General features: G+C 62.8%; 59 protein-coding genes (2 of these 59 cut by a window edge). 16 read left to right on the top strand and 43 right to left on the bottom strand.

The features are described from left to right. The 16 genes from eat to mftA form a co-directional block, all read right to left on the bottom strand. Positions 1–1,223 carry the 5' portion of an ethanolamine permease gene (eat, locus tag ACFT1A_RS12710; protein WP_003941913.1) on the bottom strand. The gene continues 250 nt to the left of window position 1, outside the view, so the window shows 1,223 of its 1,473 coding nt (coding positions 1–1,223); the start codon lies at positions 1,221–1,223; its stop codon lies off the left edge, out of view. Positions 1,224–1,364: 141 nt separating this feature from the next. Next, positions 1,365–1,925 carry a DUF779 domain-containing protein gene (locus tag ACFT1A_RS12705; protein WP_378447245.1) on the bottom strand — a complete coding sequence of 187 codons (561 nt, stop codon included), beginning with the start codon at positions 1,923–1,925 and terminating at the stop codon, positions 1,365–1,367. Between the two features lie 89 nt (positions 1,926–2,014). Further along, a complete protein-coding gene (gene adh, locus ACFT1A_RS12700) occupies positions 2,015–3,538 on the bottom strand; it encodes an aldehyde dehydrogenase (protein ID WP_007730158.1) in 1,524 nt (507 codons plus the stop codon). A 143-nt stretch (positions 3,539–3,681) separates the two neighbouring features. Next, on the bottom strand, positions 3,682–4,995 hold the full coding sequence (locus ACFT1A_RS12695; RefSeq protein WP_019744245.1) for a helix-turn-helix domain-containing protein: 1,314 nt from the start codon (positions 4,993–4,995) through the stop codon (positions 3,682–3,684). 106 nt (positions 4,996–5,101) lie between these two features. After that, positions 5,102–6,583: a mycofactocin system GMC family oxidoreductase MftG gene (gene mftG, locus ACFT1A_RS12690; RefSeq protein ID WP_378447244.1), complete on the bottom strand. Its 1,482-nt coding sequence runs from the start codon at positions 6,581–6,583 to the stop codon at positions 5,102–5,104. Then, a complete protein-coding gene (gene mftF, locus ACFT1A_RS12685; RefSeq protein WP_378447276.1) occupies positions 6,580–7,977 on the bottom strand; it encodes a mycofactocin biosynthesis glycosyltransferase MftF in 1,398 nt (465 codons plus the stop codon). The genes mftG and mftF overlap by 4 nt, the downstream gene beginning before the upstream one ends. Positions 7,978–8,074: 97 nt before the next feature. Further along, positions 8,075–8,767 carry a mycofactocin biosynthesis peptidyl-dipeptidase MftE gene (gene mftE, locus ACFT1A_RS12680; protein WP_378447243.1) on the bottom strand — a complete coding sequence of 231 codons (693 nt, stop codon included), beginning with the start codon at positions 8,765–8,767 and terminating at the stop codon, positions 8,075–8,077. Further along, entirely contained in the window at positions 8,764–9,234 is a 471-nt protein-coding gene (locus tag ACFT1A_RS12675; RefSeq protein ID WP_378447242.1) for a PaaI family thioesterase, read from the bottom strand. Before ACFT1A_RS12675 ends, mftE begins: the two co-directional genes overlap by 4 nt. A 121-nt stretch (positions 9,235–9,355) precedes the next feature. Further along, positions 9,356–10,594, bottom strand: coding sequence for a DUF222 domain-containing protein (locus tag ACFT1A_RS12670; RefSeq protein WP_378447241.1), 1,239 nt, complete (start codon positions 10,592–10,594; stop codon positions 9,356–9,358). Positions 10,595–10,646: 52 nt separating this feature from the next. Beyond that, on the bottom strand, positions 10,647–12,596 hold the full coding sequence (locus ACFT1A_RS12665) for a mycofactocin system FadH/OYE family oxidoreductase 2 (RefSeq protein ID WP_378447240.1): 1,950 nt from the start codon (positions 12,594–12,596) through the stop codon (positions 10,647–10,649). Continuing rightward, positions 12,596–13,423, bottom strand: coding sequence for a mycofactocin-coupled SDR family oxidoreductase (locus tag ACFT1A_RS12660; protein WP_317552366.1), 828 nt, complete (start codon positions 13,421–13,423; stop codon positions 12,596–12,598). The genes ACFT1A_RS12665 and ACFT1A_RS12660 overlap by 1 nt, the downstream gene beginning before the upstream one ends. Beyond that, a complete protein-coding gene (locus tag ACFT1A_RS12655; protein WP_378447239.1) occupies positions 13,420–15,351 on the bottom strand; it encodes a mycofactocin system FadH/OYE family oxidoreductase 1 in 1,932 nt (643 codons plus the stop codon). The genes ACFT1A_RS12660 and ACFT1A_RS12655 overlap by 4 nt, the downstream gene beginning before the upstream one ends. Before the next feature lie 26 nt (positions 15,352–15,377). After that, positions 15,378–16,556 carry a pre-mycofactocin synthase MftD gene (gene mftD, locus ACFT1A_RS12650; RefSeq protein ID WP_378447238.1) on the bottom strand — a complete coding sequence of 393 codons (1,179 nt, stop codon included), beginning with the start codon at positions 16,554–16,556 and terminating at the stop codon, positions 15,378–15,380. Between the two features lie 40 nt (positions 16,557–16,596). Next, the gene (gene mftC / locus ACFT1A_RS12645) at positions 16,597–17,811 is read right to left on the bottom strand and encodes a mycofactocin radical SAM maturase (protein ID WP_317552369.1); all 1,215 of its coding nucleotides are present in this window, start codon (positions 17,809–17,811) and stop codon (positions 16,597–16,599) included. Between the two features lie 77 nt (positions 17,812–17,888). Then, positions 17,889–18,176 (bottom strand): mycofactocin biosynthesis chaperone MftB, encoded by a 288-nt coding sequence (gene mftB, locus ACFT1A_RS12640; protein ID WP_007728309.1) that lies wholly within the window; start codon positions 18,174–18,176, stop codon positions 17,889–17,891. Then, the gene (gene mftA, locus ACFT1A_RS12635; RefSeq protein WP_063836238.1) at positions 18,161–18,256 is read right to left on the bottom strand and encodes a mycofactocin precursor MftA; all 96 of its coding nucleotides are present in this window, start codon (positions 18,254–18,256) and stop codon (positions 18,161–18,163) included. Before mftA ends, mftB begins: the two co-directional genes overlap by 16 nt. Positions 18,257–18,406: 150 nt before the next feature. Between mftA and mftR the strand changes: the two genes are divergently transcribed. Next, positions 18,407–19,006: a mycofactocin system transcriptional regulator gene (mftR, locus tag ACFT1A_RS12630; protein ID WP_378447237.1), complete on the top strand. Its 600-nt coding sequence runs from the start codon at positions 18,407–18,409 to the stop codon at positions 19,004–19,006. Positions 19,007–19,036: 30 nt separating this feature from the next. Beyond that, on the top strand, positions 19,037–19,870 hold the full coding sequence (mftM, locus tag ACFT1A_RS12625) for a mycofactocin oligosaccharide methyltransferase MftM (RefSeq protein WP_378447236.1): 834 nt from the start codon (positions 19,037–19,039) through the stop codon (positions 19,868–19,870). A 6-nt stretch (positions 19,871–19,876) separates the two neighbouring features. Here the strand turns inward: mftM and ACFT1A_RS12620 are convergent, their stop codons facing one another. Continuing rightward, entirely contained in the window at positions 19,877–20,080 is a 204-nt protein-coding gene (locus ACFT1A_RS12620; RefSeq protein ID WP_378447235.1) for a DUF4287 domain-containing protein, read from the bottom strand. A gap of 141 nt (positions 20,081–20,221) precedes the next feature. On the opposite strand from ACFT1A_RS12620, the gene ACFT1A_RS12615 reads away from it, so the two are divergent. Beyond that, entirely contained in the window at positions 20,222–20,434 is a 213-nt protein-coding gene (locus tag ACFT1A_RS12615; RefSeq protein ID WP_003942061.1) for a molybdopterin-binding protein, read from the top strand. A gap of 16 nt (positions 20,435–20,450) precedes the next feature. On the opposite strand, the gene ACFT1A_RS12610 is transcribed toward ACFT1A_RS12615, so the two are convergent. Next, positions 20,451–20,876, bottom strand: coding sequence for a DUF6314 family protein (locus tag ACFT1A_RS12610; RefSeq protein ID WP_378447234.1), 426 nt, complete (start codon positions 20,874–20,876; stop codon positions 20,451–20,453). Positions 20,877–20,986: 110 nt separating this feature from the next. Between ACFT1A_RS12610 and ACFT1A_RS12605 the strand changes: the two genes are divergently transcribed. Both ACFT1A_RS12605 and ACFT1A_RS12600 read left to right on the top strand, forming a co-directional pair. Continuing rightward, positions 20,987–21,463, top strand: coding sequence for a MaoC/PaaZ C-terminal domain-containing protein (locus tag ACFT1A_RS12605; protein WP_378447233.1), 477 nt, complete (start codon positions 20,987–20,989; stop codon positions 21,461–21,463). 233 nt (positions 21,464–21,696) lie between these two features. Beyond that, positions 21,697–22,485 (top strand): thioesterase family protein, encoded by a 789-nt coding sequence (locus ACFT1A_RS12600; protein WP_378447232.1) that lies wholly within the window; start codon positions 21,697–21,699, stop codon positions 22,483–22,485. Positions 22,486–22,496: 11 nt separating this feature from the next. On the opposite strand, the gene ACFT1A_RS12595 is transcribed toward ACFT1A_RS12600, so the two are convergent. Then, a complete protein-coding gene (locus tag ACFT1A_RS12595; RefSeq protein WP_378447231.1) occupies positions 22,497–24,167 on the bottom strand; it encodes an ABC transporter permease in 1,671 nt (556 codons plus the stop codon). Beyond that, on the bottom strand, positions 24,164–25,099 hold the full coding sequence (locus ACFT1A_RS12590) for an ATP-binding cassette domain-containing protein (protein ID WP_378447230.1): 936 nt from the start codon (positions 25,097–25,099) through the stop codon (positions 24,164–24,166). Before ACFT1A_RS12590 ends, ACFT1A_RS12595 begins: the two co-directional genes overlap by 4 nt. Positions 25,100–25,167: 68 nt before the next feature. Between ACFT1A_RS12590 and ACFT1A_RS12585 the strand changes: the two genes are divergently transcribed. Together ACFT1A_RS12585 and ACFT1A_RS12580 are read left to right on the top strand one after the other, a co-directional pair. Continuing rightward, the gene (locus ACFT1A_RS12585; RefSeq protein WP_378447229.1) at positions 25,168–25,662 is read left to right on the top strand and encodes a GbsR/MarR family transcriptional regulator; all 495 of its coding nucleotides are present in this window, start codon (positions 25,168–25,170) and stop codon (positions 25,660–25,662) included. An 83-nt stretch (positions 25,663–25,745) separates the two neighbouring features. Next, entirely contained in the window at positions 25,746–26,285 is a 540-nt protein-coding gene (locus ACFT1A_RS12580; protein WP_378447228.1) for an RNA polymerase subunit sigma, read from the top strand. Here ACFT1A_RS12580 and ACFT1A_RS12575 read toward each other — a convergent pair. Genes ACFT1A_RS12575 through ACFT1A_RS12565 form a run of 3 tightly spaced genes read right to left on the bottom strand, consistent with a single transcriptional unit; the run spans position 26,282 to position 29,617 of the window. Next, positions 26,282–26,965, bottom strand: coding sequence for a response regulator (locus ACFT1A_RS12575; RefSeq protein ID WP_378447227.1), 684 nt, complete (start codon positions 26,963–26,965; stop codon positions 26,282–26,284). The genes ACFT1A_RS12580 and ACFT1A_RS12575 overlap by 4 nt on opposite strands. Next, complete coding sequence (locus ACFT1A_RS12570) at positions 26,962–28,353, bottom strand: histidine kinase (RefSeq protein WP_378447226.1); 1,392 nt, start codon at positions 28,351–28,353, stop codon at positions 26,962–26,964. The genes ACFT1A_RS12575 and ACFT1A_RS12570 overlap by 4 nt, the downstream gene beginning before the upstream one ends. Positions 28,354–28,411: 58 nt before the next feature. Continuing rightward, on the bottom strand, positions 28,412–29,617 hold the full coding sequence (locus ACFT1A_RS12565) for an iron-containing alcohol dehydrogenase (RefSeq protein WP_378447225.1): 1,206 nt from the start codon (positions 29,615–29,617) through the stop codon (positions 28,412–28,414). Positions 29,618–30,064: 447 nt separating this feature from the next. On the opposite strand from ACFT1A_RS12565, the gene ACFT1A_RS12560 reads away from it, so the two are divergent. Next, positions 30,065–30,427, top strand: coding sequence for an RNHCP domain-containing protein (locus ACFT1A_RS12560; protein WP_378447224.1), 363 nt, complete (start codon positions 30,065–30,067; stop codon positions 30,425–30,427). A gap of 15 nt (positions 30,428–30,442) precedes the next feature. Further along, on the top strand, positions 30,443–30,862 hold the full coding sequence (locus ACFT1A_RS12555) for an RNHCP domain-containing protein (protein WP_378447223.1): 420 nt from the start codon (positions 30,443–30,445) through the stop codon (positions 30,860–30,862). On the opposite strand, the gene ACFT1A_RS12550 is transcribed toward ACFT1A_RS12555, so the two are convergent. The 4 genes from ACFT1A_RS12550 to mdo form a co-directional block, all read right to left on the bottom strand. Further along, positions 30,851–31,198 (bottom strand): hypothetical protein, encoded by a 348-nt coding sequence (locus ACFT1A_RS12550; RefSeq protein WP_378447222.1) that lies wholly within the window; start codon positions 31,196–31,198, stop codon positions 30,851–30,853. The genes ACFT1A_RS12555 and ACFT1A_RS12550 overlap by 12 nt on opposite strands. A gap of 56 nt (positions 31,199–31,254) precedes the next feature. After that, positions 31,255–32,778: a VWA domain-containing protein gene (locus tag ACFT1A_RS12545; RefSeq protein ID WP_378447221.1), complete on the bottom strand. Its 1,524-nt coding sequence runs from the start codon at positions 32,776–32,778 to the stop codon at positions 31,255–31,257. Continuing rightward, complete coding sequence (locus tag ACFT1A_RS12540; protein ID WP_378447220.1) at positions 32,775–33,857, bottom strand: AAA family ATPase; 1,083 nt, start codon at positions 33,855–33,857, stop codon at positions 32,775–32,777. The genes ACFT1A_RS12545 and ACFT1A_RS12540 overlap by 4 nt, the downstream gene beginning before the upstream one ends. 85 nt (positions 33,858–33,942) lie before the next feature. Next, positions 33,943–35,217, bottom strand: a complete 1,275-nt coding sequence (mdo, locus tag ACFT1A_RS12535; RefSeq protein WP_003942095.1) for an NDMA-dependent methanol dehydrogenase — start codon at positions 35,215–35,217, stop codon at positions 33,943–33,945. 361 nt (positions 35,218–35,578) lie between these two features. Between mdo and ACFT1A_RS12530 the strand changes: the two genes are divergently transcribed. After that, positions 35,579–36,634, top strand: coding sequence for a 2Fe-2S iron-sulfur cluster-binding protein (locus ACFT1A_RS12530; RefSeq protein WP_378447219.1), 1,056 nt, complete (start codon positions 35,579–35,581; stop codon positions 36,632–36,634). Here the strand turns inward: ACFT1A_RS12530 and ACFT1A_RS12525 are convergent. After that, positions 36,606–37,922 carry a glycosyltransferase 87 family protein gene (locus ACFT1A_RS12525; RefSeq protein WP_378447218.1) on the bottom strand — a complete coding sequence of 439 codons (1,317 nt, stop codon included), beginning with the start codon at positions 37,920–37,922 and terminating at the stop codon, positions 36,606–36,608. The genes ACFT1A_RS12530 and ACFT1A_RS12525 overlap by 29 nt on opposite strands. Before the next feature lie 38 nt (positions 37,923–37,960). After that, positions 37,961–38,698 (bottom strand): DNA alkylation repair protein, encoded by a 738-nt coding sequence (locus tag ACFT1A_RS12520; RefSeq protein ID WP_378447217.1) that lies wholly within the window; start codon positions 38,696–38,698, stop codon positions 37,961–37,963. Positions 38,699–39,057: 359 nt separating this feature from the next. Between ACFT1A_RS12520 and ACFT1A_RS12515 the strand changes: the two genes are divergently transcribed. Further along, the gene (locus ACFT1A_RS12515) at positions 39,058–39,426 is read left to right on the top strand and encodes an SPW repeat protein (protein ID WP_019744276.1); all 369 of its coding nucleotides are present in this window, start codon (positions 39,058–39,060) and stop codon (positions 39,424–39,426) included. A 37-nt stretch (positions 39,427–39,463) separates the two neighbouring features. Here the strand turns inward: ACFT1A_RS12515 and ACFT1A_RS12510 are convergent, their stop codons facing one another. After that, positions 39,464–40,228, bottom strand: a complete 765-nt coding sequence (locus ACFT1A_RS12510; RefSeq protein ID WP_378447216.1) for a glutamate racemase — start codon at positions 40,226–40,228, stop codon at positions 39,464–39,466. 42 nt (positions 40,229–40,270) lie between these two features. After that, a complete protein-coding gene (locus ACFT1A_RS12505; RefSeq protein WP_378447215.1) occupies positions 40,271–41,449 on the bottom strand; it encodes an NAD(P)/FAD-dependent oxidoreductase in 1,179 nt (392 codons plus the stop codon). Positions 41,450–41,633: 184 nt separating this feature from the next. Between ACFT1A_RS12505 and ACFT1A_RS12500 the strand changes: the two genes are divergently transcribed. Genes ACFT1A_RS12500 through ACFT1A_RS12480 form a run of 5 tightly spaced genes read left to right on the top strand, consistent with a single transcriptional unit; the run spans position 41,634 to position 44,195 of the window. Beyond that, positions 41,634–42,101, top strand: a complete 468-nt coding sequence (locus tag ACFT1A_RS12500) for an Asp23/Gls24 family envelope stress response protein (RefSeq protein ID WP_003941912.1) — start codon at positions 41,634–41,636, stop codon at positions 42,099–42,101. After that, positions 42,098–42,475, top strand: coding sequence for a hypothetical protein (locus tag ACFT1A_RS12495; RefSeq protein ID WP_378447214.1), 378 nt, complete (start codon positions 42,098–42,100; stop codon positions 42,473–42,475). Before ACFT1A_RS12500 ends, ACFT1A_RS12495 begins: the two co-directional genes overlap by 4 nt. Before the next feature lies 1 nt (position 42,476). Continuing rightward, positions 42,477–42,656 (top strand): hypothetical protein, encoded by a 180-nt coding sequence (locus ACFT1A_RS12490; protein ID WP_003942043.1) that lies wholly within the window; start codon positions 42,477–42,479, stop codon positions 42,654–42,656. After that, positions 42,649–43,635, top strand: coding sequence for a DUF6286 domain-containing protein (locus ACFT1A_RS12485; protein WP_378447213.1), 987 nt, complete (start codon positions 42,649–42,651; stop codon positions 43,633–43,635). Before ACFT1A_RS12490 ends, ACFT1A_RS12485 begins: the two co-directional genes overlap by 8 nt. Beyond that, positions 43,632–44,195 carry a hypothetical protein gene (locus tag ACFT1A_RS12480; protein ID WP_378447212.1) on the top strand — a complete coding sequence of 188 codons (564 nt, stop codon included), beginning with the start codon at positions 43,632–43,634 and terminating at the stop codon, positions 44,193–44,195. Before ACFT1A_RS12485 ends, ACFT1A_RS12480 begins: the two co-directional genes overlap by 4 nt. Before the next feature lie 93 nt (positions 44,196–44,288). On the opposite strand, the gene tuf is transcribed toward ACFT1A_RS12480, so the two are convergent. The 12 genes from tuf to ACFT1A_RS12420 all read right to left on the bottom strand — a co-directional run. Then, the gene (gene tuf / locus ACFT1A_RS12475) at positions 44,289–45,479 is read right to left on the bottom strand and encodes an elongation factor Tu (protein WP_019744283.1); all 1,191 of its coding nucleotides are present in this window, start codon (positions 45,477–45,479) and stop codon (positions 44,289–44,291) included. A 126-nt stretch (positions 45,480–45,605) separates the two neighbouring features. Next, the gene (fusA, locus tag ACFT1A_RS12470; RefSeq protein ID WP_378447211.1) at positions 45,606–47,708 is read right to left on the bottom strand and encodes an elongation factor G; all 2,103 of its coding nucleotides are present in this window, start codon (positions 47,706–47,708) and stop codon (positions 45,606–45,608) included. A 201-nt stretch (positions 47,709–47,909) separates the two neighbouring features. After that, positions 47,910–48,380 carry a 30S ribosomal protein S7 gene (rpsG, locus tag ACFT1A_RS12465; RefSeq protein WP_003941856.1) on the bottom strand — a complete coding sequence of 157 codons (471 nt, stop codon included), beginning with the start codon at positions 48,378–48,380 and terminating at the stop codon, positions 47,910–47,912. Next, entirely contained in the window at positions 48,380–48,754 is a 375-nt protein-coding gene (gene rpsL, locus ACFT1A_RS12460) for a 30S ribosomal protein S12 (protein ID WP_003941908.1), read from the bottom strand. Before rpsL ends, rpsG begins: the two co-directional genes overlap by 1 nt. Before the next feature lie 409 nt (positions 48,755–49,163). After that, entirely contained in the window at positions 49,164–49,709 is a 546-nt protein-coding gene (locus ACFT1A_RS12455; RefSeq protein ID WP_378447210.1) for a DUF3558 domain-containing protein, read from the bottom strand. Further along, positions 49,706–50,254 carry a DUF3558 domain-containing protein gene (locus tag ACFT1A_RS12450; RefSeq protein ID WP_378447209.1) on the bottom strand — a complete coding sequence of 183 codons (549 nt, stop codon included), beginning with the start codon at positions 50,252–50,254 and terminating at the stop codon, positions 49,706–49,708. The genes ACFT1A_RS12455 and ACFT1A_RS12450 overlap by 4 nt, the downstream gene beginning before the upstream one ends. A gap of 50 nt (positions 50,255–50,304) precedes the next feature. Next, entirely contained in the window at positions 50,305–50,916 is a 612-nt protein-coding gene (locus ACFT1A_RS12445) for a TetR/AcrR family transcriptional regulator (protein WP_378447208.1), read from the bottom strand. A 60-nt stretch (positions 50,917–50,976) separates the two neighbouring features. Continuing rightward, positions 50,977–51,762: an enoyl-CoA hydratase family protein gene (locus ACFT1A_RS12440; RefSeq protein ID WP_378447207.1), complete on the bottom strand. Its 786-nt coding sequence runs from the start codon at positions 51,760–51,762 to the stop codon at positions 50,977–50,979. Between the two features lie 24 nt (positions 51,763–51,786). After that, positions 51,787–52,947: an acyl-CoA dehydrogenase family protein gene (locus tag ACFT1A_RS12435; protein ID WP_033236424.1), complete on the bottom strand. Its 1,161-nt coding sequence runs from the start codon at positions 52,945–52,947 to the stop codon at positions 51,787–51,789. Then, positions 52,947–54,932, bottom strand: a complete 1,986-nt coding sequence (locus ACFT1A_RS12430; RefSeq protein WP_378447206.1) for an acetyl/propionyl/methylcrotonyl-CoA carboxylase subunit alpha — start codon at positions 54,930–54,932, stop codon at positions 52,947–52,949. Before ACFT1A_RS12430 ends, ACFT1A_RS12435 begins: the two co-directional genes overlap by 1 nt. 8 nt (positions 54,933–54,940) lie before the next feature. Beyond that, on the bottom strand, positions 54,941–56,539 hold the full coding sequence (locus tag ACFT1A_RS12425) for an acyl-CoA carboxylase subunit beta (protein WP_378447205.1): 1,599 nt from the start codon (positions 56,537–56,539) through the stop codon (positions 54,941–54,943). Continuing rightward, on the bottom strand, positions 56,536–56,602 hold the 3' portion of the coding sequence (locus tag ACFT1A_RS12420; protein ID WP_378447204.1) for an acyl-CoA dehydrogenase family protein. 1,082 nt of this gene lie beyond the right edge of the window; 67 of the gene's 1,149 nt are visible here — the last part of the coding sequence; its start codon lies beyond the right edge, outside the window — the gene reads right to left on this strand; it ends in the stop codon at positions 56,536–56,538. Before ACFT1A_RS12420 ends, ACFT1A_RS12425 begins: the two co-directional genes overlap by 4 nt.

The following is a 56,602-nucleotide window of genomic DNA, read 5'->3' as shown; positions in this document are numbered from 1 at the left end:
TTGCGAAGGACGATGTGACTCACCATCATCAGGACGTAGCTGACTGCCGCGCCGAACACGGCCATGTTGAGCAACATGGCACCTTCACCGGTGAGCGAGAGCGCGAAGCCGATGATTCCGGGAACCACGAGAGCAAGAGTGGGTGCCTTGCGCTTGTTGGTCACCGACAGGTTCTTCGGCAAGTAGCCGGCACGTGAGAGCGCAAACGTCTGACGGGAGTATGCGTACATGATCGAGAAGAAGCTCGCGACCAGACCGGCAAGCCCGATGTAGTTGACCGCCTTTGCCGCTCCGCTGTCCCCCAGAGCCTCGACGAGCGGATTTCCGGAGGTGGACAGGGCGTCGGCACCGAGCGCGCCCGTGGCGAGAAAGAGGACCGTTGCGCCTGTGACGATCAGGATCAACATGCTGATGATGATGCCGCGCGGGACGTTCTTCTCCGGCTCGCGTGCTTCCTCGGCGGCCAGCGGTACACCTTCGACGGCGAGGAAGAACCAGATCGCGAAGGGCACGGCGGCCCAAATTCCCAGCAGACCGAACGGCAGGAACGACGACGATCCAACGGCGCTGGTGTCGACGGCGATATCGGTGAGGTTGGACGAATCGAAAAGGCCGACAGCCGAAACCGCGAACACGACCAGGCCGACGAGTGCGATGGCCGTGATGATGAACATCGCCTTGAGTGCCTCACCGGCACCGGTGAGGTGAATGCCGATGAAGATCGCATACACCGCGAGGTACACCCACCACCCGTCGGTGATCCCGAACAGGTTCAGGGACTCGACGTACGCACCGATGAACGTCGCGATCGCCGCGGGCGCTATCGAGTACTCGATGAGAATTGCTGTGCCGGTGGCAAATCCACCCCAGGGACCCATGGCCCGTCTGGCGAACGTGTACCCGCCGCCCGCAGCAGGAAGCGCCGAAGACATCTCGGCCATACCGAGCACCATCGCCAGGTACATACCCGCGATGACGACGGCCGCGATGAGAAGGCCACCGAATCCGCCTTCGGCCAGTCCGTTGTTCCAGCCGGCGTAGTCACCGGAAATCACATAGCTGACGCCCAACCCCGCAAGCAGCACCCACCCTGCTGTTCCCTTTCGGAGTGTTCGTTTCTCCAGATACGAATTGTCTTCCGCGTGGAAGTCGGCGCCGTCGTGGTGTGCACCCGCGGCACCGGCGTTTTTGCCGGTTGCGTGGTCGGAAAGAGACATGTCCATCCTCTGAATCGGTCAAGAATGAGACGACGCACGGTGGATGCGTCGCGTGAAATGAACGGTATGTGGGCGATGTACGGAGAAGGTCGCCTGGAGATGACCGCGCTGTTAACTGGCTGTCATGTGGTCGGCCCCCGAGTTTCTTCAGGCCCGGCGGGCCGCACCCGGCACCGGGCAGGCATCGACGGCCTCGGCGACCACCTGGGGAACCGTCGGCGGCAGAGGCCGCACGCCCGCTTCCCAATCTGCGCCGACGAGAATGCTCGACGCGCCGAGTGCTTCGTTCTCTTCCGGTGTGAATGCCCTTGCTCGACTGAGGAATCTGAATCCTTCAGGAGACTCCAAGCTGAATCCACCGCCTCGCCCGGGCACGACGTCCAGAACCAACTGGGTGTGCTTCCAGGCTTCGAACTGTGATCCGGAAATCCAGACCTGTACAGCGTCCGTTCCGGTGGGAAGGTTTTCGGGAATCTCTCCGACAGCAAGCCGGAGGTCGACAATTCCGAGTAGTACGTCACGGTCTCCGACGATGAATTCCCCTGAGGGATAACACATCGGGGCGGAGCCGTCACAGCATCCACCGGATTGATGCATCATCAGTTCGCCGTGAGTCCCGCTGAGGCGGCGCAGGAGGTCAGCCGCCCCAGCGGTGGTCACCAACCGGGGTGGAACGGCGCCGGTATCGGGTGTGACCGTGGCGCTCATTCCAACCTCCGTGTTGTTGTGCAAGTTTGCATGTTGCAGTCGTGCTGACCGGCACCCGCGGCGAGGGGCTCACGGGTGCCGGGGGTCGATCAGAAGAAGCCCTGAGCCTTCTGGGCGTAACTGACCAGCAGGTTCTTGGTCTGCTGGTAGTGCGAGAGCATCATCAGGTGGTTCTCGCGGCCGATGCCGGACTGCTTGTATCCACCGAAGGCGGCGTGTGCCGGGTACTGGTGGTACGTGTTGGTCCAGACGCGACCGGCCTGGATGTCACGGCCTGCGCGGTACGCAACTCCGCCGTCGCGGGACCAGACTCCGGCACCCAAACCGTAGAGGGTGTCGTTGGCGATTTCGATGGCCTCGTCGTAGTCCTTGAACGAGGTGACCGAAACGACGGGTCCGAAGATCTCCTCCTGGAAGATGCGCATCTTGTTGTTGCCGGTGAAGACAGTCGGCTGGACGTAGTAGCCGCCGGACAGGTCTCCGCCGAGTTCGGCCCGCTCACCACCGGTGATGACCTTGGCGCCTTCGGCCTTGCCGATCTCGATGTACGAGAGGATCTTCTCGAGCTGGTCGTTGCTGGCCTGCGCGCCGATCATGGTGTCGGTGTCGAGCGGATCTCCTTGGCGCACAGCCTTGGTGCGGATGGCTGCCATCGCGAGGAACTCGTCGAAGATGTCTTCCTGGATCAGCGAACGCGACGGGCAGGTGCAGACCTCGCCCTGGTTGAGGGCGAACATCGTGAAGCCCTCGAGCGCCTTGTCCTGGTAGTCGTCGTTGGAGGCGAGAACGTCGGAGAAGAAGATGTTGGGGCTCTTGCCACCGAGTTCGAGGGTGACGGGGATGAGGTTCTGCGATGCGTACTGCATGATCAAGCGACCGGTGGTGGTTTCGCCGGTGAACGCGATCTTCTTGATTCGCGGGCTCGACGCCAGCGGCTTTCCGGCCTCGACGCCGAAGCCGTTGACGATGTTGAGAACACCGGCAGGCAGCAGGTCACCGATGATGCCGATGAGGTGCAGGATCGAGACGGGTGTCTGCTCGGCAGGCTTGAGCACGATGGCATTGCCGGCAGCGAGGGCGGGCGCAAGCTTCCACACGGCCATGAGGATCGGGAAGTTCCACGGAATGATCTGACCGACTACACCGAGCGGCTCGTGGAAGTGGTAGGCCACGGTGTCGGAATTGATCTCCGAGAGCGAACCTTCCTGTGCGCGAATAGCTCCCGCGAAGTAACGGAAGTGATCGATGGCGAGCGGAATGTCGGCGTTGAGGGTCTCGCGGATCGGCTTGCCGTTGTCCCACGACTCGGCGAGTGCGATGGATTCGAGGTTCTCCTCCATACGATCAGCGATCTTGTTCAAGATGATCGCGCGCTCGGCGACCGAGGTCTTGCCCCAGGCCGGAGCTGCTGCGTGCGCTGCGTCGAGAGCGAGCTCGATGTCTTCTGCGGTGGAACGAGCCACATCACAGAAATTCTGTCCGGTCACCGGTGTCGGGTTCTCGAAGTACTGACCCTTGACCGGAGCAACCCATTCGTTGCCGATCCAGTTGTCGTATCGAGACTGGAAGGACATGATCGCGTCGGCGGTACCTGGGCGGGCGTACACGGTCATTGCAAGCTCCTATGTAAACGTGTTCTTCCTGGGCGCACCCACCAAATCGGTGACTGCAATCCCACCCCCCGGTGGGGTGTGATTCACAACACTAGGAGTTGCAACGTTGCAAGTACGTTGCGTGCGAGAGACGCAGCTGAGTCTCAGATGCCCAATTGGCGGTCGAGGAGATCAATTCTTGCTTGGACCTGCGAATACAGCGGAGATTGCGGATCCAACGTGGACAGGTAGGCCTCCCACACGACGGAGTCTTCGCGGCCGTGTACGGACGTGGTCCACCGGGCCAGAAGGTTGGCGTCACCTCCACGCAGCAGAGCCGCCTGCACCCTGGTGCGCAGTTCTTCCCGCACCTCTTCGATACCGGGAGAGGCCGAGCCGGCCAGCACGGGGCCCGAATACAGTTTCATCGCTGTCGCCGCGTCGCCGCGATCCAACGCTGCCCGCACGTCGCCGACGTCTGTCGTGAACTCCGTGATGATCCGATAGGGGCGCGAAGCCAGCCGGTCGGCGCCGAAAACCTTACGAAGCCGCGACATTTCCGCGCGAATGGTCACTGCGTCGAGTTCACCCTCGTCGAGCAGGACTGCAAGGTGGTCGGAGCTGAGACCTTCCGGATGTTCGGAAAGCAGAAGGAGAATCTCGGCGTGACGCTGCGAAATCGGGATTCGGTCGCCGCCGCGAACCAACGTCGGCCGGCCTGCACCGAAGGTCTCGAGGCGTGGAGCCGTGGCACTGAGCGGGATGGGCGAGTTCAAGAGGTGGAATCGCAATTCCGATTCGGCGGCAGCAACCGTTGCACGGATCAGCGACAGCACTTCGGGAACCGCGACCCTGGGTCCACCGGTGATGTCGATGGCACCGAGGATCTGCCCAGTGGTGGGATCGTGGACGGGTGCGGCCGAACAACTCCAGTCGTGCACGGTTCGGTTGAAATGTTCGGATCCGAAGATCTGTACGGAGTGATCGAGAGCAAGCGCCGTTCCCGGCGCGTTGGTACCGACACGGTCTTCGCTCCAGTCGGCGCCTTCGACGAAGTTCATGGACAACGCCTTGTCCTTGGCCGAATTGTCACCCTCTACCCAGAGCAGTCGACCGTGTGCGTCACTGATCGCGATCAGCAAGCCGGTCTCGGCAGCATCTTCCACCAGCAGTTTCCGGATCACTGGACGTATCAGGGACATGGGATGCGCGGATCGATACTTTTCGAGCTCCAGCCCTTCGAGCATTTCAGGGTTGCCGACAACGTCGGGATTTACTCCCTTGTTGCGGCTCCGCATCCAGGATTCGAGCACGACCGAACGGACATGGGAGTCGTCGGTAAGTCCTTGGCCGGGCACGCCCCGGGCATCGATGAACGACTGATGGGCAGACGAAAGTCGCCGCGCTAGTAACGCGACGTCATCGCCTGGCCTGACCGCCACCCACGGGTTGCCGGACACAGCCTGTTCACGTGCCATATTTTGCGTTCCTCCGCTCCGTGGACCACTGTAACGCCGATCACAACTCATCGGCGAGAACGACCATTCGGTTTGCCTGTCAGCACCTGCCTGTTGCCGCTCGTGGTCACTCGTCACCGAGCAGGATGGTGCTTGCTCGTTCCGCGACCATCACCGCGGTCGCGTGCGGGCCGCGAGTCGGGATCGTCGGCAGGATTGACGTGTCAACAATACTGAGCCCTTGCACACCGATCACACGGCACCGACCATCGACGACTGCGAACGGGTCCGACTCGGCCCCCATCACGCAGCTACCGGACATATGTAAGGACGTACCGAGTCGGGATTCGATCCACTCGTCGGTGTACTCCACAACGGGGCGGTCGATCAATCCTGTCTCCGCGATCGACTCGAGAAGGTTCTCGGCGATCTGCATCCCTTCCCGAATGGCGGCTCGATCGTGCGCCGACGCGACGTAGTTGTATCGAATACGCGGTGCCCCAGCGGGATCCCCCGATGCCAGTTCGATACTTCCCCGACTGCGCGGCGCCATGAGGACCACCCCGACGCCGTGATCCATGCGAGGCACACCAGGAACCAAGTCTGTGAAAGATGCGGTGTACGGCCGGATTTCGAGTTCGGCGAGATTGAGGGCCGTCTCCAGTACGGGAGTCTGCGATCGAATCGTGCGAGGCGTCGAAAAATGGTACGGCAGCAGCACTTCCGGATGGTCGACGAAGTTCTGGCCGACGCCAGGCCGGTCGAGGATGACGGAAACTCCTTGCCCTGCAAGTTGTTCCGCCGGACCGATGCCGGAATTCAAGAGAATGTGTGGCGTCGCCACCGCACCCGAACACACGATCACGCGGTCGGCACGAATGCGCCGGACGTTACCGCCGTCGAGTACGTCGACCCCGATCGCTCGGGTTCCCGAGAACGCGATGCGAATGACGTTCACGCCGGATTCCACCCGCAAATTCGGGCGGTGCAACACCGGCATCAGATAGGCGACCGCAGTACTGATCCGACGATGATCCGATACATTCAGCGGCACCCGGCCGACGCCGAACGAGTCAGGCGCATTTTTGTCGACGTCGTCGGGAAAACCAGCTGCGAGTGCCGCGGCCTGGAACTCACCGCTCAGCGGATGCAGTTGGTCCCACGCTCGCCGCTCGACCGGGATCGGACCGCCGCTCCCGTGGAACTCGCCCTCGAAATCACGATCGGATTCGGACTTCTTGAAGTACGGCAATACGTCGTCGAATCGCCACGAACTCGGCCAGTTCTCGAAATCGGCGCGAGTTGCGCGGGTGAAGTACGCGCCGTTGACAGCCCCGGACCCACCGAGTGTCCGCCCGCGCGCGATCGTGGACGCCCGACGCGGTGTCAACTCGACCGGATACGTCCACGTGTATTCGCTCGCAGGTCCAACCGGCAGTCGATACGGATCACTCAGGACGTCCGGAAGTTCGAGCGCCGAACGGTATCCGCTTCCCGATTCGAGGAGCATCACCGTGGCGGATGGATCTTCACTGAGCCTGGCTGCGACGACGCAGCCACACGTGCCACCACCGACAACCAGAAAATCTGCGTAGTCGGCTTCTGTCACTTGGTGATTCGAGGTTTCAGCGCCGCACAGTCGCGGGCGTCGAATGCGCCACGCCAGAGTCCGGCTCCATAAGCGATGTCGTCTGCTCGTTTGAAGAAGACGTACCGAACCGGTCCCAGTCCGCCTGGCTCACGGTGGCGATACCAGTCCACCAACCCTTCGGCGACGGCCGCTGCGACGGCCAGTCGTCGTATTCGACGGGAGGCGATCACCGCCAAGAGCGTCACGGGCCAGTAGTGACGACACATCGCCGATGCGAGTTGCCAGAATCCGCCGACAAACCCTTGCGCGGTGAGGATGGCCGCGATCCGGGTGGGCTGACTCAGACCGGTGAACATCTTTCGCAGCCGGTAGACGGTGAACAGCAAAGCGCCGAGTGCGCCGGCAAGACCGGAACGTGTCAGTGTTGCGGCGGCGATGCATGCGAAGAGCGTCGAGAACGACATCGCCATCGGCGGAACCGAACCCTCGTGCCTGGCAGCCAACGGCGCCGCACCCGTCCCGTAGAACGCACGCCTGGCGAACCACTTGTCGAACTGCACTCGATGATCGTGAGCGACGTGCGCTACCGGTTCGTACCTCAGACGCCAACCAGCAGCCTGTAGGCGCCAGCAGAAATCGACATCCTCGGCTACTTCGAGGCTCTCGTCGAACCCGTTGCATTCGAGCGCTACGTCGCGCCGGACGATCACGGCCGCGCTGGGAACATAGGCGACCGGACTGCCCGATTTCACCGCAGCTTCCTTGCGTCCGAGGTCGAGAGACGATCGCATGTTCTCGTACCGCGCCAGCGCCGTCCCGTATGGATCGAGGGCGACGATGCGGGGCGCAACGAGGGCAACCCCTGGATCGCTGAAGTGACCCAACATCAGCTCGAGCCAACCGGCACGCGGGATGACGTCGGAGTCGAGGAAGGCAACGAAACGTGTTTGGGCCGAACGCAATCCCGAGTTTCGCGCTGCCGAGGGTCCGCGGGCGCTCTCGTGCCGCACTACTGTGATGGTGCCGGTGCCCGGGCAGGCGCGCCGAGGTTCCACCGGCACTTCCGAACCGTCGTCGACAACGATGACGGTCAGATCCTTGAGGACGGGCAATAGGCGTTCGACGCCGGCCTGGTTGTCCTTGACCGGAATCACGACGGTGACATCCGCAGCGGACGGCGTCGACATCGGACGAGGATTCGCGACACCCGAATCGAGTAGGTGTCGAGCAACCGCGGCGCTCTGCTGATCGACTACCTCGAGGAAGCCGTCACCGATCATCGCCGCAGCCGTCGGAGCCAGCTTGAGCATCCGCGTCGGAGATCCGCCGATGAGTACCCGGCCACCCGAGTACGTGCGCACCTTGGGGTCCAACCGAATGCCGAAGCCGTCGGGGAGTCTTGCTGGTCGCATCAGATGATCGTAAGGGACGTAGCCCGTCGTGCTGCAACTCGTCGCAGCCTCGAAAGCCGTCGCAGGTGGACCGTCCGCCCCCACTCGGTCGTGGTCGTCACCGAAGCCTCCCATCTGGACCAGGCTCCCACCGGGCCAGTCCATCCGTCACGCGTCCTACCAACTCACCGAAGATGTATGCGCCGTCTTCGGCGGTAGCCCCGACTGGATTGCCGAGAACGCCGTTTTGCGACACAGCGACCATACCGCCCGAACGCATTCCTGGCATCAGGTCTGAGATAGGAGACAAATTTCCTGTCTCAGCAAGGCTCATGTGCACCAAATCGGGCGAAAGGTGCAGCAATAGGCTCGTTTCAGTGTGCCCGGCATGCGCGTCGGCACCCGGAACAGCGCACGGCGCCCAAGCGGCATCACGCCCCTCATACCGCAGAAGTGCCACCGCTTTGGCCAATGCGGGTCCATTTCCGCCGTGACCGTTGACGAACAGCACCCGCTTCGCCCACCGGAATGCGGACCTTCCGTACTCGACTACGACGATTTCCATAGCCTCGGCACCGATCGAGACAGTGCCGGCAAAACCTTCGTGCTCTCCACTCGCCCCGTATTCGACGGCCGGGGCCACGACGACGTCGGGCAGAGCCTGCGCGACTGCTCTCGCAATCCGAGTGTCCGTATCGAGAGGCAGATGCGGACCGTGTTGTTCGAAAGAACCGACCGGGACTACGACGGTGAGCGCAGTGCCCTCGAGCGCCGGGCTCGGGATGGCAGCAAGGTCACGCAAAAAACTCATCCCCCGATCGTATTGTGCACAGATCCTCGAGCTCTCGGGTCCACCCGAATCGATCGGATTGTGGTGGTGGCATTGGCTGTTGCGACGGCAGTTCCGGATTCGGTCAGAAGTTCTCCTGCAAGAAAAGCGAGGGACGCACCACGCCTCACGACACGGCCACGCCCGATGTATGCGCCGGGGAAGGCAGGCTCGAGAAATTGAACATGCAACGACGCTGTCGGCGCGAACTGGTCGTGGTCGAGTGTGGCCACCAATGCGGGACCAAGAGTGTCGTCAAGCATCGCAGCGAGGAAACCTCCCTGAATGTGCCCAGCAGGATTCGTAAACCTCACGTCGAGAGTGAATCCCACTTCAATCGTCGCGGACTCAGGATCTATCGCACGAAGCGTCCAACCAAGTAATGTCGCTGCCGGCGAGGGCGGAGAATCCCCATTGACCACATCCCAGAACGGTCCCTTGCGTTTCATCGCTCATGTATAGCCTGCCCCCGACTCTGCCACCCCCGAAACAGTCACCCTCCGAAACACAGCATGCGAATACACCGGGGCATGGTGATGCCCCGGTGCTCGCGTCGGCAGTTGTGGAGGTTCACGCCGCAGTCGGTGGACTGTTACCACCGATCGGATGCTGGAACGGGTCGATCGACATCGGCGGATAGAACACTGTTTTTCGGTCGGGGCCTATCTCCACCCGCCATTCGGTGTGGTGCAGTGTCCGATGATGATGGCCACACAACAAGATCAGATTGTCGAGATCCGTTGGGCCGCCATCATTCCAGTGAACAATATGATGAGCATCGCACCACCCTGATGGTGTCCCGCACCCCGGAAACGCACACCCGCCATCACGCACCGCCAACGCCCGCCGCTGCGGAACCGTCGCCGTTCTCGCTTCCTTACCGCAGTCGAGCGGAACCCCGTTCTCATCCAACAAAATTCGGGTGACCGTGCAATCACAAGCCAACATCCGGGCAGTGTCGAGACTGATCGGGCCCACCCAATCCGTCCACGCGAACCCCAGTTCTTCGGTGGACGGCAGCAGGTCTTTCAAGGCCTGCATATCGGTCATGTCTTTTGCGCTGGCCGTGACAGTGATGTGCGGTTTCACCCCGCCCTCGATCGGGCCCAGACCTGCCCGCTCGTACCGTCGCAACAACTCACAAAACCCGTCCGCCCGCCGCAGCGCCGGAGTACGCGTGTCCTTCACACCGTCCTTCTCCGGCGTCGGCGCCGACAGACTCGACAACAACGTGATCAGACGGGCCCCGTTGACCGCATCCAGATCACCCTTCACCGACACACGCCCATACAAGCCCTTCGACGCGTAAAACTCATTACGCTCCGAATCCTCCCCGACCGGGACACCGTCCTCACGCTTGCCGTACTGCTTCTCGATCCGCCGAATCGCCGCCCGCACCGCATCACAATCGGCAATGTTCTTCGACGCCAACTCCAACAGGATCCCGCGGGCCTTGTCCACATCCGCCGGCGTCATGTTCTTGGGCGGATGCTGACAAAACATGGCCACCTGACGGGCCTTCAACGCATCAACGCCACCGCGATGGAACGCATCCGCGACAACAGGTTCGAGCAACAGCAACCGCGCCAAACTGACCAGCAGACTGCACTCACCGATCTCCAAATTCGTCGAACCATGCAACCACTGGGCGATTGCCCGAAAACCCTTCCCGACCACAGTCTCCCGGGAAAACATCTCCACGATCAGCAATACCATCCGCGACTGCAACTCGTGCCGGAGACGCACCAGATCCAGAACCTCACACTTGAGGCCCTCACCATCCAGCTGCCACGCTTCCCGACTGTCCATACCGAAAGATTAATCGAACATACTTTCGATAACCAGAGACATAACGGACGACTTATATCGACAACGCAATTCGATGACCCTCGATGACCGCGGCATGCGAACGTCTCGGCGACAGAGCGTCACCGATTCGAAAAGTCTCGAAAGAACTTCCCTCCAACGCATTCCATAGCTCGTCGACAGGTTCCTGCTGCGTTACAAAAACCACCCAGTCGATCGCTACTTCCTCGACCACACCCGTCGGAAGGTGAAGCAAGCTCACGAGCGGCAAGGCTCCACTGCTCACCGAAGTCACCATCAGATCCGTCCGTTGCATGATCGACTTCTCGAACGCCCGGCGGTTCCACGCCTCGAAATCCAGGGTGATGCTCAAGTCCTGCGCGACCACCATGCCGTTGGTCGCGATCGTGACCGCACAGCCTCGATCAGCGAGGAACTCCGCCACCGACGTACCTTGATGGAATCCCAACTCGTCGTAGACAAGCACCGTTCCACTCGGCAAAATCTTGCCGTCGAGAACCTCTCGAACACCCACCACACGCTCGGACCCACCCGCCCACGCTGGGCGCACCGGCCGCGCCCCGGTTGCGATCACGACCACGTCGGGCGCGCCCTCCTCCACGATCGCGAGATCAGCTCCAACACCCACCTCGATCGTGACACCGCTTCGGCGACACTCCGATTCGAGATTTCGGACGAGGTCGGCGAGCTCTCGGCGAGCGGGGACCACCGAGGCGGTGAGAATCTGTCCACCGAGTCTTCGTTCACGCTCGAACAGCGTCACCGCATGACCGCGCTGGGCCGCGGTGGCCGCAGCTTGCAGGCCGGCCGGGCCGCCGCCGACCACCATCACAGAGCGACCTCGTCGCCGCGGCATCGGCAGTGGGACCGATTCTCGACCGGCGCGCGGATTTTCGGTGCACCCCAACCAACGACCCAGACCCGTCCGCCCGACGCATTCCTGATTGCAGGACAGGCAGGTTCGCACCTGCACCGACTGACCGGCACGCGCCTTGGTCACAAAATCCGGATCGGCGATCTGCCCACGAACCACACCCACCAGATCGCACACACCGCCCGCGAGCGCAGCTTCAGCTTGCTCAGGCGTCTTGAAACGGCCGACGCCGACCACTGGAAGATCGACCACCTCCCGGATCGCAGACGGGACGAAGTTGGCGTAGCCGATGGGTACAGTCATCGACGCTTCGACCAGATGCAGTGTTTCCGTTGCCATACCGACGGTGGTGTTGATGTAGTCGACATGACCGTCGGCTTCGATGAGTTGGGCGGTGGCCACCGCGTCGGACAGTTCGATCCCACCCCGCGTTCCTTCGTATCCACTCAGGCGCACGCCGAGCACACGATCCGGGCCGACGGCCTCACGAAGCACCCCCAGCACCTCGAGCAGAAAACGCGCACGATCTGCCACGCCTCCGCCGTAACGGTCGGTGCGCAGGTTCGTCGAGGGTGCGAGAAAGGCGCGCACGATGGACGACTGCGACGCCTGCAATTCCACCCCGTCGAAGCCACCGGCGACGCAGTTGCGCGCAACAAGAGCGAACCCTGCGAGTATCTCGGCGATGTTCGCGTCGTCGACGGCCTTGGGCACCTCGCGGAACAACGGATCGGCTACCGCGCTCGGCGCCAACAGCGGTAATCGAGAATAGGTTCCAGCGCCCTGACCGCCGTTGTGGTTGATCTGCGCAAGAATTGACGAACCATGTGCATGAACGGCGTCGGTGATCCGCCGGTACCCCTCGATTGCTTCGGGCCGATAGCCTGCAATCATCTTCTCGTACGGTCGATCCGAAGGATGCGTCGAGTGCTCCTCGGTGATGATCAGACCCGCACCGCCGCGGGCCCGCGCCTCGTAGTAGCTCGCGTGCTGCTCCGTCGTCAACCCGTTCTCCGCGTAATTGGTCAGGTGTGCGGAGAACACGACCCGATTGCGGAGTGTCAGGTTGCCCAGGCGCAGTGGCGTGAAGAGGCGCGGGTACGGCGTCATCAGACCTTGGAGTTTCCTTGATCGAGCGCGATATGACTTGCCGTGACGGTGCGTGAACCGTCACCGGCGAGCCACAGAACGGTATCGGCAATCTCGTCGGGTTCGGCAAAAGCGATGTCCGACAGGATCGGAGTGAAGTTGGGAAGGTATTGCGGGAACTTGGCAAATACCTCGAGCGCGCCCTGGTCGACGCCCATCGGCGTATTGACTCCGTAGGGATGGATCGAGTTGACCCTGATCTTGTACTCCCCCAGTTCCTTTGCCGCGGCCTGCGTCAGCCCGACCAGACCGAACTTGGCGCTCGCGTAATGCGCTTGCCCGGGCAACGCCTTGAGTCCCGCCACCGAACTGACCACGATGATCGATCCACCGCGCCCACCTTCGATGATCGCCGGCACCGAGGCCTTGAGGGTTTTCCAGACTCCGGTCAGGTTGATGTCGATCAGCGTTTCCCACTGCTCGTCCGACATTTCCCAGAATCGATTCCAGTTACAGACGCCGGCATTGGCGACCACGATGTCGAGACGCCCGAACTGCTCGACGCCGTCCTTGACCACCGCAGTGAGCGCTGCGCCGTCACGGACGTCGACCTCGCGCGCAAGGATCTTCCCACCCTCCCCTTCGACCAGACGCACAGTCTCGGCAAAGTCCTCGGAAGTTGCTGCCTCGTAGGAATTGTCCGACGCCACCGACGCGCACACGTCTACTGCAATGATCGCCGCTCCCTCGCGCGCCATCTTGACCGCGTGCGCACGTCCTTGACCGCGTGCTGCGCCGGTGATGAACGCAACGCGGCCTTCGAGCGAACGAACTGAACCCTGTGTCATGAGATAGCCCTCTCTGCAGAATTGAAACTCGTTCTAGTAGTAAACCCTGCAAAGCGCCCTTCGCGGATGGATTCGAGAACAGTTCTCGGGGCAACCGCGTCCCCGACCCGGATACTCCCGGTTTCATTCAGGGTTTCGTTCGGCAGACGGGGCGAGCAATCGATCAACACTTCGCACTCGAGCCGAGACCGCTCACCGGTGTAGACGTGTTCGACCCACACGGCCCCTGAGGCGATTTCGACGACACGCGATGCGAGCACTCGGGTGATCCCGGCCTGCTGGATGCGGGTGTTGGCGCCGACCAGATCGCCACTCGCGCCGAGCCTCGAACCGACGATGGTGTCCGGGGTGACAATCGAGGCGCAGCTGCCCTTGGCTGCGAGTGCTTCTGCGAGCGCCACCGCGATCGGTCCACCGAGCGGATCGATCAGCACTACCGGGCCCGGCCCCACCGAAGTGAATTTCTCGAGGGCTTCCGATGCATCCAGCCATCGAACCGAGTCGTCGGTCGGATATGCCGGTGGCCTCGCAGCACTACCGGTGGCAACCACAACCAACTCGCCCCGACTGCGTGCGTCGTCGAGATCCTGTGCGTCGATCGCCACCCCGGTTCGCATCGTCACCCCGCTTCGACGGCATTCGTCCTCGAGCCACTGCGCGAGGAGTGTGAACCGGCCGCGGCCGTCACCTCGCGCGAAAGTTCGGATCATGCCGCCGAACTGCGATGAACTCTCAACCAGTGTGACCGAGTGCCCTCCGGCCGCCGAGACCCGTGCAGCTTCCATTCCGGCGGGGCCACCGCCCACAACCAGGACGGATCCCGGTGTCGAAATCTGCTCTCGCTCATCGGGGTCCACCGTCTCGAAACCGGCGCTCGGATTTCCGACGCAGGTCACCAGCGGATTGCGAGGATCACGCACCAGGCACGTCTGATTGCAGAGCACGCACGGCCGCGGACGATCGCCGCGCGCGGCTTTCACGACCACGTCAGGGTCCGCGATCTGGGCTCTGGTCATCTCGACGAACTCTGCTATTTCCAGCGCCGCGTGAGCCTCGGCAAGATCAACGACACTCCCTTGCAGGACAACGGGAATCGAGGCCGCGGCCTTGATCTCACGGCACAGGGCGAAGTTGAAGTTCGTCGAGCAGTGAAAGTCGGGACGGTATCGGTCAGCCGAATAGAGTCCACCTCGGACGACGACAAGGAGGTCGAGGAGCGGAGATACTTCACGCGCAAAGCCTGCGGCAATCTCGGGTGTCAATCCCGCCCACGGTGCTTCCTCGTCGCAGGACAACCGCAAGGAGACGACGTGGTCCGGTCCGAGTTCCTCACGCACTCCCGAGATGACCTCACGAAGGAAGGCAGCGCGATCAGTGCCGTATCGGTCTTGTCGAGTATTGGTCAGACCCGAAAGGAATTGCCGCAGAATACTTCGAGGGCCGGCATCGAGTTCCACGCCGTCCATTCCCGAAGCGATCGCCAGCGCCGCTGCGTCGCGAAAGCCGGTTATCAGTTGGTCGATCTCCGGCTGCCCCATTGCCAACGGCAACTCGCGCGTCACCGGGTCGGCTACCCGCGACGGTCCCCACAGCACCGATTGTGAATATGCGCTCGAACCCTGCATCCCGGTATGACCGAGACCGGCAAGAACCAATGTTCCGTACGGAGCGCACGCCGTCGAGATCGACTGCCACCCCGGGCCGCACTGCGATGCCAACGGTGCCCGCTCGTACGGCCAGTCGTTGTCCAGTACCGACGCCACTTCCGTGACGACGATCCCGGCACCGCCCTCGGCGCGGCGTTGGTAGTACGCGCGGTGCCGATCCGAAAGTTCGCGGCCGAGGGCCAGATTGGTCTCGTGCGGACCGAAGACAACCCTGGACCGGACGGTGCGTCCGGCCAGGGTTGTGTGTTCGTGAAGGCTCAACTCACAGCTCGATCAGAGCCGGAGTTTCAGCTCGCACCCAGCGTGCGGGTGAAGCCTTCCGGGATCACCAGGTCCGCCGGACTCAGTTCGGTGATGGACGAGTGGCCAAGGCCCATCAGTCCCGAGTCGATGCCCATCCGCATCAGGTCGAGCACGTTCTCGACTCCGGCCTGACCGTTTGCCGAGAGGCCCCACAGGTAGGCGCGCCCGAGCATGACGGCCTTGGCGCCGAGAGCGAGCGCCTTGACGACGTCGCCCCCGCGTCGAATGCCACCGTCGAGAACAACTTCCACCTGATCGCCCACGGCTTCGGCAATCCCCGGGAGTACGCGGATCGGCGCGGGGGTGCCGTCGAGGTTGTTACCACCGTGGTTGGAGACGGAAATCGCGGAGACACCGGCGTCGACAGCACGCTTGGCGTCGTCGATGCGCATGATGCCCTTGAGCATGAAAGGCCCGCCCCACTGCTCGCGCAGCCAGGCAATGTCTTCCCACGTCGGAAGCGGAGTTTGCATCCACTCGCCGTACGCGCCGAAGAACGTCGGTGCCGGCTGGCCAGGGGCCGCGAGGTTGGGGGTGGTCAGATCCGGGATCTTGCCGGTCTTGGCGAACTCCAACAACCACTTCGGGCGCATGATGCCCTCGGGTGCGAACTGGAACATCGCCTTGAGGTCCATCTTTTCGGGGATGGACGGACTTCCCCAGTCGCGGCCGTACGAGAAGGACCAGTCGGTGGTGATGATCAGGCCCTTGGCACCGGCCGCCCGAGCGCGCTCCATACGCTGCAGGAGCACGTCGCGGCTGCCGACCCAGTACATCTGGAAGAACACCTGCGGGTTGGCCGCTGCAACTTCTTCGATGGACTTGCTGGCAAAAGAACTCAGGCCGATCGCCGTTCCCCGTGCTGCGGCCGCCCGAGCTACCGCTACCTCACCGTCGGGGTGCACTGCCTGCACACCGGTCGGCGAAATCATCACCGGAAGCGAAATGTCCTGCCCCATAATGGTGGTGGCCATGTTCCGCTCGTTCGGCAAGCCGGCCGCATGCGGAGCGAAACCCAGTTCACTGTAGGCCGCGACATTGTCGTCGACGGTCAGACCCTTTTCGGATCCGGCCACCAGCGCCGCATATACGGACTTGGGGAGCCTCTTCTGTGCACGTCGCTGTGCTTCGGCGACGGTCTCGAAGAATGCGTTCTTTGCCATCAGTCAAACCTCTCGTATCGCAAGTGGCCGGAAAGGCTACTTACATTCCCGCAAGCGGGTTTTCGTCACAAATCTTGGCGGGGGGACGCATCATCAGGGTCAGTGGCACCGATGCACGCGGGGTTTTGCGTTGACCGGAACGTGAGTGGTCGACGCTGGACTTGGGGATCTCTCCCGCGCCGGCCAAGGCCATTTCACCGTTTCCGATGACGCACTCGGGATCAGGACCGTCCATCGGCAGTCCGGTGAAGAACTTGGCTGCCATACAGCCACCGCGGCAGGAGTCGTAGTGGTTGCACTTGCTGCAGGCACCACCGGTCTGCGGCGAGCGCAGCTCTTCGAACAGGTCCGAGTGCTGCCAGACTTCTTGGAATCCACCGTCTTTCACGATGTTTCCGGCGAGGAACTGATCGTGAATCGCGAACGGGCACGCGTACACGTCGCCGACCGGGTCGATCAGGCACACGACACGGCCCGCGCCACAGAGATTGAGACCGGGCAGTGCATCGCCGAACGCGGAGAGGTGGAAGAACGAGTCGCCCGTCAGGACGCCCTCACCGTTGGCCACCAACCAGTTGTAGAGCTCACGCTGCTGCTCGGGACGCGGGTGCAGGTCGTCCCACACGTCGGCGCCGCGGCCCGAAGGACGCAGGCGAGTGATGCGCAGGGTCGCGTCGTACTTGTCGGCGAGAGCCTTGAACTCGTCGAGCTGACTGACGTTGTGCCGCGTGACGACCACCGAGATCTTGGCGTCCTTGAAGCCGGCTTCCTTCAGGTTCGCGAGAGCGCGCTCGGCCATAGCGAACGAACCAGGCCCGCGCACAGCATCATTGACCTCAGCAGTGGCACCGTCGATGGAAATCTGCACGTCGACGTAGTCACTGGCCGCGAGCCGTGCGGCGACCTTCTTGTCGATCTTCACGCCGTTGGTGGAGAACTTCACACCAACCTGGTGGTCCGTCGCATAGTCGACGAGCTCCCAGAAGTCGGAGCGTACCGTCGGTTCGCCGCCACCGATGTTGACGTAGAACACCTGCATACGCTGCAGCTCGTCGATGATGGACTTGCACTGCTCGGTGCTCAGCTCGTTGGGGTCACGACGACCCGAAGACGACAGGCAGTGCACGCAGGACAGGTTGCAGGCGTAGGTGAGTTCCCACGTCAGGCAGATCGGGGCGTCGAGTCCGAGTTCGAACTGATCGACGAGGCGACCCACCTTGGCGGGTGGGGATGGCTGTTCAAGAACTGAGGTCATGGCTGTGTCCTCGCGAAGAAATGAAGCGGGCGAACGTGCAGAAGGGCTGTTCCGCACGTGGGGGGCGAGCGTCTGGCTCAGACAGGCACGATCATGTGCGAATCGGCGAGAGTGCTCAGCGCACGGGCATATTGGGGAGCCGCGTCATCTTCGATGCCTTGCGCACGCAGTGCGGACCGGACATCAGGATGGTCTGGCAACGCCTTGACCACCGCAACGATGGTCGTGTTCTTCAGGAACGAGAGCTTGCGCGTTCCGAAGTGGTAGAGCAACGCCCCGAAAGGTTCGGGGCGAAGCGCTACCTGCGGGTGGAGTTTCCACCCCGCGTCGAGATCCAAAGCAGACACGGTCAGTACACGCCGCACATGCCGTCGATGGAAACTTCCTCCACGAGGGACTCCTCGACGAGGTCGTTCTCGAGCGCCTTGTTGTCACGATCTGACATGGATTCCTCCTGCGTTCGCACTCCGTCTGGAAGTCTGTAGATCAGACTTCCAATCTGGGAGTTGGTGGTCACTAGTGGGACTTCACTGTGACTCGGTTCACCACTGTAATGGCATCGAGTGCAGAATGACACACATGGAGCGAAAAAAGTATGCGTAGCCGCAAGAAACCGTCCGCTCGGATAGGTCGTCGCCCCTCCACAACGAAGGAGGGAATCAGCACGATCGGCATCGAACTGTTCTCCACAGTCGGCTTCAACGAGGTGAGCGTTGACCAGATAGCCGACGCCGCCGGCATCGCGCGTCGGACTTTCTTTCGCTACTTCCCGTCCAAGAACGCCGTTCCCTGGGGAGACTTCGACGGACATCTCGGCGAGATGCGCGAGCACCTGGATTCACTGCCCGCCGACATCCCGTTGGTCGACGCACTCGAATCCGCATTGTTGACGTTCAACACCTTCCCACCGGAAGAGAGTGCGGTACATCGCAAACGGATGGAACTGATCCTCGAAGTTCCGACGCTTCAGGCATACTCTGTGGTGATGTACGAAGGGTGGCGACAGGTGGTCGCCGACTACGTCGCACGACGAATGAATCTCGAACCGACCGATCACGGCCCACGCACCGTCGGCTATCTTCTGCTCGGGGTGGCCATGTCGGCGTACGAGCAGTGGCTCACCGACGATTCACTCGAGCTACCGGAACTCTTGAAAACAGGTACGCAGTCCCTGCGGACCGGCATCAGCACCTGATAGAGCATCAGCCACCCGAGAAAGGTGATCATGTCCACCACCACAAACGAACCGGTCCTGGATTCACTGGCACCGTCGGCGCCAGGCTTGTGGTCGTTCGGGCATGTCACCGTCGAACGGGTCGATTCCGGTCCGATCTCGCTCGATCGCCGAGGCGGTCGCCTCCACGTCAGGCACTCCCTCACTCCCACCGATCTGAGCGAGCGCCTCGTCGCCGGAGTCACCTCGTCGATTCAGGACGCGGAGTTCGGCCAGGACGAATTCGAGCTGACGATGGTCGGTCTGGTTCGCTCCACCGTGGACGGCGCTCTCGAATCCTGGACCACCTACTACCAGAACTCGCTTGCCGAACTACTGGACGGCACTGCGGATTTCGCACCGATCCACGACAAAGCCGAAGAACTGGTTCGTGGCTCCGTGCTCGATCTGGGGTCCTGCTTCGGTTTCCTGCCCCTGCGGCTCGCGCGCGCCGGAATGGACGTGACCGCCACGGACATCCTGCCCGGAACGATGATCCTGCTCGACGCGGTAGCCCCCGAACTCGGCATCAAGATCGACACGGTGATCTGCGACGCGGGGGAAGTCCCGGCTCCGGACAACAGCGCCGACACCGTCACCGCGATTCATCTCCTCGAGCACGTAGACGACTCAGTGGGCGTAGCCGTGATTGCGCAGGCACTCCGAATCGCACGTCAGAGGGTCGTCATAGCCGTCCCCTTCGAAGACGAAGCCACCGCATGCCACGGCCACATCCGCACCTTCGACCTCGAGTCGCTGCGCGCAGTCGGCCGGCAGACCGGTGTGCCGTTCGAGGTATTCGAGCATCACGGCGGCTGGTTGGTGCTGGACGCTACTGCCGCCTGAAGTGAACTAGCCTTCTTTCAACGTATGCGCGACAAGGGCATTCGCGTGACCATGGCCCATACCGTGCTCCGACTTCAACCAATTCACCAATTCCATGTGCTTGGTGAGCTCTGAGCTTCGGATCAGCTCTTGCCATTCACCGATCGGCCGACCGTACTTCTTCTCGATCGACGGAAAGTACGACGCCGGGCCCTTCACAGGTTCAGTCATGACCGGAATCTACCTCGGGCGGCCGACATCATTCGCGCAACTCTCTCGCCTGCATGTCCGCACCTGCGGAATCGCTGGGTATCCACGGGCCAGGCAGCTTAGGGTCGAAGTACACCTACCCGAGAACACAGGAGTTCAGAGATGCGGCTGTCCACACGAAATCAACTCACCGGCACCATCACCGAGGTCAACCTCGGCACCGTCATGGCAACGGTCAAGGTGAAATTGGACGGCGGGAACCAGATCGTGACTTCGTCGATCACCCGCGATGCCGCGCTGGATCTCGACCTTGAACCAGGCCAAGCTGCAACGGTATTCGTGAAGTCCACCGAGGTGACGATCGGCGTCGAATAGCTGGCGAGCGCTGCGATCAGGACCGGGTGAGATGCGTGGTCATCGTGTAGTCCTTGCTCGGCCCCGTCACGGTCCAGACGACAGTCCAGGCCGATCGATCGCCGGCAGTGACGTCGATTCGCCCGCGGTAGGTATCCGCACCGCACAGGTGCTCGACTTCCTCCCCCGGCGCCCAGTCGTGAAACTCCCTGCCGTCCTCGAATGTCACAGCCCACCCGAGGCCGTGCTCGGCGATGAACAGAGTCCGGAACACGGGCAGTTCCAGATCGCCGTCACGCAGAGTGCCACTCTCGTACCACCGCATCCGACCGTCACCGGCTTCGGAGATAGTGGTCTCTCCGAAGACATGCTTGGTGGAACCGGAAAGACGGTCGACGATGTCGCGCTCGAAGTGCCACGTTCCTGCCAGCGCCCTCGGCTCGATCTTCGCGTCGTCAACCATGCGACGATTCTAGTGACCCTGGATTACCCGACGACACCGGAGACCGACTCGAACACACTGCGGGAGTATGTTCCGAGTACACCCGGAACACGCAGGAGATTTGCACAACCATGAACGATTCGGCCGCCCTTCACACACGCACAGTGTTCGCCGAGGATCTCGAGATCGGCCAAGTGATCCCGTTGGGCTCGTATTCGGTGACCGAGGAAGAAATCGTCGAGTTCGCAACCCAGTGGGATCCCCAGTGGTTTCACATCGACAAGGAAGCCGCCGGGTCCGGCGTCTTCGGCGGGTTGATCGCCAGCGGCCTGCACACCCTGTCGATCTGCCAGAAGTTGGTGGTTGCCAGTCTCTACGACCAATGGAACGTGATCGCCGGAAAGACCATGCGCGACGTGAGCTTCCTGCGTCCACTGCGCCCCGGTGACACCCTGAGCGGAAAGGTCACCGTCGACAACGTCGTGTTCGACAATCGCTCCCGAGGATTGGTCACCATCACGGCAAAACTGGTCGATGCGCACGGCAATCGCGTTCTCGACGTGGTCACCGACGCCTACCTGCACTGCCGCCCGACTCGCGGACAGTGAATTATCGGTAAATTCCGCACCACATTGTCTGAATTGCCGTACTTTCAGTGACGTTGCGACGCAACACTACCCATCCCCGCAATCAGGAGTTCCTCACACATGAGCAGCCTCGGCGAGATCAATCCTCTCGGCATTCTTCAGATCCTCATCTACATGCTCTTCGGTGGGTCGTCCAGCACTCCCGAATAGACCCTAGCTTGCCATTGCCATAGTCAGCATTTAGTGTGCTGACTATGGCAATTACTAGTCAGGCATCCGTGACGGCCGCGCCGTCGACCGACGCCGCGCGTCATCACACCGAATTCGACTCCAGCTGGCGGAGTTTCGACGGCATTCAGGGCGGACTTGCCGTAGCACGGATGCTGCGAGTCGCCGCCGACGCGTCCGGAGCCGAACCGCTTGCAGTCACGGCGCACCTGGACCGCCCCGTCCCTCCGGGGCCGGCCGAATTGACTGTCGGCGAGATGCGGGGCGGGCGGACCGTCAGTTGCCACGTCACTCTGACCGGTGCAGGATCCGCCCTTGTTCGGTTAGCCCGCGACACAGGAGTCACGACGCTGTCCGCCCCCGGAGTCGAGCCGAGTTCGGCCGACCCGTCAACCCTGCCGCCACTGGAGATCCCGGTGGATTTTGTGCCGTTCGCCCAGCACCTCGACATTCGGCCGATCAATTCGGCGAGGCCGTTCGCCGGTGGTGATTCCCCAGAATTCGACGTCTGGATCCGGCTGCTCACAGATCTCGATTTCACGGCGCAAGAGCGTGCGGCGGTCCTGCTCGATGCACTTCCACCTGGACTGTTCGCGACACTGACGATGCCCGTGGCCATTCCGACCATCGAGTTCACCGCACACTTCATGCCGGAGCACATCGCGGCGCTCCCCCAGCCACCGTCGCAGTGGTATCGCCTGCGCCACGGGACTGTATGGGCGACAGACACTCTCTGCGTCGACGAATCCGAATTGTTCGACTCGACCGGACGTCTCGCTGCGCAGGCGCGTCAGCTTCGTCGAATTCTGAGTTGAGTTCAGCTCTCCTACACCTGGAGGTCGCGACGACGGAACGCAACAAGCGATGCTGCCGAAAGCACTACTGCCACAACGATCATTGCCAGAAGTGGTAGAACTGTCACCGGCTCGGCAGGGGCACCCGGCACGTGGGTGAACGGCGACAGATCCAGCACTATCTGCGGAAGTTTCAGCAGCGTACCGAGTTGCCCGAGCACGATGCATGCCGCCAAGATTCCCCAGGAGAGGGACGACGCATACGTAGGAAACAGTCCGAAAGCCAACGACACCAACCCCACGACGACAAGCACCGCGGGCAGATACGCCAACGCCGCGCCGGTCATCCGAAGTGTGTTGCCGCCGATGTCATCCGTGACGAGCCCGAAGGCGAATCCGGTGAACGCCCCCATCAAGACGTGCGCGAGGATCACACCGCCGACAACCACCCCCAGGTGGGACAGCATCCACTTCCGCCGCGACAGCGAGGTTGCCAGCAACGGTTCGAGCCGTCCCGAGGTTTCCTCGCCCCGCATGCGGAGAAGACTCTGGACCGAATATGCCGCGATGACTATCGACGTGAGACCGAGAGCGGTGGCCAAGTAGGAGTCCACCAGATCCGTACCGCCGCCACCGAGTTTCTCGAACATCTCCGCGGTCTGCTGCGACGATCCCACCATCGCGTCGATCTCGTTGCCCACAGCGCCGTACGCGAACCCGAGTATGACGACGGCAAAGATCCACCAGAACATCGTCATTCGCTGCATGCGCCACGTCAGGCCCCAAGCCGACGGTAGCCACGATGCCGCGACCGGCGGTCCGGGTCGGGGCTGAACGAGTCCCGCTCCCTGATCGCGATGGCCGATGAGAACAAAAGCCACCACCACGTGCACAGCCGCAAATCCGATCAGCAACAACAAGATCCACCAGGCGTCGTCGTCGAAAGGTCGGATCTGTTGTGCCCACCCGATCGGTGAGAGCCACGACAACCAACCGCTCACCACGCGAGTTCCGTCGTCGACGACCGTACTGTTCACGTCACCGATCGCGCGCAGCATGAAGGCGACACCGATTGCGGCGCCGGCCAAACCGTTGGCCGTACGAGCACCGTCGGTGATCTGCGCCGTCACGGCCGCCACTCCGGCAAACGCGATTCCGGTACCGCCGATCGACGCACCCAGCGCGAGCGAACCACCGACCGGCAGACCGACGGCGATCGATCCCAGTGCAATTCCCAGTGCCAGAACCACATTCGCACCGACCGTGACAATCAACGCGGAGGTCAGGAGCGCTCGCCGACCCACCACCGCAGCACCGATCATCTCGGCACGGCCGGTCTCCTCGTTCTGTCGCGTATGGCGAACCACCGCAAGGGTACTCATCAATGCCGCAACCAACGCGAACACGAGAACCGACTGACTGGCGACTATCGCGCCCTGCGAATCGCCGGACACGATTCCGTTGGTCGCCAGCGCCACCGGCGATACCGCGGAACTGACTGCGATGTTTCGCAATTCCTCGGGCGTCGTGTAGAGCCCGGTCACGCTGGCGACGACAAGCAGCATGAACAGCACGATCGAGATGACCCACACGGAAAGCTGAATCCGGTCCCGTCGCAAAGCCAACCGAACCAGTCGGCGTGTGCCGGTGAACTGACTTGCCGACGCCGGTACCGGTGGAGCGGCTTCGGCAACGACGGTCATGGCAATACTCCGGTCTCGGCCCGCAGGTGGACCGAAGTCTCCCTGGCCCGCTCGTCACCGTAGTGCCGCAAGAAGAGTTCTTCGAGCGTTGGCGGAGTGGAAGTGAGCGCCACGATCCCGAAGCCGACCAAGTACGTCATAAGTGGCCCGAGTTGTGCGCTGTCGACTTCGCAGGTGAAGTGGTTACCGTCGATCACCGCGTCGTGGACACCGCCGAGTCCGTCGAGTCCACCGATCGGGCGCACCGTCTCCGCCGAGACGGATGTGCGGGTGAGATGCCGGAGTTCGGAGAGTGTTCCCTCTTCCACCGTCCGCCCGTCGCGGATGATGCTCACGCGATCGCACAGTGCCTCTACTTCGGCCAGGATATGGCTCGACAGCAGAACCGTCTTCCTGGCGTGAGCCACCTCCTCGACGCAGTCCTGAAATACGGCTTCCATCAAGGGATCGAGTCCTGATGTCGGTTCGTCGAGGACGTAAAGGTCGACGTCCGACGAAAAGGCCGCCACGAGTGCAACCTTCTGCCGGTTGCCTTTCGAGTACGTACGCGCCTTCTTGGTCGGGTCCAGCTCGAAGCGCTCGAGCAACTCGCTGCGCCGTTTTCGGTCCAGACCACCGCGCAGACCGGCCAACAGGTCGATAGCCTCCCCGCCGGTGAGGTTGGGCCACAGATTCACGTCGCCAGGTACGTACGCGAGCCGTCGATGCAAAGTCACGGCGTCTCGCCACGGATCGCCGCCGAGGACGGTTGCGTCCCCGGAGTCGGAGCGGAGCAGGCCGAGGAGCACCCGAATAGTGGTGGACTTTCCGGAGCCGTTCGGCCCCAGGAAACCGTGCACTTCACCCGTCGAGACGTCGAGATCGAGGCCGTCCAGCGCGCGGGTGGTACCGAAGGTCTTGACGAGGCTTTTCACTGAAATTGCCGCACCCATGGATTTGACCGTACGCCGATTTCACAAATGTGTGAAGATAGAAAAGAAGGAAAGATCGAAAGGTTCCGATGACCGACACCAGCCATACCGTCGCCCCGGACGAGAGCCGACATTATGTCGAGCGACTCTCACTCGTGCTGAGCGACATGGGTTTTCCGCCGATGCCCGCACGCGTCTGGGCCGCACTGATGACCAGCGAGACGCCCTCGTCCACACCGGGAGATCTCGGATCTCGGTTGGGAGTGAGCCCCGCCGCCATCTCCGGAGCCGTCCGATACCTCCAGCAAGTCGGGTTGATCGAGCGTGTGGCGGTACCCGGGTCGAGACGTCAGCACTACTGCGTCAGCGTCGAGATGTGGGCCGACGCGTTTGTCACGAAACAGTCCTCCCTCTATCAGGTCTCGGCAGTTGCGGACGAGGGGATTCGAGTCCTCGGCGAAGGAACCACGGCCGGCAATCGGATGGCCGATCTGCGCGACTTCTTCGACTTCATGGCCGCGGAAATGCCGCGCATGCTCGCGGACTGGCGCTCCCAGCGAAAAGACCGGACACCTGGCAGGTAACTTCAGGTTTACCCGCAATTTCGGCGGGGTACCTCAATTCTCGGTCCAGCACGGTGAAGTGCGGTGTACCCGAGGAGTTGTTGATGAAGCTGTCGATCAGGGGCGCGAACACTTCACCGACTCCGCCCCTCGCACACACCGCTTCACCCGAAACCTGTGAACGATCGATTTCGTTGAATCGCACCGCCGCCCAAGCATTCGCCGGCGATCACCATGCACTCTCGAAACTCCTGGCCCGGCTGCACCCTCGCGTCGTTCTCTACTACCGCGCCAGACTTCTCGGGACGTCCGTCGCAACATTCGCCGACGATCTCGCCCACCAATGCACCCTGGACGTCGTCACACGAATGTCCGACACGATCTCGGCCGACACACCGATCGAGACATGTGCGTACGAGTTGGCATCGCAACGAATTGCAGCAATTCCCCAGTCACACAACATCAACGGGCGATTCACACGCCCACGTCGCCTGACCGACGACCAACGTGAGGTTCTGGTACTTCGAATCGCAGTCGGCCTGACTGCCGACATGACCGCGTCGACTCTCCGCACGACTCGATCGAGTGTGCTCCTCGTCCAGCATCAGGCACTACGCGCCTGGACGGACTCCGACCGAAGCTAGATCAGACCTTGCTTACTCGCAGCGTAGACAGCTTCCGCTCGCCGGCTCACCTCGAGTTTGCGCATGATGTTGCTGACGTGAAACTTCACGGTAGTGGGTGAGATGAACAATCGCTCACCGATCTTGATGTTGGACAAGCCGTTTGCGAGAAGCCTCAGCACTTCCAGTTCGCGATCGGTCAATCGTTCCTTGGTGGCCGACTGTCCGTTGAGCGAACGGACGACAGCCGAAGCGCTGCGAGAATCGAACGCACTCTCGCCTCGCGAAACCGCCCTGATCGCCCGCACCAGCTCGGTGGTATCAACGTCTTTGACCACATAGCCGCGAGCACCTGCATGGACCGCTCGCACCACCAATTGATCATCGAGAAAGGTGGTGAGAACCAACAGTCCGAGCCCAGGATGCGCCGATGACAACTGGCCACAGAGGGTCAGCCCCTCGTAATCGGAACTTGCGGAGAGTTTGAGATCCATCAGGACGATGTCCGGCCCGACCTTGTCGACGACGGCAAGCGCCTCGGCGAGGGACGACGCCTCCCCCACGATCTCGAGGTCGCTTTCGCGCTCGAGCACCGAGCGGAGCCCTTGCCGAAGTATCGCGTGGTCGTCGACCAGGACTATGCGAACCGAACCTTGAACCGGCGACACTCCACGAGTGACGACGGGGCGGGCAGTGGTCATGATTCCTCGCTCTCGATTTCAGTTGTAGAGCAAAGGTTTTCCATGCCCGAGTCGAGCGGCAGCGCACCTGGCAGCGGCAGTGGTAGTCGCACGAGAATCTGAATCCCACCGATCCGAGCCCGTCGCACTTCCAGCGCGCCACCCAACTCCAAGGTTCGCGCCTGCATGTTCGCGAGACCGCGATGGCGGCCGTCGAGATCGTTGGTGGCTGCGAGTTTGAGAATCAGCCGCATCCGGGCGGGGTCACCATCACCGTCGTCGGAGACGGACAGCAACACCGAGTCCGCCCGATAGGTCAGACGGAGTACCGCCCGATTCGCGTGAGCATGGACTGCTGCGTTGAACAGGGCTTCCCCAGCGATCCGCAAAAGAGCGTGTTCGGCATCGCCCGGAAGTTCTGACGGGGTACCGCCGACGCGAACGCTGACCGCCAACTCGTCGGGCATGTGAACCACGCCGAGCTGCTCGAGCATCTCGGGCAGCGACGTCCTGTCCGCGTCCGAGGAATGATTGAGAGCGTAGATCGCCGAACGGAGCTGCTCGACTGCCCGCCTGGTCAAATCCTTTGCCAAGTCCAGTCTTTCACTGCGCTCCGCCTCCGGGATGTCGCTGCGGCACACCTCGATCTGCATGCCGGCGGACAACACCGCTTGCGTCACACTGTCGTGAAGTTCGCGGGCGATCCTGTGGCGTTCGTCGTCGACCACCTGATGCCTGTGCGCCACTCCGAGTTGACGCTGAGTGGACTCCAATTCGCTGTTGCGCACCGCAAGATCGGCCGCCGTGCGATTGGCCTCCGCGTACGCATCTTCAGCACGTTCGAGCAGTAGTTGTCCGCGCTGATAGAGCGCCGAATTCTGCAGGGCCACAGCAGTCTGGCTGGCCAGAATGCTGAGCACGGCCCCGTCCGTCGTATCGAGCGTCCGGTTGGCCGGCGTCCAGGCCGCAAAGGCGCCGACCACACCACCGCCGAGCACGATCGGCACAAACGCGTAGTGAGCGTCGATCACCGAGTTGGATTCGATTCTGCCGTAACGGATGTCGTCGAGGCATTCGACGACATCCTCCGGAAGCGGTGGCCCCTCCACATTGTCGACCAGGAACGGCGTCGCATCCGGACCGAGGACCAATCGCCGGGGCCCGGCGTCAGGCAAGGTCCCATCGGCCAAGGCGAAGACTATCCAGTTGGCACTCAGATGAGCGCGGGCAGCTTCCGCGACCGCACAGACCAGAGTTTCCGGGCCCTCGACGGTGCGCACCAAAGCCCGCGAGATCAATTCCAGCGCATGTACGACGCGCTCGAGGCGCTCGGCCGCACCGCGATACTGCGGGTAGAACGAACTCTTACCCGACCGCAATCCGGTGAGCCTGGACAGGTCCGCGGTCATCGCCTCCACCACTTCACAGCGTGCCTCTTCACAGCGTCCATCTTCACAGCGCCCATCTTCACAAGGCACCTCTGAACAACGCCACCATCTGCTCCTGCGTCGCTTCCCGGGGATTGGTGGACATGCAGGCGTCGAGCAAGGCGAAACTGGCGAGCCTACTCAGGTCTTCCTCTCGAACACCCAACTCCCCCAGCCCCTTCGGCACGCCGACCTCACGCGCGAGCCGTTCGACCCGATCGGCTACCGCCAGCGCTGCTTCCTCCGGGGTGCCGTGCTGCTCGGGAAGACTCAGTGCCGCAGCGATGGCAACAAAGGGGGCAGCGTCCGTCGTGGAATTGAACCGGATGACGTGGGGCAACAGAATTCCGTTGATGACGCCGTGCGGCAGGTCGAGCATGCCGCCCACCTGATGGCTCATCGCGTGCGCGGCGCCGAGTATCGCGTTGGTGAACGCCAACCCGGCCTCGAGGCTCGCCTGCGCCATCACCGACCGCGCTTCCATCTCCATCGGATCCTGGATCGTGTGCACCAGATTCTCGGTCACCAGCCCGACAGCGCGGAGCGCGTGATGATCGGTCAACGGATTGTGCGCCAGCGAGACGAAGGCTTCGATACCGTGCGTCAGCGCATCCAATCCCGTTGCAGCATTGAGCCACTCGGGCATCGTCGTGAGCAACCGCGGATCGATGACCGTCACATCGGGGACCAGAGCCCGGCCGATGATGGTGATCTTGGTGCCGCGGGTCGTGTCCGTGACGATGCAGAACTGCGACACGTCCGCGCCGGTGCCGGACGTGGTGGGAACCATCACCAACGGCGGGATCGGTTTTGTCGCCTGATCTACACCCTCGTAGTCGAGTATGTTGCCGCCGTTGGCAGCGAGGACTGCCACACCTTTTGCCGCGTCGATGACGGAACCGCCGCCGAGCGCGATGATGACGTCGCACTCGCCTTCCTGGTACACCTCGAATCCGGCCGCGATCTCGAAGTCCTTGGGGTTGGGCGTCAGCCCTGACCACACCGTCGCGGTCAACCCCTGCTCGGTGAGATGGCCTTCGAGTTCGCTGACCCATCCGGCGTCGATCAGACCGGGATCGGTGACCAGGAACGGTCGGAACCCGCCGAACCTCAGAGTCGCGTGTGCTGCCTCGACCAGGGAACCGATGCCGAAGACGATCTCGGGGGCGTGAAATTTGACCAGTCGAGCAGCAGTACCGCGGCGATGAACACCGTGGTTCACAGCATCCGGATAAGCCACGGACACGACCCCACTCTCCTCTCGCTGCTCTGAGATCTCCGCTCGGGATTTCGCATCCGTCGCTCCCAGTGCATCAGCTCTCACGTGCACCAACTGGTGTGATCCACCTTACAATCGCTGGCCCCGAGCCTACGCGGACGGCAGTCGGGGCACACCCGCCGAAGGAGAGGCACTTACCTACCCATTCGGGCAGGTAAACGTCTCCGGAAAATGGATGGCGCGGCGACCAGGTCCCGTTGTACTTTCGGTTTCGGCCAGAGCGGCCGGTAGTACTGATCCAGAAGGTGTTTATGACCCAGCCCGCGCCGAGCGCGCCTCTCGCCCCTGCTCTGTCCGCAATCCTCGAGATCACCTGCTGATCCGCGGAACCTGATTCCACACGACGGACTGACAGCCGCGAGGCCCCCTCGGCCTGCTCCTACCTGCTTTGTTCACTCAGCTAGGAGTTCTCCAGTGCCTCGATCACACAATTCCATCTCGAATACCGACACCTTCTCCTGCGTTCAGTGCGGGCTCACCGTCGTGACGCACGGCCCCGACGGCGATCGCCGAAACCATTGCCCCAGTTGCCTGCATTCCCGACACCTGTTCGACCAGGTGGAAGGTGGGCCGTCAGACTGCGGAATGCGGATGGCCCCCATTTCCATCGCGGTGCTGCGTAGTGGCGATTGGATGATCATCCACCGCTGCGCACAATGCTTCGAACTCACCTCCAACCCCGTCAGCCGAGACGACAACCAGTTGTTGTTGATGAGGATGGCAGTGCGGCCACTCGCGCAACCGCCCTTCCCGCTCGAAGCCTTCGGCGACTTGTGAGGGGTGGGAACGCAGATGCCACGTAGGAATCCCAGCACCCGCTCGCGGCGGGCACCGCAACGCACCAAGCATGTACTGCACGGAATCGGCGGCGAGCCAGGATCAAGTTTCCGTTGTCTCACATGCCGTTTGGATATCCCCACCGCGGCCCCGGGCACCGCCCATCGGAACCACTGCCCGAACTGTCTGGCAAGCCGACACGTCGATGGACGTATTCCCGGCGACCGAGCACAACAGTGCAGAGGCGCAATGGCGGCGCTGTCCCTGTCGGTACGGCAAGACGGTGAATGGATGCTCGTTCACCAGTGCGTCGAGTGCAATACGTTGAAAGTCAACAGGATCGCCGGCGACGACAACGCCTTGGTCCTGCTGCGATTGGCGCTACGTCCGTTGGCGGACCCTCGCCTGGGCTCGCGAGCGTTGCTAGCGCTCTGATGATTCGTCAGGTGTAATCGCGCGGTTCTGCGCGCGATTCCACCGGACGAACACCACGAACACGATCCCGGCGAGCAAGCCGACCACTGTCGGTCCGATGACCAATCCCGAGTACAACCACGGGGCAGGTTCAGCCGGAAAGAGGTCCATGAATATGGGTCCGGTGAATGTCGGTTCGGAAAACGGCTCCCGATAGGATCCGTCGGTGAGAATATGCGGTGACGCCAACGACTTCCACCACCACTGAAACACGCCGAGTGCGACGAGCCCGCATACGGCTCCGAGCACTGTCAGCGCCGCTATCGGTCGCCAGATCGATCCCCTGATTTCGGACATGAGATCAAACTAGCTCACGACGGATCACGCAGTGACATCGGTGAATTGCAGTGACGTCAGCGAAGTGCGTGCCCCAGTTCAGCGGCCTTTGCCATCAGTTGCGCGGCATCTCGGGCAACAACAACCTCGTCGCAGATCTCCGAGTACTCCGGCATCGCGCACGACGCCTGATTCCAGTAACGCTGTGGTTCCGGCGTGATCCAAGCCAGACGGTGGACCTTTCGGCGGAGTTCCTCGAGCTTGTCCGCCTGCGGGGGCAACCCGTTGCACCGACCGTCGCCCACGATGATGACAGACGTCCGCGAGTTCAAGGTGTTTCCGTGCTCGTCCAACAATTCTGTGAGCACCCGCCCGTAATCGCTGCTGGCTTCCAGATCCAGACCCGGGTGCGCGAGTACCGCTGCCAGTGCACCGTCACCACTACTGGCGAGAAGGGTGTCGGTCACGTCGACCGGACGATCGACGAATGCGAGTACTTCGCAACGATCTGCCCGGCGATGCATTGCCTGAGCCAAGCGCAGAGTGAACGCGGTGATGGGGCGCACGGACAGCGACACGTCGGCAATGAGAAGAAGTCGAACACGATCGGGGCGAGGAGCTTTCACGACCAGATGGAAGGGTATTCCGTCGGTACGCAGGCTCGAACGGACCGTGCGGCGCATGTCGAGATGCCCACGAGAGCGCTCACGGGGGCGCGGCCTGGACGGACCTCTCATCCGCCGAAGCACCTCGTGGCACGCGAGTTCGATGTCGTTGTGCGTTGCACCGGCAGCAGATTCGCTGTCCGGCGCATCGGGAGCGGATTCGGCGAGCGCAGCGGCCGAGAGCGCTTGCACAAACGCTTCGACTGCCTCGACGAGCCGATTCAATTGCGCCTGCGTCAACGGCCCGTCGTCGGAGACGTCCGCGTACGCCTTGCTCGGGTCGTATGCGTCCAGCCACGCCAGGATCGACGTCGGATCGTCCCACGACAACGAACCGACCACTGCTGCAGCCACACTGGTGCTGAGGTCACCGACCACCGCCGAGGCTGCACGGTCCACGTCGACCGTGTAACTGACCCCGCGTCGACCGGTCTCCGAACCGGTATCGACCGACAGTTCGGCGTCACTCGACGTCATCGACACATCGTCGTCGTCCTTGTGCGGGTTGAAGCCCTTCTCCGCCTCCGGAGTGTCGAAGTAGTCGCCTACCTCGGCCGCACGCTCGTTGTACTCGGCGTACCGACCAACTTCTTGATCCTCGTCGATCCCGAGCGCGGTGGGCAGACCGTCCGCCACCTCGGCTCGCGATGCCATCCGCTCGGCGTGTGCTTTGCCTGCGGCCGGCCGGAACAGCGCATCGAACGCCCGCTCGAATCCGGCCTGCTCGTGAGAGTACTTGGCGCACACTGCCCGGAGACACGCTCGCAACGTCTCGCGATCCGAGGCGCCGACCATCGCGAGGACACGCCGAACCTCGATGACCTCGGCCGGTGACGCGGAAACTCCGGCCGCCCTCAGCAATCGGCCGAAGCTCGCGGACACCACGTCGAGAACAAACGACGGCTGCCACACGGCGAGGCCACCGAGCGTCGTCATCGCGTCGAACGGATTCCGCTGCCGCCGCGGATTCCCTCTTGATGGGGGTCGCGTCCGCCGGTTCCCCGGAACACGGCCGTCGTCGTGTTGGCGGGTTTGCTTGCCACAGTGGCTCGCTCGATCGGCTCGCCACCGTCTCGCGACGGAGATTCGAGAAGCTTTCCGTCGAATCGCTCCTTGGCCAGCGTCACGTCGGACGAGTACTTGAGCAACGCCGTCAGCAAGATGTCGCGCACCTTGGCGTCGGAAGCGGTGTCGAATCCGCTGGCCGCGAGCACTGTTGCCGCCCTGGCCGCGTCGATGACCTCCGAGATGGACGGGCTCTTGCGCAGCGGGAGATCACGCAGGATGCGAGCCAATTCGACAACCTCGGTGGCCGTGACCGCATCTACCTCCGGTGCTCGGGCCGTGACGATCTCGCGTTCACGCTCCGACGTCGGATAGCCGAGATGGTAATGCAGACAACGCCGCTTGAGAGCCGGCGAGAGTTCGCGAGTGTCGTTGGACGTCAAGATGACCCAGGGCTGCGATCGGGCCACGAACGTGCCGACCTCGGGGATGGTGATCTGCTGTTCGGCAAGGATCTCCAGTAGCAACGCTTCCATCGATTCCTCGGTGCGGTCCACCTCGTCGACCAGGAGCACCACCGGTTCGGGTGAGAGGATCGCTTCGAGCAGCGGCCGCACGGACAAGAAGTTCTCGGAGTACAGCCCGAAATCCTGATCGGCCAGAAACTTCGACGCTTCGGCGACGCTGTCGAACTCGGAAACCTGATCGCTGATCCGGTCGCGGAGCATCTGCACGTGCAGGAGTTGCTTCGCGTAGTCCCATTCGTACAGGGCGCGATTGTCGTCCAGCCCTTCGTAGCACTGCAATCGCACCAGTTTGCGGCCCCCGATCGCAGCCAGAGACTTCGCCAGTTCCGTCTTGCCGACACCGGCCGGCCCTTCGAGCAGGAGCGGACGCCCCAGCGCCGTCGCCAGATGAACGACTACCGCGAACTCGTCATCGGCAATGTAGTCCTGCTCTCGCAGAGCATCTTTCACTTCGATTCCGCTGGAGAAACTGCGACCGGACATGGAATACCTTTCATGGGGGGCAAGCCCCTGTGCGCGCTCGAGGAGTCTCTGGACTCCCTAAGCGCGCACGGGGCCGGAGGCCCTGCTAGAAGTACGACTTGTTGATCGCGTGATCGACAACCGGGATCATCGACTCCACGGTGACCTCACGGGGGTTACCCGGGGTGCACCAGTCGTCCTGAATGTGCTCGGAGATGGCGCGCACAGTCTTCTCGTCACCCTTGATGACATCACCACGACCCTCGTACTTCTTGGTGTTCATCTGGTTCTTCGCGTACGAATCGGTGCGTACCTGACCGAAGTTGTCGGGGATACCGACGTCCTTGGCCAGACGGATGGCAGCCTCGACGGCAGCATCTGCAGCCTGAACCGTGGTGAGGTTGCGAGTGTCGACGCCGAGAGCGCCGGCCAACTGGGCGTAGCGCTCGTAGCGCGAAGGCAGGTTGTACTCCCACACGCGCGGCAACGCGATGGCGTTGTTCAAACCGTGGTGGCTGTCGAAGAAGGCACTGACCGCGTGTGAGATCGAGTGAACGATGCCGAGTCCGCCGGAGTTGAAGGCCTGTCCGGCGATGTACTGCGCGTTCATCATTCCCTCGCGAGCCTTGAGGTTACGCGGCTCGAAGACAGCCTCGCGCAGGTTCTTCGCGACCAACTCGACCGAGTAGATCGCGTTACCGAGCGAGGGCGCGAAATCGAGACGAGACACGAAAGGCTCACTGCCGTGCGCGAGTACGTCGAAGCCGCAGTACGCGGTGAAGTGCTGAGGGCAGGTGTAGTAGAGCAGCGGGTCGTCGATCGCCAGGGTGACGATGGTCGCCTCGTCGAAGCCGACCCACTTGTGCGGGTTGTTCATGTCCGACGTGTCGGTGATGACATATGCCCACGACGTCTCGGAACCCGTACCGGCCGTGGTGGATACGGCGATGTGCGGCGGGTTCTCCTTGTTGGTGGACTTGGCGAAGCCCTCGAACTCGTTGATGTTGCGACCGTCGTGTGCGATCACGACGCGAGCACCCTTGGCGGCGTCGTGGCTCGAACCACCACCGATCGAGATGATCGAGTCGCACTTCTCCTTCTGGTAGAGAGCCGCGGCCTCCATGACGTTGTAGTCCTTGGGATTTGACTCGACCTTGTCGTAGAGCACGACCTCGACACCCTGGTACTCGATCTTGCCGACCAGTTCCTCGATGATGCCCGAACCGCGCAGACCGGTCGTCATCAGAAGGGTGCGCTTGAAGCCGAGGTTCTTGGCCTCCACACCGATGATGTCGTGAGCGCCCACACCCATCAGGGCGCGTGGGAAGGGGTGGAACTCCTTGATGGGAAAGTCCCAGATCTGGTTGAGCTCGATAGCCATCGGTATCTCCTCGGGGATGTGCACGAATGTGACTGCGGGAGGGATTCGAGCCGATTCTTTGTGACCGGCGTCTCACCTGGTTTCCACTGTGTACCGACAAACAGCCCGTGCACAGGCTTCGGCAGCTCAACCGCCCGGACGCCGCCCGCGAACCGCCCGTTCGGGCAGGTCGACCCCGCCCCGGACTGCCAGGACGGCCCGATCAGACCGAGGTGGTTCCCGCTGATCGGGAACGTGTTGCTCGGCGACTACGATCCCCAGTAGCTTTTCATCACTGCTAACATTGAACTAGAACACGTTCTAGATGTTGCACTTCACTGACCTGCGCTTTACCCAGCTTCACGAGAGGACTAGCTTCGCGATGACGACAGTCGAGGTACCGCACAGCTCGCGATCGGCGGTACTCACCGTGTCCGGAGTCATCGAAGAGACTTCCGACGCCCGGTCGCTGGTGTTCGAAATTCCCGCAGAACTGAAGGACAAGTTCGACTACAAGCCCGGTCAATTCCTGACCCTGCGCATCCCGAGCGATCAGACCGGCTCGGTCGCGCGCTGCTACTCCCTGGCCAGTTCGCCCTTCACCGACGACGCCCCCAAGGTGACCGTCAAGCGAACCGTCGACGGCTACGGCTCCAACTGGCTGTGCGACAAGCTCCAGGTCGGCGACACCATCGAAGTGCTGCCGCCGTCAGGTGTCTTCACGCCCAAGTCGCTCGATCACGACTTCCTGCTCTTCGGTGCGGGCAGCGGGATCACTCCGGTGATCTCGATCCTCAAGTCCGCCCTCACGCAGGGCAGCGGCAATGTCGTGCTGATCTACGCGAATCGCGACGAGAAGTCCGTCATCTTCGGCGCCGAACTTCGCGAGTTGGCAGCGCAACACCCCGGCCGCCTCACCGTGGTCCACTGGATCGAAACCGTGCAGGGACTCCCCGCCGTCTCGCAGTTGGCGACTCTGGCCAAGCCATTTGTCTCGTACGAAGCCTTCATGTGCGGCCCCGGCCCCTTCATGGACGCCGTCCACAAGGCACTGGCAGAGGCCGGCATGCCCCGCACCCAGGTTCACGCCGAGGTCTTCAATTCACTCGCCGGCGACCCGTTCCGTGACGTCGAGGTAGCCGAGGTCTCCGACGAGGAAGCAGCCGACGCCGCGACTGTCGAGGTCGAACTGGACGGTGAAACCCACACCCTCGTCTGGCCGCGCAAGCAGACGCTCGTCGACATCATGCTCGCCAAGGGCCTCGACGTACCGTATTCCTGCCAGGAAGGTGAGTGCGGCTCGTGTGCCTGCACCGTCACCGAAGGCGAAGTTCAGATGGACAATTCCGAAATCCTCGACGCCGAGGACGTGGCGAACGGTTACATCCTCGGTTGCCAGGCAAAGCCGATCACCGATCACCTGAAGATCGAGTTCTAAGCCCTGCTTCCACGCATGACGGCCCCTGATTCCCTGCGGAATCGGGGGCTTTGTCATGTTCCGAGTCATCTCCTGAGCCGTCTGATCCATACTCCGAAACCCACTCCGGCGCCGTTGTGGGCAACCGCCACAGCGCGAAGATCAGTACCACGGTCACGATCAGGAAACCCTCACGAAGGACCAACCCCAACGGCAGCAGGAGCGGCGACGTCTCGATGAACTGCTGCCCCATACTCGGCCCGCAGTAGACGATCGCCAACCCCAGTGCTGCGGCACCGAACTGCAGGGGCGATCGAAGCCGAAAGAGAACCGTGACTGCAGCGGGCACGAGATACACCCAGTGGTGTATCCAGCTGATCGGCGACAGGATCGGCGCACTCAATCCGATCACCAACGCCGCATCGACCGCACGCCCGACGCGATAGACATCTCGGGCGACCCAGAGCGCTGCCGCCGCGCACAGCACGGTCAACGGCATCGTCAGCGCCGCCGTCCAGGTGCCCAGGGCCGCAAGTCCGCCCTGCAGCGAACTGTTGCCGGCACTCGCGATCGCCTGCCCGCTCAAGTCCACCCGATCGCTGAGATTCCAGACGACGTCAGACCAGAAGGTCCAGCTGACGGCCGGGTCGACCAGTGCTGCGGCGGCCGTTGACACGGCAAATCCGATCGAACTCCAGATCGCGAGCCGCCACTGCTTCGTGACGACGAAGTAGACGACGAACAGAGCGGGCGTCAGCTTGATCGCAGCCGCGACGCCGATCAGAAGTCCTCGCGGGATCCATCGGCCGAATCTCGAATCCTCCCGGCGGGTCACGTCGAACAGGACGAGCACCATCAGCACCAGGTTCACCTGGCCGAAGGAGATGTGTGCACTGACGATGGGCGTCACCGACACGGCCAGGACCAATGCCGCCATGACCAGGGGCCGCTTCGGGACGCGCGCGGGAGTGAACCTTGCGACCGTCCACACGACGGCCGCGATGCACAACCCCGACCACAGCAGATAGGCAGTCCACCAGTCGAAGAGAACAGTCGGCCAGAGGAAGATCACCGCGAACGGGGTGTAGGTGAACGGCATGCCCTCGTCGACGATCAACGGGCCGACAAGATTGCTCTCGTAGATGTTCGAGCCTGCGGCAAATGCCTGGGCGGCATAGCGGTAGACGAGAAAATCAACGGGTTCGACGGCTCGAACGGAGTACACGAGATAACACAGAGCTGCGACGCCGGCAGCGATCAGTGAACCGATCGTCACAATTCGAGACGCCTCGACACGGGTGGCGGGCATACCGAGAATCGTCCCACAACCTACCGAGCGGTAGTCGTCTAGCGGGCTGCCCGGAAGTGCGCTCGCTCGTCTGCGGTCAAGTGCTCACACGCGTAGCTCAGCGCCGTGCGTCCCATGTTTGCGGCATTCTCCTCGAGGAACCCGGTCAACAGATCCCGATCCACCCGTTTGCCGACCTCCCGCAGCATCCACCCCATGGCTTTCTGAGTGAGGTCCCGTCGATCACCCAGCACCTGGGCGGCAAGTTCGAGCGTGGTCGACGCGTCACCGCGCGTGATGAAGCCGTACGTCGTCAACAGCGCAACCCGCCGTCGCCACAGGTCACCCGAATCGGAAAGCTCGAAGATCGGCCGGCGATCTCGGTCGTACAGCCAGCCGCCGAGAACCTGTCCGGCCGACGAATCCACGAGATCCCAATTGTTCACCCGCCCGTCCTCGACAGCGGTGAGATAGAAGTCGGCGATGCGGGTGCGACTCTCGTCGTCGAAAAATTTTGGGCGACTGACTTTTTCGAATTGAGCGACCAGGATCAGCAGCCCGGCCAACCGGTGCTCGTGAACGTCGCTGTCGAGAAGGAGGCGTATCTGAGGCAACGCGAGGCCCACATGCTTCTTCACCACCGAACGCGTCTTCGGCACTCGCACTCCGATGAAGACGTCACCCTCGCCGTACTCCCCCGGCCCCGTCTTGAAGAACCGCTGAAGGTGGACGGCATCGGCGGGATCCGCGAGATCGGCCAACTGCTCGATCACGTCCTGGGCACTCAATTGCGTCACCCCAGAACCTTCTCACGGGTCGCCTGTGCTGACTCTTCGATTCTCAGCGTCCTCACACCGTGTGCCCTGCTCGGCCACAGGTCGGCAGACGACACTCGAGGACAGTCAGTGAAAGGACCACCCATGATCACCGCCGCTATCGCATTCACCACCCTCACCCTCATGGCACTCTCGGGACATATCGCGGCAAGCGCGCCGCGCGGGCTCGTGGCAATCCGGACGAATGGTCACAAATCTTGATATTCACCCCTCCACACAGACCCTAACTGCAACGCGAATGCAATTGGCGGAGAGTTGATCTCGATCTGCCGCGGGCGTGTACTACAGGTGGACACACTCTCGTCTTTGGAGGTCTCGTCATGAAGTCGTGGAATCGAATGCAAGATGCCGTCGCGGTGGTTCTCGGCGTCTTTGCGGCTCTCTCGCCGATGTGGCTCGACACCACCGATCGGGCAATGTGGTCACTCGTCGTCCTGGGTGTCCTGGTTGCACTGTCGGGTCTGGCGCACATGGCACGTCCGGACATGGCCATGGCGGATTACGCGATGGGCGTTTTCGGCGTCTTGATGTTCATTTCACCCTGGGTCATGAACTTCGACGCTTTGCGCGGTGCGTCGTGGACAGCCTGGGTGGTCGGGGTCCTGACAGTTGTGGTCGCGGTGAGTGCGATGCCGGTGATGAGTGCGCGGATGCATCACGGGGGTCACGGCGGCGTAGCTGCCCATTGACACGGCGGCGTAGCTGCCCAGTGACAGAGCCGTTGGATCAGGCTTTGATCGCGCCCAACAATCGCCCGGCGTCGAAGGCTTCGGCGCTGGGCGGTAGCGCGCCCGGCCGCCCGCTCACAAATACCTCGACGGTTCCCGATCCCACGCCCGCGGCGCCGAGCCCGTCGATCCGCCGCAAAGTCTGTCGTGCAACGGCTTCCGCGCTGTCGAAGAGTGTGACGCCGGCCGGCAACCGTGCTGCGATTTCGTCGGCGAGCAGTGGGTAGTGGGTGCACCCGAGGACCACGCCGCTGACGTCGTCCGGCGTACGGGCAACCGCGGAATCGATGGCAGCAAGTGCGGCTGCGCGATCACCGAGATCTATCGAATCGGCCAGGCCGTGGCACGGCACCCCGACGACCTTGGCGCCGTTACCGAACTGCTCGATCAGATCGGCTTGGTACCGGCTGGCAGTTGTAGCGGCGGTCGCCCAGATCGCCACCGAATCGCACGCGGCGGCAGCGGGCTTGATCGCGGGCACGGTTCCGATGACGGGCACTTGCGGTCCGACGAGTTCGCGGACGTGCGGCAGCGCTGTGACGCTGGCGGTATTGCAAGGAAGGACGATGACCTGAGCTCCACGATCGAGGCTCCGCCGCACCGCACCGAGGACCCGGTCGATGACCCACGGTTCTGGCTTGGGCCCCCAGGGGGCGCCGTCCGGATCCAGGGACAGCACCAGATCGAGATCCGGGCGCAGGCGTCTGAGCCACGCAGAGGTAGGGAGCAGGCCCAGTCCCGAGTCGATGAGTGCAACGATCACCGCACAAATCTATCGTCTCGGAACCGGACCTGCCTCATTCGTTCAGGCTGGTGTGGACTCCAACACGTCCGAGATGGGCGTGCCGGCCGCGATCTTTGCACGCATCTTCATCACGGCTCCCGCGCTACCTCCGCCGACGACAGCGGCCAACACACCGTCGCGCTCGTAGTAGGCGACGAACTTGCGGCCGTCGTCCTTGACGATGTGAACGGTGTCCGTGGGTGCGACGGTCCCCAGAGCCTGGATCTTGACGTCGTACTGATCGCTCCAGAAGTACGGAACCTGCGCCGGCGCATCCGGATCACCCGTGCCGGTGATCGCACCTGCCAGGATCTTGGCCTGGTCTCCCGCGTTGGTCCAGTGTTCGACACGCTTGCGTCGATCACCGATCTGCCAGGACGCGACGTCGCCGACCGCCCAGACGTGTTCGGTGCTGGTGCGGCCGACGCCGTCGCAGAGCACTCCGTTGTCGAGTTCGATCCCCGAACCGTCGAGCCAGCCCGTGACAGGCACCGAACCGACTCCGATCGCCACCACGTCGACCGGGATCTCCGAACCGTCGCTCAAGGTCGCGGCCGTAACCGCTCCCTCACCGGACAGCGAGGTCAAGCCGGTGCCGACGCGGACGTCGATGCCCTCGTTCCGGTGTAGACGTTCGACGAGAGCGCCGACGACAGGGCCCAGCACCGATGCCAGCGGTGTCGGTTGGGGTTCGAGCAGGACGACGTCGACGCCGTGAGACTTCATGCTCGCGGCCAGTTCACAACCGATGAAGCCGGCCCCGACGATCAGCGCGCGCTTGCCGGGAGCCAAGTCGGCGCGAAGGGCCAACGCCTCCTCGATGGAACGCAGAACGTGCACTCCGGTCAGCTCCGGAAGGCCGGCGATCCGACGCGGAGTCAGTCCGGTCGCGATGATCAACTCGTCGTAGTCCAGGGTGGATCCGTCGGCGAACGCCACGGACTTGGCAGCAGTGTCCACCGAAGTTGCCGCCGAACCGAGCTTGAGGTCCACCTTGTTCTCTACGTAGAACTCGGCCGGGCGCAGCGTTGTCTCGTCCTTGTCACCACGGATCACTTCCTTCGACAACGGAGGCCTGTCGTAAGGCAGATGCGTTTCCCCACCGGCGAGCGTCAACTCGCCGTCGAAACCCGCTCGTCGTAGTTCCTCGACGGTCCGCAGTCCCGACAAACCCGCACCCACGATCACTATCCGTGCCACCACGTACCACCCTGTCCGACCCACGTCACTTGCAGCATCCACTATGAACGCCGTCACTATTTGCCTCCGACTCTGCCATACGAAATGCCGGAGTAGGTGTGGTGCATCCCGCATGGCCACCGACCAGTCACTACAGTTGTAAGTACTTCAGACGCACGCACTGACACATGAGCAGGGAGCCCCCATGACCAGCGATTCCAGTGAAAAGAACAGCGTCCGATTCGGCGCCGACGGTGGCGCGGAACTAGTCAGCACCCAGGGCAAGACGATCATCGCCGACGCCGTGGTCGCCAAGATCGCCGGTATCGCGACCCGCGAGATCAACGGTGTGTACGACGTCGGCGGGGGCACAGCGCGTGCGGTGGGGGCACTTCGCGACCGCATACCGGGCGCCCGCGTCAACCATGCCCAGGGCGTGGCGGTGGAGGTGGGCGAGAAACAAGCCGCCATCGACATCGGAATTGTCGCCGAGTACGGCGTCGCACTCCACGAACTGGCGGTAGGGATCCGCCGAAACGTCATTGCCGCAGTCGAAAGCATGACGGGTCTCGAGGTCACCGAGGTCAACATCACCGTCTTCGACGTCATGCTCTTCGAGGATGCAGAGAGCGGCGGCAGTACCGATCCGGAAGCCAAGCCGAGGGTTCAGTGAGTACCGCCGACGCCGGCCGCGAGATCGACGCGGCCGAGGTTGTCGCCGACGCCGTTCTTGCGATCCCGGAAGTGGCAGATTTGCACGGCGGGCAGTTCGGTGAGGTGGGAACCTACCTACCAGGGCGCCGAATCACCGGCGTCATCGTCGACGAAAACTCCTGTGCGGTACATATTTCCGTTCACTACCCGGCCGACGTTCGCAGCGTCGCCGAACGTGTCCGAGCTGTGGTGGCGCAGTTGGTCGACGTACCGGTCGACGTCACCGTCGGAGACCTGTCGACAGCGGGGTACCTGCCGGATATCTCCGAGAATGTAGTCACCGAGCCTTCCAGCGTCACCGACATTGCACCGAACATTCGAGAAGGGAACTGACATGAACAGCACCACCGTCGGACTGCTGGTCGGTCTGCTCCTCGCGCTCGCCGGAATCATGGGTGGATTCAGCGGATTCGTCTTCGCAGTCCTGCTCGGCGCCGCCGGTATGGCGATCGGAGCACACCGCGACGGACATCTCGATCTCGGCGCGATCCTTCGAAGCCGTGGCCGTGGCTGAGCCAGTTGATTCGAGCGCGGCAGACGATCCCGGCCTACGCGGTTCGCTGGTCATCAAGGACCGGGCGATGGCCAAGATCGCCACGGCCGCAGCGGTAAACGTCCCGGGAGTGGTCCGCCAGTCCGGCGGTTTGACCCGCTTGACCGGACGCGACCTTCCGCGAGCCGACATCTCGATGGGCAGCGACGCCGTCGCCATCAACCTCTTCCTCGCCGTGTCCTGGCCGTGTTCGGTCACCGAACTGACCGGGCGCGTGCGAGCGGAAGTCGGACGCAGCGTCGAGTCGCTGACCGGCCTGCCCCTCCATGACATGAACGTCATGATCGCGGCAACCGAGGGCACCGACGATTCTTGCGTTTCCGGCATCGAGATCGCGGAAGACCCTGCACAGGAGGCGCTCTCAGCTCCGATTCCACCCCGAGTTCCCTCCGCGAACCCGGCCGCCGCGGTCTCCGCCGTCGTCATCGCGTGCGGCCTACTCGCACTCGCGTTCGTGGTCTCCCGCGAATGGTTCATCAACCGTGGAACTTTCGAATCGGCACCCTGGATCCGAAACTCCGTGGAATGGACGTCACGTCTGCACTGGCAACCGTGGCTGCTTCCGGCGGCAATCGCTGCCGTCGTCGCGGGCGTGGTCCTGATCATGTCGGCGGCCAAACGCCGCGCTAAAACCCATGTCCCACTGGGCAACCCGAGTGCATCGACGGTATGGATGCGACCGACGGACATCGCACGTCTGTGCAGTAGCCACGCAGCGATCGTTCCCGGCGTCGGCTCGGCCCACACCAGCGTCGACCGCAAACACGTCAAAGTCCACGTCGAATCCACCGGTGGCGATCGCGCCCAACTTGCCGCGGCCGTCGAAGAAGCCGTTCGGCCTCACCTCGCGATACTGCAGCAGCCACTGCAACTTTCGGTGGTCGTGAGAGAAACCGCAGCACGACGAGAAGCCGCAGTCCGACGAAAGGACGCCTCGTGAACCGTTGGATCTCCGCGGTCGATCGGGCCATCGTCCTCATTGTCGGAATCGCACTCCTCGCGGCCGGCGCATACGCCATCGCGTGGGACGCGGGTGCCTCGCTGATTCGAACCTGGGTGTCACGCCTTGATCGGGAAGTCCTCTTCGGCCTTCCGGAGCAACCTTGGTGGCACTGGGTCCTCTCTGGCACCTTTGTTCTCTGCGTCGTCACCGGTATCGGGCTTTTGTACCTGAACCTTCGCCGCCGCCGAACGAGCGCAGTCACTTTGCGGCACAACGAATCCGGTACCGACGTCAGCGTGGACCTCGGACCGGTTGCCGACGGTGTAGCTGCCGAACTCGCCCAGCTGAGCGGCGTGCGAAGCACCAGAAGCAAAGCGACGATCGATCGCGGCCTGCCGACGCTGTCGATTGTCGTCAACGCAGACCCGGCGATCGACGTCGCCGGATTCACCGCTTCGGCCGAACGCATCGCCGGTGCAACCAGGCGAAGCCTCGACGGCTCACCCGTCGCGGTGCAGGTTCTGCTGCATCTCGACCGGGTCGAAGCCACCAAGTAGGTAAGAAGCAAACAAACACAGAAAAGGCGCTCACTCCCCGAAGGGAATGAGCGCCTTTTCTAGTGCTGTGAATCAGCTAGCGAGACAAGAGTCTCACTTGATGATCTTGGCAACCTTGCCGGCGCCGACCGTACGGCCGCCTTCGCGAATTGCGAAGCGCAGGCCCTCGTCCATGGCGACAGGCTGGATGAGCTTGACGGACATCTCGGTGTTGTCACCGGGCATGACCATCTCGGTGCCCTCAGGCAGCGTCACGACGCCCGTAACGTCCGTGGTACGGAAGTAGAACTGCGGGCGGTAGTTGTTGAAGAACGGGGTGTGGCGGCCGCCCTCGTCCTTCGACAGGATGTATGCCTGGCCCTCGAACTCCGTGTGGGGAGTCGTGGTGCCCGGCTTGACGACAACCTGTCCACGCTCGACATCTTCGCGCTTGATGCCACGAACGAGCAGTCCGACGTTGTCGCCGGCCTGGCCCGAGTCGAGCAGCTTGCGGAACATTTCGATACCCGTGACGGTGGTCTTGGTGGAGGTCTCCTTGATGCCGACGATCTCCACCTCCTCGTTCACGTTGACCGAGCCGCGCTCGATACGACCGGTGACAACGGTGCCACGGCCGGTGATCGTGAAGACATCCTCGACGGGCATGAGGAAGGGCTTGTCCGTCTCGCGGACCGGGTCCGGGATGGACTCGTCGACAGCAGCCATCAGGTCGAGAATGGACTGCGTCCACTTCGGGTCACCCTCGAGCGCCTTGAGTGCCGAGATCGGAATGACGGGGGCTTCCTCGTCGAATTCCTGAGCGGCCAGCAGTTCGCGGACCTCCATCTCGACGAGCTCGAGGATCTCGTCGTCATCAACCATGTCGGCCTTGTTCAGGGCGACGAGGATGTAAGGAACGCCGACCTGGCGAGCGAGCAGGACATGCTCGCGCGTCTGGGGCATCGGGCCATCGGTAGCTGCGACGACGAGGATAGCGCCGTCCATCTGAGCTGCGCCGGTGATCATGTTCTTGATGTAGTCGGCGTGACCCGGTGCATCGACGTGCGCGTAGTGGCGCTTTTCCGTCTGGTACTCAACATGCGAGATGTTGATCGTGATGCCACGAGCCTTTTCCTCGGGAGCCTTGTCGATCTGATCGAAGGCCGAAGCCTCGTTCAGGTCGGGGAATGCATCCGCGAGAACCTTGGTGATGGCCGCCGTCGTCGTGGTCTTGCCGTGGTCGACGTGACCAATGGTGCCGATGTTCACGTGCGGCTTCGTCCGCTCGAACTTCGCCTTCGCCACTTTGTGTCCTCCTGGACTGTTGTTGCTTGCCGTATGCAGCAGTGCGGTTGGTTGTTACTTGGTCGTGCTTCGTGCCGGAAGAAACCGAGGTCGCTTACCGGCGCGGGCTGGGGAGCTTGCTTGCGCTTACTCGCCTGTCGCCTTGGCGATGATTTCCTTCGCAACGTTCACGGGAACCTCTGCGTAGGAATCGAACACCATGGAGAAGTTCGCGCGACCCTGAGTCCTGGACCGCAGGTCACCGATGTAGCCGAACATCTCCGAGAGCGGAACCTGCGCCTTGACGACACGGGCACCACTGCGTTCCTCCATGGCCTGAATCTGGCCACGGCGGGAGTTGAGGTCGCCGATCACGTCGCCCATGTAGTCCTCGGGCGTAGTGACCTCGACAGCCATGATGGGTTCGAGGATGACGGGGCCGGCCTTGCGGGCGGCTTCCTTCAATGCCTGCGAACCGGCAACCTTGAATGCCATTTCCGAGGAGTCGACGTCGTGGTAAGCACCATCGAGCAGCGACAGCTTCAGGTTCACGAGCGGGTAGCCGGCGAGAACACCGTACTGCATCGCGTCCTGCGCGCCGGCATCCACGGAAGGGATGTACTCGCGCGGGATACGACCGCCGGAAACCTTGTTCTCGAACTCGTAGGTAGCACCGTCTTCGCCCACGAAAGGCTCCAGAGCGATGATGACCTTTGCGAACTGGCCCGAGCCACCCGTCTGCTTCTTGTGGGTGTAGTCGTGCTTCTCGACCTTCTTGGTGATGGTCTCGCGGTAAGCGACCTGCGGCTTGCCGACGTTGGCCTCGACCTTGAACTCGCGACGCATGCGGTCGACGAGGATGTCGAGGTGGAGTTCGCCCATGCCACCGATGACGGTCTGACCGGTCTCGTCGTCGAGTTCGACCGAGAAGGTCGGATCCTCTTCGGCCAGCTTCTGGATGGCGACACCCAGCTTTTCCTGGTCGGACTTGGTCTTGGGCTCGATGGAGACCTGGATGACCGGTGCCGGGAAGGACATCGACTCGAGGACGATCGGGTTCGCCTGATCGCACAAGGTGTCACCGGTGGTGGTGTCCTTGAGGCCGATCATTGCGTAGATGTGGCCGGCTACAGCCTCGTCTACCGGGTTCTCCTTGTTGGCGTGCATCTGGAAAAGCTTTCCGATGCGCTCCTTCTTGCCCTTCGTCGCGTTGAGCACCTGCTGGCCCGGATCGAGACGACCCGAGTACACGCGAACGAAGGTCAGCTTGCCGAAGAACGGGTGAGCGGCGATCTTGAAGGCGAGAGCCGCGAACGGCTCGTCCTTGCTCGGCTTGCGAGTGATCTCCACTTCTTCGTCACCGAGCTTGTGGCCGACGACCTCGCCGATGTCCAACGGGTTCGGCAGGTAATCGATGACCGCGTCGAGCATGGGCTGAACGCCCTTGTTCTTGAACGCGGAGCCACAGATCACGGGGTAGAGCTGCGAAGCGACCGTCATCTTGCGGATGGCGCCCTTGATCTCCTCGACCGTGAGCTCTTCACCTGCGAAGTACTTCTCCATGAGAGCTTCGTCGGACTCGGCAACGGTTTCGAGCAGCTTCTCGCGGTACTCTGCAGCCTTCTCGGCGAGGTCCGCGGGGATCTCTTCGATGGTCGGCAGTGCACCGGTCGGAACCACGCCGCGCCAGGTGATGGCGCGCATCTCGACCAGGTCGACGACGCCGTCGAAGTCGTCCTCAGCGCCGATGGGCAGCTGGAGAACGAGCGGCTTCGCGCCGAGACGGTCGATGATGGTCTGGACTGTGAAGTAGAAGTCCGCGCCCATCTTGTCCATCTTGTTGACGAAGCAGATACGCGGAACGTCGTACTTGGCAGCCTGACGCCAAACCTGCTCGGACTGCGGCTCGACACCTTCCTTACCGTCGAAGACAGCAACTGCGCCGTCGAGCACGCGCAGCGACCGCTCCACCTCGACCGTGAAGTCGACGTGGCCGGGGGTGTCGATGATGTTGATCTGGTTGTTGTTCCAGAAGCAAGTCACGGCGGCAGACGTGATCGTGATGCCGCGTTCCTTCTCCTGCTCCATCCAGTCCGTCGTCGACGCACCGTCGTGCGTCTCACCGATCTTGTAATTGACACCGGTGTAGAACAGGATGCGCTCGGTGGTGGTGGTCTTGCCGGCATCGATGTGCGCCATGATGCCGATGTTGCGGACCTTGTTCAGGTCAGTCAGCACTTCCTGTGCCACAGGTTTCTTCCCCGCTCGTTGCTTGGTTTTCGGGTGTCGGCCGTATCCGGTGTGTTCCACCGTCAAGGCCATGGTCTTTCAATTATGTCTCTGCCGAGGCGAACCTGGCCACCTGCGTCCGGAAACCGGCGAGATGATCAGGTCGCCAACGGCGACAAGCGTCGGAGCCCCACCCGATGGCAGTTGCTCCGACGCTTTACATCACCAGCGGTAGTGGGCGAATGCCTTGTTGGCTTCGGCCATCTTGTGAGTGTCTTCGCGACGCTTCACAGCTGCACCGAGGCCATTGCTGGCATCGAGGAGCTCGTTGGCGAGACGCTCGACCATGGTCTTCTCACGACGTGCACGCGAGAAGGTGACCAGCCAGCGCAGTGCCAGCGTGGTGGAACGACCGGGACGAACCTCGACCGGCACCTGGTAGGTAGCGCCACCGACGCGGCGGCTACGAACCTCGAGTGCAGGCTTGACGTTGTCCAGGGCGCGCTTGAGGGTGACGACCGGATCGGTGCCGGTCTTCTCGCGTGCCTGCTCGAGAGCCTGGTACACGATTCGCTCTGCGGTGGACTTCTTGCCGTCCAGCAGGATCTTGTTGACGAGCTGCGTCACCAACGGGGAACCGTAAACCGGGTCGTTGATGAGCGGGCGCTTCGGAGCGGGGCCCTTACGTGGCATTAGCTCTTCTCCTTCTTGGCGCCGTAGCGGCTGCGTGCCTGCTTGCGACCCTTGACACCCTGGGTGTCGAGGGAGCCGCGGATGATCTTGTAACGGACACCCGGGAGGTCCTTCACACGACCGCCACGGACGAGCACCATGGAGTGCTCCTGAAGGTTGTGACCTTCGCCGGGGATGTACGCGGTGACCTCGACCGAAGTCGTGAGGCGAACACGTGCGACCTTACGGAGCGCGGAGTTCGGCTTCTTGGGGGTGGTGGTGTACACGCGAGTGCACACGCCACGACGCTGCGGGCTGCCCTTGAGAGCTGCCGTCTTGACCTTGGCGGTCTTGTCGCGGCGACCCTTGCGGACCAGCTGGTTGATGGTTGGCATTTACCGGCTTTCTTGTGACGAACAGACTGCTCGAGCGAACTCGGGCCGTTCGAAAACGTGGCTGTTCTGAAATTAGGGATCTAGCAGTTGGAGCAAGAGAGCTGCTGCTCCTCACCCACCTCAGAGTCTGTACTCAGCACTTTCGTGCCTTGCACCACCCCCGAGGTCGGGCGTGTCGCATACCCCCACACAGGCAGCCGGATGCTCGTTCATCAGCAAAATCTGCTCGAACGCGCGCACGGCAATACCTAGCTAGGCACACAGATCGGCCCGGGCATGCCGGACACGACCCATAACGATACCTGTCGGCGCGCCACAAGGTCAAAGCGAGGCCACGGTGATAGTGACCTCATGCTCTGACCAGACACTCTGGCCGCATGCGCAGACCACACAGCCGGATCGGTCCCGATCAGATACTGCGGTTCAACGTCAACCCGCCGAGCTTTGCCGCAGCCTCGCACGGATCCGCTCCGCCTTGCGGCTCGGTGACCCACCACCCGAACACTCCCCCGGCCGGCGCGCTCGCGCTCACCCCGCAACTCTGCGGATCGGCCGGCTGGCGAACCTGGTACCCGCTACTGCCGTTGATGTCGATCTTCGCCACCACGTATCCCAGATGTTCGAAAGCAGCGCGCTCGTGATCGAGGGTGCCCGTCTCGAACCAGTTGAAGGTGATCTTGATCGGACCCGCGGCCCCGATGCCGTCCCAGCGGCAGATAGCGCCGAAGAACCCACGACCGACGGCGTCGGCACCCACGGCGCCGGCGATCTGCTCGTCGGTGACCGCTTCGCATTCTTGGAGGACGTTCGCGAATTCCTGGCTGTCACTACCGCGGTAGCTGCCCTCCGCGCGGGGAGTCCCGGTGACCACCGAGCCGCAGCCCGTGAGTAGAACCATCGACCCCGCCAGGGCGAGTCCGATCCTTGCGCTCTTGAGTGTGCCCTCGAACCTCACTGTGCCCTCGAAACTGTTTTTTCCATCAGATCCCGTGCAACCGTGCACGGATCAGCGGTCGGAGGCAGCAAGCCGTAGGTGATCGACCAGTGCACGAAGTCTCCGCCGAACGCGATACCCAACTCGCACAGCGAACCCGCCGTGGACGCGATGAAGCCCTGGTGACCACCGATCGTGATGTCGTCGGCGGGACGTCCGAGCAGGTCGGACCCTGCCCGTTCGCGGCCGATCGGGCTTCCGCGGTACCAGGAGAAACTGACGCTCGGGCCATTCGAACCGGCGACCTCCCATTGGCAACCGACGCCGTTGCGCGTCGTCGTCGCAAACGTGCCGAGATTGAAGGCGTTGACAACTTCTTCGTCGGTCACCGAGCCGCATTCGGCGAACATCGGACCGGGATCGGTGGGTGCAAGGGCCGGCGAATTGGCGCCGTCGCCCGACCGATCGGCAGACCCGTCGTCGGAGCTGCAGCCGACCACCGCCGAGAGCACGGCAGCCGAGACCAATACCGAAGTCCCGATCGAAGTGAGAGTGCGTGCGGCCATGGAGCCGACTGTACTTCTCGGTGGCCCCCGACACACGCCCCGCTACCGATTCAGGGGGTTGTGACCGGTACCCGAACCAGCGTGGAATCCAATTGCGCCGCCCACTGTTTGACCACCTCGGTGCGCCGACGCGAGTCGTCGGTGAGTACGTCTGCCAGCCCTAGCCCTCGGGCCAGGTCCAGTGTCGCCTGTACCAAGCGATGCGTCACCGGATCGGAGTCGTCGACACCCAGACTCTCGACAGCCATGCGGTGCGCGATGCGCCCGAACCGTTCCTCGAGGGGCAGGACGCGGGCACGCAGGTCGGGGTCGGAGGCGGCGGCCGTCCACACCTGCAGTGCTGCCTTGAAAAGGGTCCCGGTGTAGTACTCGACCAGCCGCGAAATGATCGCCTCGGTTCGTCCGGCACCCACCGGAAGGTCGGTCGATTCCTTTCGCGCCTGATCCATCCGGGCGTCGAACATCACCTCGAGCGCCGCGGTGATGAGGTCCTCACGAGTCGGGAAGTGGTGCTGCATCGCACCTCTGGACACCCCGGCACGCTGCGCGACGACGCTCATCGTCGTTGCGCTCCATCCGAGTTCGGCGAGACACTCCACCGTCACTTCGAGCAGGTGGGAGCGCGTGACTCGACTTCGGTCCTGCTTGGGCTCTCGAGTCATCGCGCCGCCATCCCTTCTACTTCTGTGTTCCAGCGCTTCTGTGTCCCAGCTGCGCAGTTTCTACTGCGCCCAGGCCGCTGGACGCTTCTGCAAGAAAGACATCATGCCCTCACGAGCCTCGTCAGAGGAAAACAGCCGAGCCGACTGCGCGATCATCTCCTCGCCGTCCCGGTCGAATCCGGCCAGGACCGAACGCGTCGTGATCCACTTCGATTCGGCCAGCCCCTGCGGTGAACATTGGCGCAAAGTGCCGAGCAGTTCGGTGATCGACTCCCCCGTGTCCTGCGACGCGGAGGTGACGAGTCCGATGGATTCGGCCTCGTGCTGGCCGAACTTCTCTCCGGTGAGCAGGTAGCGGCTCGCGGATCGCTGGTCGAGCCTCGGCAGGACCGTGAGCGAAATGATGGATGCTGCCAAGCCCAATCGTGATTCCGTCACCGCGAAGGTGCTCGCCGGTCCGGCGACGACGATGTCGCACGCCCCGACAAGACCCATGCCTCCGGCCCGGACGTGACCGTCGATGCGCCCGATCACCGGCTTGGGAAGCTCGAGAATGCTGCGCAAGAGCGTCAGCATCCCCCGGCCGCGCTCCTTGACGGCTTCCTCCGGTGACGCGGACGACCCCGAAGCCTCACTGAGATCGGCTCCCGCACAGAATGTTCCACCGGTGTGGGTGAGCACTACCGCCCGAACCGCTGGATCGGCCGCAGCCGACGTCAACCCCGCCTGCAACTCCGTGACCAACCGCGTCGAAATCGCGTTGCGGTTGTGGGGTGAATCGAGAGTGATCGTGGCAGCACCGCCTGATACTTCGTACCGTACGTATGGCTTGTCCTGATCCGTCATGAGTCTCCTCTTCAGTAGGACCGTCTAGTAAGACCGCGGCAGACCGAGGGAATGCTGCGAGACGAAGTTGAGGATCATCTCGCGACTGACCGGAGCAACGCGGGCGATACGTGCCGCGCCGAGCATGGCAGCCAGTCCGTATTCCTTCGTCAGACCGGCGCCGCCGTGCGTCTGAATCGCTTGATCGAGTGCCTTGATGCTGGCCTCGGCGGCCGCATACTTCGCCATGTTCGCGGCTTCGGCAGCACCGAAATCGTCACCGCTGTCGTAGAGCACCGCGGCCTTCTGCATCATCAGCTTGGCGAGTTCGAGTTCGATCTTCACCTGCGCGAGAGGATGCGAAATACCCTGGTGCGCACCGATCGGCGTCTTCCACACCGTTCGCTCGTTGGCGAACTTCACCGCAGCGTTGAGGGCGTAACGGCCCATACCGATCGCCATCGACGCACCCAGAATGCGCTCCGGATTGAGGCCGGCGAACAACTGCATCAGGGCGGCATCAGCTTCACCGACCAGAGCGTCGGCCGGCAGGCGCACGTCGTCGAGGAACAAGATGAACTGGTGGTCCGGTTCGATGATGTCCATCTCCATCTGCGTCTTCACGAATCCGGGAGAATCCGTGGGGACGATGAACAGAGCGGGCTTGAGCTTGCCGGTCTTGGAGTCCTCGGTGCGCGCAACGATGAGGACCGCGTCAGCTTGATCGACGCCCGAAATGTAGATCTTGTTGCCGCTCAGGATCCAGTCTTCGCCGTCGCGACGAGCAGTCGTCGTGATCTGGTGAGAGTTGGAACCTGCGTCGGCCTCGGTGATTCCGAACGCCATGATCTTGGAGCCGTCGGCGAGACTGGGTAGCCACTGCTGCTTCTGCTCCGCAGTGCCGTACTTGCCGATGATGGTGCCGCAGATGGCCGGCGAGACCACAACCAGGAGCAGACCGGCACCCTGCGCTGCCAGTTCCTCCTGCACCAGCGCGAGTTCGTAGATGCCTGCACCGCCGCCGCCGTATTCCTCCGGCAGGTTGACGCCCAGGAATCCGAGTTTGCCCGCCTCGTTCCACAATTCGGTGAGCGGCTCACCCTTGCGCGCCTTGGGCAGCACGTAGTCGACGTAGTTGAAGCGCTCACCCAGTTTGGAAACGGATGCCCGCAGTTCCTTCTGCTCTTCGGTTTCGATGAAACTCATCATGCTTCCTCTTCTGTAGCGGGTTCTTCCACACGTGCGAGTACCGATCCGACCTCGACCTGCTGGCCGACGGCGACCGGAAGTTCTACCAGGACACCGGCAGTCGGCGCGGTGACAGTGTGCTCCATCTTCATGGCCTCTAGCCACAGAATCGGCTGGCCGGCGGTGACGGTGTCACCGAGTGCGGCGCCGAGGCGGATGACCGATCCCGGCATCGGAGCGAGCAACGAACCGGCAGCGACTTCCGCCGACGGATCCACGAAGCGCGGTGCTGCCGTCAAGGCGACGGGTCCGAGCGAGGAGTCGACAAAAATCTCACTCCCGTAGGCAGACACGTCGAACGAACGCCGAACTCCGCTCTGCTCGAGCACTACCCGGGTCGCAGTTGCCGATACCAGGCTCACGTCGTCGAAGCCTTCTGCACTCAGCACACCACTTCGACTCAGGGAGTAGCGGACGTCGTAGTCGCCCGACGCAGTGGAGTAACTCTTGCTCTGCGGCTGCGACGGGAGGTTGCGCCACCCGCTGGGCAAGCGGCCGATGACGCGGGCCGACGCCCGGTTGTGCGCGGCATCGGCAAGTGCCGCCGCCAGCGCCGAGATCCTTTCGGCGTCGGTGTCGGCCAGAGGCGTTGACAGCTTCTCGAGATCGTGAGTCACGAAGAAGGCCGTGTCGGTATCTCCGGCAATGAACGCCGGGTGAGCCAGGACGTTGACGAGCAGGTCGCGGTTGGTGCGCAAGCCGTGAATCCTGGTGCGCGCCAGCGTCGATGCGAGCAGGCGCGCAGCTGCCGATCGCGTCGGCGCGTAGGAGATGACCTTGGCCAGCATCGGGTCGTAATGGACGCCGACGACACTGCCGTCGATGACACCCGAATCGAGGCGAACACCCTGCTCACGCAGGACACTGAATTCTGCCACGTCACCGGGCAACTCGATGTGGTGAACGGTACCGCTCTGCGGCTGCCAGTTCTTCGCGGGATCCTCGGCGTACAGACGCACCTCGATCGAATGCCCGCGGATCTGCGGCTGCTCGCCTGGGAGCGCGTCGCCCGAAGCGACCTGCAATTGCAGCTCCACCAGATCGAGTCCGGTGGTGCATTCGGTGACCGGGTGCTCCACCTGCAAACGGGTATTCATCTCGAGGAAGAAGAAGTCGCCCTTTTCGTCGGCGAGGAACTCGACGGTTCCTGCGCCTTCGTAGCCGATGGCATTGGCGGCGAGTCGCGAGGCATCGAAAAGCCTGCCGCGCATCGCCGGGATGCGTTGCACGAGCGGCGACGGTGCCTCTTCGACGACCTTCTGGTGCCGACGCTGGATCGAGCACTCGCGCTCCCCCACCGCCCACACGCCGCCGTGTCGGTCGGCCATGACCTGAACCTCGATGTGCCGACCGGTCTCGAGGTAGCGCTCGCAGAAGACCGTCGGGTCGCCGAATGCGGACTGCGCCTCACGCCGAGCCGCTTCCAGTTCGCCGTCCAGCGCCGACAATTCACGAACGACACGCATTCCGCGTCCACCGCCGCCGGCCGACGCCTTGATGAGCACCGGCAGATGAGCTTCGGTCACCGCGGCAGGATCGAGTTCGGAAAGCACCGGCACTCCGGCGGCGTCCATGATCTTCTTGGACTCGACCTTCGAACCCATGAGCTCGATGGATTCGACGGGCGGGCCGATCCACGTCAGTCCCGCGTCGATGACGCTGCGCGCGAACTCCGCGTTCTCGGAGAGGAATCCGTATCCGGGGTGAATCGCGTCGGCGCCCGAGGCCTTGGCGGCGGCGATGATCAGCTCACCCCGCAGGTATGTCTCGGCAGGTGTGTTACCCGGCAGCCGAACCGAGGCGTCGGCTTCGGCGACGTGCGGGCTGTCGGCATCTGCGTCGGAAAACACCGCGACCGTGCCGATTCCGTTCTTGCGGCAGGTCGCAAAGACACGGCGGGCGATTTCGCCACGATTGGCGACGAGTACTGAAGTGATTGTCACGGCGTGCCTCACATACGGAAGACGCCGAAGTTCTCGGTGCCTTCGATCGGGGCGGTGGCAATGGCCGACAGGCACATTCCCACCACGGTGCGGGTGTCTCGGGGGTCGATGACGCCGTCGTCGTAGAGACGCCCGGACAAGAACATCGGAAGTGACTCGGCCTCGATCTGGTTTTCGATCATTGCGCGCATGCCGGCATCGGCCTGCTCGTCGAAGACCTGGCCGCGCGCCTCGGCGGCAGCGCGTCCCACGATGGAGATGACGCCGGCGAGTTGCGCACCGCCCATGACGGCGGACTTGGAACTGGGCCAGGCGAAGAGGAATCGCGGATCGAACGCGCGCCCGCACATGCCGTAGTGACCGGCGCCGTACGACGCTCCGAGCAGGATGGAGATGTGCGGAACCTTGGAGTTGGCAACCGCATTGATCATCATCGATCCGTGCTTGATCATGCCGCCCTCCTCGTATTCCTTGCCCACCATGTATCCGGTGGTGTTGTGCAGGAACAGCAACGGCGTGTTGGAGCGGTTGGCGAGCTGGATGAACTGGGTGGCCTTCTGCGATTCCTCGCTGAAGAGCACTCCACGGGCGTTGGCCAGAATGCCGATCGGGTAGCCGTTCAGCTCCGCCCAACCGGTCACGAGCGAAGATCCGTACAGAGGCTTGAACTCGTCGAAGTCCGAACCGTCGACGATGCGGGCGATGACCTCACGCGGATCGAACGGGATCTTCAGATCGGCGGGAACGATGCCGAGCAACTCTTCCGGATCCTCGAGCGGTTCGATGATCTCCGCGCGAGGCGCCGGACCCTTCTTGGTCCAGTTGAGCCGCTTGACGATCGAGCGCCCGATGCGGATCGCGTCCTGCTCGTCGGCGGCGAAGTAGTCGGCCAGCCCGGACTTGCGAGCGTGCATTTCGGCGCCGCCGAGTGCCTCGTCGTCGGATTCCTCGCCGGTGGCCATCTTGACCAGCGGCGGGCCTGCGAGAAACACCTTGGAGCGTTCCTTGATCATCACGACGTGGTCGGACATGCCGGGGATGTACGCGCCGCCGGCTGTCGAGTTGCCGAAGACCAGTGCGATGGTGGGGATTCCGGCGGCGGAGAGCTGCGTGAGATCGCGGAACATACGCCCACCCGGGATGAACACCTCCTTCTGCGTCGGCAAATCTGCGCCGCCGGACTCGACCAGGGAGATCACCGGGAGGCGGTTCTGCATGGCGATGTCGTTGGCGCGGAAACCCTTACGCAGCGTCCACGGATTGCTGGTGCCGCCGCGCACGGTGGGATCGTTGGCGACGATCAGGCATTCGACGCCTTCGACGACGCCGATACCGACCACGGTGCTGGCGCCGACCGGGAAATCGCTTCCCCAGGCGGCGAGGGGGCACACCTCGAGGAACGGTGAATCCTGATCGAGGAGAAGTTCGATCCGTTCACGCGCCAAGAGCTTTCCCCGCTTGTGGTGCCGCTCGGTGTACTTCTCACCGCCGCCCGCCAGCGCCTTGGCGTGCTCGACCTCGATCTCGGCGAGCTTGGTGTTCATGGTCGAGGTTGCGGTCTTGTACACCTCGGAATTGGTGTCCAGTGTGGACCGGATGACACTCATGACTGATACCCCAATCGCTTGGCTGCGAGGCCGGTGAGGATTTCGGTGGTACCGCCACCGATT

The organism is Rhodococcus sp. NPDC057135 (genome assembly GCF_042670865.1).
In the GTDB taxonomy this organism is placed as follows: domain Bacteria; phylum Actinomycetota; class Actinomycetes; order Mycobacteriales; family Mycobacteriaceae; genus Rhodococcus_F.
The sequence above is the reverse complement of the archived record's forward strand: the minus strand, read 5'-3'. Positions and strand labels throughout refer to the sequence as shown.

Coding starts and splice junctions, on each gene's coding strand:
- mftF (WP_378447276.1), bottom strand. CDS start 7,977: ATGCGACCAGCAAGACTCCCCGACGGCTTCGGCATTCGGTTGGACCCC.
- ACFT1A_RS12580 (WP_378447228.1), top strand. CDS start 25,746: ATGAAGCTGTCGATCAGGGGCGCGAACACTTCACCGACTCCGCCCCTC.
- ACFT1A_RS12670 (WP_378447241.1), bottom strand. CDS start 10,594: ATGGACAGTCGGGAAGCGTGGCAGCTGGATGGTGAGGGCCTCAAGTGT.
- ACFT1A_RS12550 (WP_378447222.1), bottom strand. CDS start 31,198: ATGTCCGAAATCAGGGGATCGATCTGGCGACCGATAGCGGCGCTGACA.
- ACFT1A_RS12425 (WP_378447205.1), bottom strand. CDS start 56,539: ATGAGTGTCATCCGGTCCACACTGGACACCAATTCCGAGGTGTACAAG.
- mftA (WP_063836238.1), bottom strand. CDS start 18,256: ATGTCAGATCGTGACAACAAGGCGCTCGAGAACGACCTCGTCGAGGAG.
- ACFT1A_RS12500 (WP_003941912.1), top strand. CDS start 41,634: ATGACCAGCGATTCCAGTGAAAAGAACAGCGTCCGATTCGGCGCCGAC.
- rpsL (WP_003941908.1), bottom strand. CDS start 48,754: ATGCCAACCATCAACCAGCTGGTCCGCAAGGGTCGCCGCGACAAGACC.
- mftM (WP_378447236.1), top strand. CDS start 19,037: ATGTCCACCACCACAAACGAACCGGTCCTGGATTCACTGGCACCGTCG.
- mftR (WP_378447237.1), top strand. CDS start 18,407: ATGCGTAGCCGCAAGAAACCGTCCGCTCGGATAGGTCGTCGCCCCTCC.
- ACFT1A_RS12695 (WP_019744245.1), bottom strand. CDS start 4,995: ATGGCACGTGAACAGGCTGTGTCCGGCAACCCGTGGGTGGCGGTCAGG.
- ACFT1A_RS12665 (WP_378447240.1), bottom strand. CDS start 12,596: ATGACGCCGTACCCGCGCCTCTTCACGCCACTGCGCCTGGGCAACCTG.
- ACFT1A_RS12515 (WP_019744276.1), top strand. CDS start 39,058: ATGAAGTCGTGGAATCGAATGCAAGATGCCGTCGCGGTGGTTCTCGGC.
- ACFT1A_RS12675 (WP_378447242.1), bottom strand. CDS start 9,234: ATGAAACGCAAGGGACCGTTCTGGGATGTGGTCAATGGGGATTCTCCG.
- ACFT1A_RS12575 (WP_378447227.1), bottom strand. CDS start 26,965: ATGACCACTGCCCGCCCCGTCGTCACTCGTGGAGTGTCGCCGGTTCAA.
- mftE (WP_378447243.1), bottom strand. CDS start 8,767: ATGAGTTTTTTGCGTGACCTTGCTGCCATCCCGAGCCCGGCGCTCGAG.
- ACFT1A_RS12445 (WP_378447208.1), bottom strand. CDS start 50,916: ATGACTCGAGAGCCCAAGCAGGACCGAAGTCGAGTCACGCGCTCCCAC.
- ACFT1A_RS12605 (WP_378447233.1), top strand. CDS start 20,987: ATGAACGATTCGGCCGCCCTTCACACACGCACAGTGTTCGCCGAGGAT.
- ACFT1A_RS12450 (WP_378447209.1), bottom strand. CDS start 50,254: ATGGCCGCACGCACTCTCACTTCGATCGGGACTTCGGTATTGGTCTCG.
- ACFT1A_RS12440 (WP_378447207.1), bottom strand. CDS start 51,762: ATGACGGATCAGGACAAGCCATACGTACGGTACGAAGTATCAGGCGGT.
- ACFT1A_RS12595 (WP_378447231.1), bottom strand. CDS start 24,167: ATGACCGTCGTTGCCGAAGCCGCTCCACCGGTACCGGCGTCGGCAAGT.
- ACFT1A_RS12660 (WP_317552366.1), bottom strand. CDS start 13,423: ATGACACAGGGTTCAGTTCGTTCGCTCGAAGGCCGCGTTGCGTTCATC.
- ACFT1A_RS12555 (WP_378447223.1), top strand. CDS start 30,443: ATGCCACGTAGGAATCCCAGCACCCGCTCGCGGCGGGCACCGCAACGC.
- mftD (WP_378447238.1), bottom strand. CDS start 16,556: ATGGCAAAGAACGCATTCTTCGAGACCGTCGCCGAAGCACAGCGACGT.
- ACFT1A_RS12705 (WP_378447245.1), bottom strand. CDS start 1,925: ATGAGCGCCACGGTCACACCCGATACCGGCGCCGTTCCACCCCGGTTG.
- ACFT1A_RS12545 (WP_378447221.1), bottom strand. CDS start 32,778: ATGACGACGCTCGGTGGCCTCGCCGTGTGGCAGCCGTCGTTTGTTCTC.
- ACFT1A_RS12435 (WP_033236424.1), bottom strand. CDS start 52,947: ATGAGTTTCATCGAAACCGAAGAGCAGAAGGAACTGCGGGCATCCGTT.
- ACFT1A_RS12600 (WP_378447232.1), top strand. CDS start 21,697: ATGGCAATTACTAGTCAGGCATCCGTGACGGCCGCGCCGTCGACCGAC.
- adh (WP_007730158.1), bottom strand. CDS start 3,538: ATGACCGTGTACGCCCGCCCAGGTACCGCCGACGCGATCATGTCCTTC.
- ACFT1A_RS12525 (WP_378447218.1), bottom strand. CDS start 37,922: ATGCCCGCCACCCGTGTCGAGGCGTCTCGAATTGTGACGATCGGTTCA.
- ACFT1A_RS12570 (WP_378447226.1), bottom strand. CDS start 28,353: ATGACCGCGGACCTGTCCAGGCTCACCGGATTGCGGTCGGGTAAGAGT.
- ACFT1A_RS12615 (WP_003942061.1), top strand. CDS start 20,222: ATGCGGCTGTCCACACGAAATCAACTCACCGGCACCATCACCGAGGTC.
- mdo (WP_003942095.1), bottom strand. CDS start 35,217: ATGGCTATCGAGCTCAACCAGATCTGGGACTTTCCCATCAAGGAGTTC.
- ACFT1A_RS12490 (WP_003942043.1), top strand. CDS start 42,477: ATGAACAGCACCACCGTCGGACTGCTGGTCGGTCTGCTCCTCGCGCTC.
- mftC (WP_317552369.1), bottom strand. CDS start 17,811: ATGACCTCAGTTCTTGAACAGCCATCCCCACCCGCCAAGGTGGGTCGC.
- ACFT1A_RS12530 (WP_378447219.1), top strand. CDS start 35,579: ATGACGACAGTCGAGGTACCGCACAGCTCGCGATCGGCGGTACTCACC.
- ACFT1A_RS12620 (WP_378447235.1), bottom strand. CDS start 20,080: ATGACTGAACCTGTGAAGGGCCCGGCGTCGTACTTTCCGTCGATCGAG.
- ACFT1A_RS12590 (WP_378447230.1), bottom strand. CDS start 25,099: ATGGGTGCGGCAATTTCAGTGAAAAGCCTCGTCAAGACCTTCGGTACC.
- ACFT1A_RS12540 (WP_378447220.1), bottom strand. CDS start 33,857: ATGTCCGGTCGCAGTTTCTCCAGCGGAATCGAAGTGAAAGATGCTCTG.
- ACFT1A_RS12585 (WP_378447229.1), top strand. CDS start 25,168: ATGACCGACACCAGCCATACCGTCGCCCCGGACGAGAGCCGACATTAT.
- rpsG (WP_003941856.1), bottom strand. CDS start 48,380: ATGCCACGTAAGGGCCCCGCTCCGAAGCGCCCGCTCATCAACGACCCG.
- ACFT1A_RS12610 (WP_378447234.1), bottom strand. CDS start 20,876: ATGGTTGACGACGCGAAGATCGAGCCGAGGGCGCTGGCAGGAACGTGG.